The 56,730-nt window shown below is 74.0% G+C and carries 52 protein-coding genes and 1 pseudogene (2 of these 53 only partly in view); 30 read left to right on the top strand and 23 right to left on the bottom strand.

The features are described 5' to 3' along the window. From ACFQ8T_RS09775 to ACFQ8T_RS09715, 13 genes are all read left to right on the top strand, one after another. Positions 1–214: the 3' portion of a hypothetical protein gene (locus ACFQ8T_RS09775; protein ID WP_430546339.1), read on the top strand. 668 nt of this gene lie to the left of the window's left edge; 214 of the gene's 882 nt are visible here — the last part of the coding sequence; its start codon lies beyond the left edge, outside the window; the stop codon is at positions 212–214. Then, positions 211–1,224 carry an HAD-IIA family hydrolase gene (locus ACFQ8T_RS09770; protein ID WP_430546338.1) on the top strand — a complete coding sequence of 338 codons (1,014 nt, stop codon included), beginning with the start codon at positions 211–213 and terminating at the stop codon, positions 1,222–1,224. The genes ACFQ8T_RS09775 and ACFQ8T_RS09770 overlap by 4 nt, the downstream gene beginning before the upstream one ends. 252 nt (positions 1,225–1,476) lie before the next feature. Then, on the top strand, positions 1,477–1,755 hold the full coding sequence (locus ACFQ8T_RS09765; RefSeq protein ID WP_430546337.1) for a hypothetical protein: 279 nt from the start codon (positions 1,477–1,479) through the stop codon (positions 1,753–1,755). A 5-nt stretch (positions 1,756–1,760) separates the two neighbouring features. Next, positions 1,761–2,669 (top strand): TlyA family RNA methyltransferase, encoded by a 909-nt coding sequence (locus ACFQ8T_RS09760; RefSeq protein WP_430546336.1) that lies wholly within the window; start codon positions 1,761–1,763, stop codon positions 2,667–2,669. Beyond that, positions 2,666–3,631, top strand: a complete 966-nt coding sequence (locus tag ACFQ8T_RS09755) for an NAD kinase (RefSeq protein WP_430546335.1) — start codon at positions 2,666–2,668, stop codon at positions 3,629–3,631. The genes ACFQ8T_RS09760 and ACFQ8T_RS09755 overlap by 4 nt, the downstream gene beginning before the upstream one ends. A 1-nt stretch (position 3,632) precedes the next feature. Then, on the top strand, positions 3,633–5,402 hold the full coding sequence (gene recN / locus ACFQ8T_RS09750) for a DNA repair protein RecN (protein WP_430546334.1): 1,770 nt from the start codon (positions 3,633–3,635) through the stop codon (positions 5,400–5,402). 5 nt (positions 5,403–5,407) lie between these two features. After that, a complete protein-coding gene (gene steA / locus ACFQ8T_RS09745; RefSeq protein ID WP_430546333.1) occupies positions 5,408–6,601 on the top strand; it encodes a putative cytokinetic ring protein SteA in 1,194 nt (397 codons plus the stop codon). An 82-nt stretch (positions 6,602–6,683) separates the two neighbouring features. Beyond that, the gene (locus ACFQ8T_RS09740; protein WP_430546332.1) at positions 6,684–7,685 is read left to right on the top strand and encodes a copper transporter; all 1,002 of its coding nucleotides are present in this window, start codon (positions 6,684–6,686) and stop codon (positions 7,683–7,685) included. After that, the gene (locus ACFQ8T_RS09735; protein ID WP_430546331.1) at positions 7,685–8,566 is read left to right on the top strand and encodes a hypothetical protein; all 882 of its coding nucleotides are present in this window, start codon (positions 7,685–7,687) and stop codon (positions 8,564–8,566) included. Before ACFQ8T_RS09740 ends, ACFQ8T_RS09735 begins: the two co-directional genes overlap by 1 nt. A 4-nt stretch (positions 8,567–8,570) precedes the next feature. Beyond that, the gene (murJ, locus tag ACFQ8T_RS09730; protein WP_430546330.1) at positions 8,571–10,250 is read left to right on the top strand and encodes a murein biosynthesis integral membrane protein MurJ; all 1,680 of its coding nucleotides are present in this window, start codon (positions 8,571–8,573) and stop codon (positions 10,248–10,250) included. A 58-nt stretch (positions 10,251–10,308) separates the two neighbouring features. Next, positions 10,309–11,991 (top strand): CTP synthase, encoded by a 1,683-nt coding sequence (locus ACFQ8T_RS09725; protein WP_430546329.1) that lies wholly within the window; start codon positions 10,309–10,311, stop codon positions 11,989–11,991. After that, the gene (locus ACFQ8T_RS09720; protein ID WP_430546328.1) at positions 11,988–12,638 is read left to right on the top strand and encodes an NUDIX domain-containing protein; all 651 of its coding nucleotides are present in this window, start codon (positions 11,988–11,990) and stop codon (positions 12,636–12,638) included. Before ACFQ8T_RS09725 ends, ACFQ8T_RS09720 begins: the two co-directional genes overlap by 4 nt. A gap of 22 nt (positions 12,639–12,660) precedes the next feature. Continuing rightward, positions 12,661–16,089, top strand: a complete 3,429-nt coding sequence (locus ACFQ8T_RS09715; RefSeq protein ID WP_430546327.1) for a BTAD domain-containing putative transcriptional regulator — start codon at positions 12,661–12,663, stop codon at positions 16,087–16,089. Here ACFQ8T_RS09715 and ACFQ8T_RS09710 read toward each other — a convergent pair. The 6 genes from ACFQ8T_RS09710 to ACFQ8T_RS09685 form a co-directional block, all read right to left on the bottom strand. Beyond that, complete coding sequence (locus ACFQ8T_RS09710) at positions 16,071–16,919, bottom strand: ABC transporter permease (RefSeq protein ID WP_430546326.1); 849 nt, start codon at positions 16,917–16,919, stop codon at positions 16,071–16,073. The two genes, ACFQ8T_RS09715 and ACFQ8T_RS09710, sit on opposite strands and share 19 nt — an antisense overlap. Further along, positions 16,916–17,914, bottom strand: coding sequence for an ATP-binding cassette domain-containing protein (locus tag ACFQ8T_RS09705; protein ID WP_430546325.1), 999 nt, complete (start codon positions 17,912–17,914; stop codon positions 16,916–16,918). The genes ACFQ8T_RS09710 and ACFQ8T_RS09705 overlap by 4 nt, the downstream gene beginning before the upstream one ends. 89 nt (positions 17,915–18,003) lie before the next feature. Further along, complete coding sequence (locus ACFQ8T_RS09700) at positions 18,004–18,732, bottom strand: aminotransferase class IV (protein WP_430546324.1); 729 nt, start codon at positions 18,730–18,732, stop codon at positions 18,004–18,006. 37 nt (positions 18,733–18,769) lie between these two features. Beyond that, positions 18,770–19,741: a heme A synthase gene (locus tag ACFQ8T_RS09695; protein WP_430546323.1), complete on the bottom strand. Its 972-nt coding sequence runs from the start codon at positions 19,739–19,741 to the stop codon at positions 18,770–18,772. Between the two features lie 87 nt (positions 19,742–19,828). Next, a complete protein-coding gene (locus tag ACFQ8T_RS09690) occupies positions 19,829–20,620 on the bottom strand; it encodes an ABC transporter permease (protein WP_430546322.1) in 792 nt (263 codons plus the stop codon). Then, positions 20,617–21,537, bottom strand: a complete 921-nt coding sequence (locus ACFQ8T_RS09685) for an ABC transporter ATP-binding protein (protein ID WP_430546347.1) — start codon at positions 21,535–21,537, stop codon at positions 20,617–20,619. Before ACFQ8T_RS09685 ends, ACFQ8T_RS09690 begins: the two co-directional genes overlap by 4 nt. A 178-nt stretch (positions 21,538–21,715) precedes the next feature. Here ACFQ8T_RS09685 and ACFQ8T_RS09680 point away from each other — a divergent pair, with 178 nt between their 5' ends. From ACFQ8T_RS09680 to ACFQ8T_RS09640, 9 genes are all read left to right on the top strand, one after another. Beyond that, a complete protein-coding gene (locus tag ACFQ8T_RS09680; protein ID WP_430546321.1) occupies positions 21,716–22,354 on the top strand; it encodes an HdeD family acid-resistance protein in 639 nt (212 codons plus the stop codon). A gap of 151 nt (positions 22,355–22,505) precedes the next feature. After that, a complete protein-coding gene (locus tag ACFQ8T_RS09675; protein WP_430546320.1) occupies positions 22,506–23,282 on the top strand; it encodes a helix-turn-helix transcriptional regulator in 777 nt (258 codons plus the stop codon). Next, entirely contained in the window at positions 23,279–24,742 is a 1,464-nt protein-coding gene (sufB, locus tag ACFQ8T_RS09670; protein ID WP_429767171.1) for a Fe-S cluster assembly protein SufB, read from the top strand. Before ACFQ8T_RS09675 ends, sufB begins: the two co-directional genes overlap by 4 nt. Further along, complete coding sequence (sufD, locus tag ACFQ8T_RS09665; RefSeq protein WP_429767170.1) at positions 24,742–25,938, top strand: Fe-S cluster assembly protein SufD; 1,197 nt, start codon at positions 24,742–24,744, stop codon at positions 25,936–25,938. Before sufB ends, sufD begins: the two co-directional genes overlap by 1 nt. 7 nt (positions 25,939–25,945) lie before the next feature. Beyond that, a complete protein-coding gene (locus ACFQ8T_RS09660; RefSeq protein WP_380316062.1) occupies positions 25,946–26,293 on the top strand; it encodes a non-heme iron oxygenase ferredoxin subunit in 348 nt (115 codons plus the stop codon). 42 nt (positions 26,294–26,335) lie between these two features. After that, a complete protein-coding gene (sufC, locus tag ACFQ8T_RS09655; protein WP_429767169.1) occupies positions 26,336–27,103 on the top strand; it encodes a Fe-S cluster assembly ATPase SufC in 768 nt (255 codons plus the stop codon). 46 nt (positions 27,104–27,149) lie between these two features. After that, positions 27,150–28,448, top strand: a complete 1,299-nt coding sequence (locus ACFQ8T_RS09650; RefSeq protein ID WP_430546319.1) for a cysteine desulfurase — start codon at positions 27,150–27,152, stop codon at positions 28,446–28,448. 20 nt (positions 28,449–28,468) lie between these two features. Next, positions 28,469–28,933 (top strand): Fe-S cluster assembly sulfur transfer protein SufU, encoded by a 465-nt coding sequence (gene sufU / locus ACFQ8T_RS09645; protein ID WP_430546318.1) that lies wholly within the window; start codon positions 28,469–28,471, stop codon positions 28,931–28,933. A gap of 26 nt (positions 28,934–28,959) precedes the next feature. After that, complete coding sequence (locus ACFQ8T_RS09640) at positions 28,960–29,331, top strand: metal-sulfur cluster assembly factor (RefSeq protein WP_429767164.1); 372 nt, start codon at positions 28,960–28,962, stop codon at positions 29,329–29,331. A 652-nt stretch (positions 29,332–29,983) separates the two neighbouring features. Here ACFQ8T_RS09640 and ACFQ8T_RS09635 read toward each other — a convergent pair. Further along, entirely contained in the window at positions 29,984–31,153 is a 1,170-nt protein-coding gene (locus ACFQ8T_RS09635; RefSeq protein ID WP_430546317.1) for a mandelate racemase/muconate lactonizing enzyme family protein, read from the bottom strand. 303 nt (positions 31,154–31,456) lie between these two features. Here ACFQ8T_RS09635 and ACFQ8T_RS09630 point away from each other — a divergent pair, with 303 nt between their 5' ends. Beyond that, positions 31,457–32,803, top strand: coding sequence for a GntP family permease (locus tag ACFQ8T_RS09630; protein ID WP_430546316.1), 1,347 nt, complete (start codon positions 31,457–31,459; stop codon positions 32,801–32,803). A gap of 32 nt (positions 32,804–32,835) precedes the next feature. Here the strand turns inward: ACFQ8T_RS09630 and ACFQ8T_RS09625 are convergent, their stop codons facing one another. Genes ACFQ8T_RS09625 through hpaD form a run of 3 tightly spaced genes read right to left on the bottom strand, consistent with a single transcriptional unit; the run spans position 32,836 to position 35,339 of the window. Beyond that, on the bottom strand, positions 32,836–33,555 hold the full coding sequence (locus ACFQ8T_RS09625) for a FadR/GntR family transcriptional regulator (RefSeq protein ID WP_430546315.1): 720 nt from the start codon (positions 33,553–33,555) through the stop codon (positions 32,836–32,838). A 57-nt stretch (positions 33,556–33,612) separates the two neighbouring features. Then, entirely contained in the window at positions 33,613–34,335 is a 723-nt protein-coding gene (locus ACFQ8T_RS09620) for an aldolase/citrate lyase family protein (RefSeq protein WP_430546314.1), read from the bottom strand. Then, positions 34,335–35,339 (bottom strand): 3,4-dihydroxyphenylacetate 2,3-dioxygenase, encoded by a 1,005-nt coding sequence (gene hpaD, locus ACFQ8T_RS09615; RefSeq protein WP_430546313.1) that lies wholly within the window; start codon positions 35,337–35,339, stop codon positions 34,335–34,337. Before hpaD ends, ACFQ8T_RS09620 begins: the two co-directional genes overlap by 1 nt. Before the next feature lie 102 nt (positions 35,340–35,441). Between hpaD and ACFQ8T_RS09610 the strand changes: the two genes are divergently transcribed. After that, positions 35,442–36,371: a LysR family transcriptional regulator gene (locus ACFQ8T_RS09610; protein WP_430546312.1), complete on the top strand. Its 930-nt coding sequence runs from the start codon at positions 35,442–35,444 to the stop codon at positions 36,369–36,371. Between the two features lie 92 nt (positions 36,372–36,463). Beyond that, positions 36,464–37,126 carry a GntR family transcriptional regulator gene (locus ACFQ8T_RS09605; protein ID WP_430546311.1) on the top strand — a complete coding sequence of 221 codons (663 nt, stop codon included), beginning with the start codon at positions 36,464–36,466 and terminating at the stop codon, positions 37,124–37,126. 82 nt (positions 37,127–37,208) lie between these two features. On the opposite strand, the gene ACFQ8T_RS09600 is transcribed toward ACFQ8T_RS09605, so the two are convergent. From ACFQ8T_RS09600 to ACFQ8T_RS09575, 6 genes are all read right to left on the bottom strand, one after another. Beyond that, on the bottom strand, positions 37,209–38,486 hold the full coding sequence (locus ACFQ8T_RS09600) for a DUF3500 domain-containing protein (protein WP_430546310.1): 1,278 nt from the start codon (positions 38,484–38,486) through the stop codon (positions 37,209–37,211). Next, positions 38,483–39,391 carry an ATP-binding cassette domain-containing protein gene (locus ACFQ8T_RS09595; protein ID WP_430546309.1) on the bottom strand — a complete coding sequence of 303 codons (909 nt, stop codon included), beginning with the start codon at positions 39,389–39,391 and terminating at the stop codon, positions 38,483–38,485. The genes ACFQ8T_RS09600 and ACFQ8T_RS09595 overlap by 4 nt, the downstream gene beginning before the upstream one ends. Continuing rightward, on the bottom strand, positions 39,388–41,331 hold the full coding sequence (locus ACFQ8T_RS09590; protein ID WP_430546308.1) for a dipeptide/oligopeptide/nickel ABC transporter permease/ATP-binding protein: 1,944 nt from the start codon (positions 41,329–41,331) through the stop codon (positions 39,388–39,390). The genes ACFQ8T_RS09595 and ACFQ8T_RS09590 overlap by 4 nt, the downstream gene beginning before the upstream one ends. After that, positions 41,328–42,272 carry an ABC transporter permease gene (locus ACFQ8T_RS09585; RefSeq protein ID WP_430546307.1) on the bottom strand — a complete coding sequence of 315 codons (945 nt, stop codon included), beginning with the start codon at positions 42,270–42,272 and terminating at the stop codon, positions 41,328–41,330. The genes ACFQ8T_RS09590 and ACFQ8T_RS09585 overlap by 4 nt, the downstream gene beginning before the upstream one ends. A 1-nt stretch (position 42,273) precedes the next feature. Next, complete coding sequence (locus ACFQ8T_RS09580; protein WP_430546306.1) at positions 42,274–43,869, bottom strand: ABC transporter substrate-binding protein; 1,596 nt, start codon at positions 43,867–43,869, stop codon at positions 42,274–42,276. Between the two features lie 108 nt (positions 43,870–43,977). Further along, complete coding sequence (locus ACFQ8T_RS09575) at positions 43,978–45,024, bottom strand: amidohydrolase family protein (protein WP_430546305.1); 1,047 nt, start codon at positions 45,022–45,024, stop codon at positions 43,978–43,980. A 446-nt stretch (positions 45,025–45,470) separates the two neighbouring features. On the opposite strand from ACFQ8T_RS09575, the gene ACFQ8T_RS09570 reads away from it, so the two are divergent. The 5 genes from ACFQ8T_RS09570 to ACFQ8T_RS09550 are packed head-to-tail and all read left to right on the top strand — an operon-like array spanning position 45,471 to position 49,359. Beyond that, positions 45,471–46,229: a dienelactone hydrolase family protein gene (locus ACFQ8T_RS09570; RefSeq protein ID WP_430546304.1), complete on the top strand. Its 759-nt coding sequence runs from the start codon at positions 45,471–45,473 to the stop codon at positions 46,227–46,229. A 41-nt stretch (positions 46,230–46,270) separates the two neighbouring features. Further along, a complete protein-coding gene (locus tag ACFQ8T_RS09565) occupies positions 46,271–47,566 on the top strand; it encodes an FAD-dependent monooxygenase (protein WP_430546303.1) in 1,296 nt (431 codons plus the stop codon). A gap of 10 nt (positions 47,567–47,576) precedes the next feature. Continuing rightward, positions 47,577–48,068 (top strand): YybH family protein, encoded by a 492-nt coding sequence (locus tag ACFQ8T_RS09560; RefSeq protein WP_430546302.1) that lies wholly within the window; start codon positions 47,577–47,579, stop codon positions 48,066–48,068. Continuing rightward, positions 48,065–48,946: a fumarylacetoacetate hydrolase family protein gene (locus ACFQ8T_RS09555; RefSeq protein ID WP_430546301.1), complete on the top strand. Its 882-nt coding sequence runs from the start codon at positions 48,065–48,067 to the stop codon at positions 48,944–48,946. Before ACFQ8T_RS09560 ends, ACFQ8T_RS09555 begins: the two co-directional genes overlap by 4 nt. After that, complete coding sequence (locus ACFQ8T_RS09550) at positions 48,943–49,359, top strand: RidA family protein (protein WP_430546300.1); 417 nt, start codon at positions 48,943–48,945, stop codon at positions 49,357–49,359. Before ACFQ8T_RS09555 ends, ACFQ8T_RS09550 begins: the two co-directional genes overlap by 4 nt. Before the next feature lie 100 nt (positions 49,360–49,459). Here ACFQ8T_RS09550 and ACFQ8T_RS09545 read toward each other — a convergent pair whose 3' ends face one another. The 7 genes and pseudogenes from ACFQ8T_RS09545 to ppsA all read right to left on the bottom strand — a co-directional run. After that, positions 49,460–50,626, bottom strand: coding sequence for an alpha/beta hydrolase (locus ACFQ8T_RS09545; RefSeq protein WP_430546299.1), 1,167 nt, complete (start codon positions 50,624–50,626; stop codon positions 49,460–49,462). Continuing rightward, complete coding sequence (locus ACFQ8T_RS09540; protein ID WP_430546298.1) at positions 50,623–51,384, bottom strand: heme ABC transporter ATP-binding protein; 762 nt, start codon at positions 51,382–51,384, stop codon at positions 50,623–50,625. The genes ACFQ8T_RS09545 and ACFQ8T_RS09540 overlap by 4 nt, the downstream gene beginning before the upstream one ends. Next, a complete protein-coding gene (locus ACFQ8T_RS09535; RefSeq protein WP_430546297.1) occupies positions 51,381–52,427 on the bottom strand; it encodes a FecCD family ABC transporter permease in 1,047 nt (348 codons plus the stop codon). Before ACFQ8T_RS09535 ends, ACFQ8T_RS09540 begins: the two co-directional genes overlap by 4 nt. Next, the gene (locus ACFQ8T_RS09530; protein ID WP_430546296.1) at positions 52,424–53,476 is read right to left on the bottom strand and encodes an ABC transporter substrate-binding protein; all 1,053 of its coding nucleotides are present in this window, start codon (positions 53,474–53,476) and stop codon (positions 52,424–52,426) included. The genes ACFQ8T_RS09535 and ACFQ8T_RS09530 overlap by 4 nt, the downstream gene beginning before the upstream one ends. A 265-nt stretch (positions 53,477–53,741) precedes the next feature. Then, entirely contained in the window at positions 53,742–54,806 is a 1,065-nt protein-coding gene (locus tag ACFQ8T_RS09525; RefSeq protein ID WP_430546295.1) for a proline racemase family protein, read from the bottom strand. An 89-nt stretch (positions 54,807–54,895) separates the two neighbouring features. Beyond that, positions 54,896–55,116: pseudogene (locus ACFQ8T_RS09520) on the bottom strand (CatB-related O-acetyltransferase); the annotation flags it as partial. 264 nt (positions 55,117–55,380) lie between these two features. Continuing rightward, positions 55,381–56,730, bottom strand: the 3' portion of a protein-coding gene (gene ppsA / locus ACFQ8T_RS09515) for a phosphoenolpyruvate synthase (RefSeq protein WP_430546294.1). Its footprint extends 1,044 nt past the window's final position; 1,350 of the gene's 2,394 nt are visible here — the last part of the coding sequence; the start codon falls outside the window, past its right edge; it ends in the stop codon at positions 55,381–55,383.

Raw genomic sequence — 56,730 nt, 5'->3', positions numbered from 1 at the left:
CACGGAGGACGACTCGGAGGACGACGACCTCGCCGGTCCGCCCGCCCCGAGCGGGGACGCGGACGACGCCGAGGAGCGCGCCGACTCCGACGGGGCCGGCAGCTCCGCCGAGCCCGAAGCTGACGCCGACGAGCCGGAGGCCGCTCGGACGGAGCCGGCGGCGGGGGCCGAGTCGGACACGGAGGCCGGCGCCCCGGACGCGAGCCAGGCATGACGGCGACCCTGTCGGGCAGCACCGTCCCGCTCGCGTCGGCGCACGATCTGGCGCTGGTCGACCTCGACGGCGTCGCGTACAAGGGCCACCTGCCCATCCCGCACGCCGCGGACAGCCTGACGGCGGCACGGACCGCGGGGCTCCGGCTGGTCTTCGTGACGAACAACGCGTCGCGCGAGCCGGAGGAGGTGGCCGGCCAGCTCACGGGCCTGGACATCCCGACGGGCGCGGACGAGGTCATGACGGCGGCCCAGGCGTGCGCGGCGCTGCTGCGCACGCGGCTGGAGCCGGGCGCCCGGGTCCTCGTCGTCGGCGGGGCGGGTCTGAGGACGGCGGTCGCCGCCGTGGGGCTGACGGTCGTCGACTCCGCGGACGACGCCCCCGACGCGGTGGCCCAGGGCTACGCGGCGGGCCTGGCCTGGAGCGACCTGGCCGAGGCGGCCTACGCCGTGGCCGCCGGAGCCTGGCACGTGGCGAGCAACCTCGACCTGTCGCTCCCGACGGCGCGCGGCTTCGCTCCCGGCAACGGCGCGCTCGTCGGCGCGGTCGTGGCCGCGACAGGTGTCGAGCCGGACAGCGCGGGCAAGCCGTCGCCCACGATGTACCGCCTGGCGGTCGACCGGGCGGGCGCGGAGCGGCCGCTGGTGATCGGCGACCGCCTCGACACCGACCTCGCCGGCGCGCGCGCCGGCGGCTACCCCGGCCTGCACGTGCTCACGGGAGTGTCCACGGCACGCGACGCCGTGCTGGCCGAGCCCGGCCTGCGCCCGGACTTCGTCGGCGCCGACCTCCGTGCCCTGCTCGAGCCGCACCCCGTCCCGGAGCGGACCGCCGAGGGCTGGTGGACGTGCGAGGGCCGCGCGGCGCGGGTCGTGGACGGAGCGCTGGAGCTCGATCGAGAGGGGCCCCACGGGATCGACGTCGTCCGCGCGGCCTGCGCGGCTGCCTGGGACGCCGCGGACCGGGACGCCCCGGCGTCGGCGTCGACCGTCCCCGAGCTGCACGCCTGACCGAGGCGTGACGAGCGGGCGCGGGGTGACGCGCTCCCGCCGGACGGACGCGACGACGGCCGACGGCTCGGGCGCCGGCCACGGACCTGGTCGCGGGCTGTGCGTCGTGCACGGGACGTCCGCGCCAGCAGGTAGCGTGGACCCGGACCTCGGACGGCGGCACACCTGCGCGACCAGCCGCCCCTCGGACCGGCGGTCCGCGCGCACCCGTCAAGGTGCTGGCGAAGAGACCGCGAGCGGTAGGGAGGGACCATGACGCAGGATCAGTCGACGCCCGGAGCGTCGGCGGACGACCCCGCTGCCGATGCCCCTGCCGTGGCCCGGCCGACCCCTCGGCCTCCTGGCGGCCCCGGGACCGGCCCGGTGCCCGGCGTCGACGAGCTCGAGGGCCTGGACGACCTCCCCCTCGCCGAGCACGTGGAGCGCTTCACCGCGGTGCACGACGTGCTGCGCGCGCGCCTCGACGGCGCGCCGGGCACCGGGCCGGACGGGGTGCAGGACGAGGGCCCGGACGCGGGGCCACGGCGTTGACGGCGGTGGCACGCACGGACGCGCGGATGGACGCGGAGCTCGTCCGCCGCGGCCTGGCCCGCTCGAGGCGCCAGGCGGTGGAGCTGATCGACGCGGGACGCGTGCGGCTCGACGGTCGCGTGGTCACGAAGCCCTCCACGCCGGTGCCCGACGGCGCGCCCGTCGCGGTGCACGCGGATCCCGAGGACCCGGGGTACGCGTCGCGCGCCGGGGGCAAGCTGGCCGGCGCGCTGGACGCGCTCGCCGCCGACCCTGCCGGCCAGGAGCTGCTGCGAGCGGTCGACGACGGGTGGTGCCTGGACGTCGGCGCCTCGACCGGCGGCTTCACGGACGTCCTGCTGCGCCGGGGCGCACGGCACGTGGTGGCCCTCGACGTCGGGCACGACCAGCTCGTGCCGGCGCTGCGGACCGACCCGCGGGTCACGGTCGTCGAGGGGTTCAACCTGCGCGACCTCACGCCGGCCGACCTGGAGCGCGCCCCCGACGTCGTCGTGGGGGACCTGTCCTTCATCTCCCTCACGCTCGTGCTGGGGCCGCTCGCCGCGGCGCTCTCCCCGGAAGGCCACGCCCTGCTGCTGGTGAAGCCGCAGTTCGAGGTCGGGCGGGAGCGGCTCGGCAGCGGCGGCGTCGTCCGCGACCCGACCCTGCACGCCGAGGCCGTGCTCGCCGTCCTGCGGGCCGCGGCCGGGCACGGCCTGCGGGCGCGCGCGGTGGTGCCGAGCCCGCTGCCGGGGCCCAGCGGCAACCGCGAGTACTTCTGCTGGTTCCGGCCCGACGGCGGGTCGTCGTCGTCCGCCGCCGAGCCGGCCGACGAGGCCGTGGCCGCCGCCGTCGCCTGGCGGCCCGGCGACCCCGGCACGCCGCCGTCCGTCCCGCCCGTCCTGCCTGTCCCGCCTGTCGGAGGAGCACAGTGAGCCGCCGAGTCCTGATCGTCACCCACGGGGGCCGCCCGGAGGCCGTGGCGGCGCTCTCCGAGGCCGTGCGCGAGCTCACCGAGGCGGGCTTCGAGGTGGCCCTGCACGACGACGACCTCGCCGAGTCGTTCGGCGACCACATGGCCGCGGCGCGCGTCCGCGAGGGCGTCACCGACTCCGAGGCCGTCATGGTCCTGGGCGGCGACGGCACGATCCTGCGGGCTGCTGAGCTCACGCACGGCACCGGGGTCCCTCTCCTGGGGGTCAACCTGGGGCACGTCGGCTTCCTCGCCGAGAGCGAGCGCGACGACCTGCGGCACGCCGTGCGGCGGCTGGCCGCCCGCGACTACGAGGTCGAGGAGCGCGCCGTCGTCGACGTCGCCGTGCACCTGCCGGGGGAGGAGACCCCCCGGACGGGGTGGGCCCTCAACGAGGCGACCGTGGAGAAGGCGCGGCGCGAGCGCATGGTCGAGGTCGGCATCGCCGTCGACGGTCGCCCGCTCTCGTCGTTCGGCTGCGACGGCGTGGTGATGTCCACGGCGACCGGGTCGACGGCGCACGCGTTCTCCGCGGGCGGGCCGGTGATGTGGCCCGAGGTGGACGGGGTGCTGCTGGTGCCCCTGTCGGCGCACGCCCTGTTCGCGCGCCCCCTGGTGATCGGCCCCCGGTCCACGTACACGGTCAAGGTGCTCGAGCGCAGCCCGGTCCCGGCGGTGCTGACCTGCGACGGCCGGCGGCGCATCGACCTGCCGGTCGGGTCGTTCGTGGAGGTGCGGCGCGGCGCGCTGCCGCTGCGGTTCGCACGGCTCTCGCCCGCGCCCTTCACCGACCGGCTGGTGTCCAAGTTCTCGTTGCCGGTCGTCGGCTGGCGCGAGCTGGCGGCCCAGCGTCCGGACCATCGGGCGCCGGCGCCCGGGCCGGGCGACGACGAGAAGCTCGACGAGCACGACAAGGAGGCGTGAGGTGCTCGAGGAGATCGCGATCGAGAACCTGGGCGTGATCCGCGCCGCCCGGGTGCCCCTGGCCGACGGGCTGACCGTCATCACGGGCGAGACGGGCGCGGGAAAGACGATGGTGCTCACCGGGCTGGGCCTGCTCATGGGCGGCAAGGCCGACCCCGCCGCGGTCCGACCCGGCGCGGACGGCGCCGTCGTCGAGGGTCGGCTCCGCGTCGCCGCGCACCCGGGCGTCGCCGCCCGGGTCGACGAGGCGGGCGGCGAGGTCGACGACGACGGGACCGTCGTGGTGCTCCGCACCGTCGCGGCGGCCGGCCGCTCCCGCGCCCACCTGGGCGGGCGCGGCGTGCCGCAGGCGGTGCTCGCGGAGATCGCGGACGAGCTCGTGACCGTGCACGGTCAGGCCGACCAGCTGCGCCTGCGCACGGCGGCCAAGCAGCGCGAGGCGCTGGACTCCTTCGCGGGACCCGACCACCAGGACGACCTCGACACCTACCGGGCGGCGTGGTCCGAGCGTGCCGGGCTGCAGGCGGAGATCGACGACCTCACCGCGCGGGCCGCCGAGCGCGCCCGGGAGGCGGAGCTCCTGCGGCTCGGCCTGGCCGAGGTGGAGCGCGTGGACCCGCAGTCGGGGGAGGACGCCGAGCTCACGGCCCTCGTCGGGCGCCTGGGCAACGCCGAGCAGCTGCGCGTCGCGGCCCAGGAGGCGCACGACGCCGTCGCGGGCGACGACGTGGAGACGGCGGGCAGTGCGGTGGAGGCGGTCGAGCGCGCGCGTCGGGCGCTGGAGGCGGCGGCCGCCGACGACCCGACGCTCGGCGGCCACGCGACCCGGCTCGCCGAGGCGGGGTACCTCCTCGCCGACGTCGCGACCGAGCTGTCGTCGTACGTGGACGACCTGCAGGCGGACCCGGCGGGCCTCGAGACCGCGCACGCGCGCCTCGCGGAGCTCACGACGCTCACCCGGAGCTACGGCGAGACCATCGACGACGTGCTGCGGTGGGCGAGCGACGCGGGTCTGCGGCTGCTCGACCTGGACGACGGCGGCGAGCGCCTCGCCGGGATGCGCGAGCGCACCGCCGAGCTGGACGCCGAGCTCGCGGGCGCGGCGGAGCGGCTGACGACCGGCCGGCGCAAGGCCGCGGAGGCCCTCTCGGACGCGGTGACGCAGGAGCTGTCGGGGCTGGCCATGAAGGGCGCGCGGCTCGTCGTCGACGTCGCGCCCGCCGACGAGCCCGGGCCATGGGGCGCCGACCAGGTCGCGTTCCTCCTCGAGCCGCACCCCGGCGCGCCCGCCCGCCCGCTGGGCAAGGGCGCGTCGGGCGGCGAGCTGTCCCGGGTGATGCTCGCGGTCGAGGTGGCGCTCGCGACCGCGCGCGTCGAGGCCGGGGCCGGCGCGGCCTCGGGCCGGGCCGCGGCGCCCCTGCCGACGTTCGTCTTCGACGAGGTCGACGCCGGGGTCGGAGGTCGCGCGGCGGTCGAGGTCGGGCGGCGCCTGGCGGTGCTCGCGCGCAGCACGCAGGTCGTCGTCGTGACGCACCTCGCCCAGGTGGCCGCGTTCGCGGACTCGCACCTGGTGGTGACGAAGTCCACCCCCGACGGCGGTGCCGACGGCGATCCCGACGACCGGGCCGGCGTCACGGTGACGGGCGTGCGCGAGGTCACGGACGACGCGCGGGTCCGCGAGCTGGCGCGGATGCTCTCGGGGCAGGAGGAGTCCGCGACCGCCCGTCAGCACGCGGTCGAGCTCCTGGAGTCCTCCACCGTGGGACGATAGGGGCGATGAGAATGATCCTGCGCAAGTCCGAGCGTGCGCCCGACGCCGGCGACGAGAGCACCGACGTGACAGGGCCCGCCCGGGTCGGTACGCGGACCAAGGACCTGACCAAGCGCCTGCACGCCGGCGACGTGGCCGTCATCGACCACGTCGACATCGACCGTGTCGCGGCGGACGCGCTGGTGGCGGTCGGCCCGGCGGCGGTGCTGAACGCCGCCCGCTCGACGTCGGGCCGCTACCCGAACGCGGGGCCGGGCATCCTCGTCGACGCGGGCATCACGCTGGTCGACGACCTGGGCCCCGCCGTGATGGCGCTGCCCGAGGGCGCCGCGGTGCGGATCGACGGCGGCACCGTGGTCGTCGACGGCACCACCGTGGCGGAGGGCGTCCGCCAGTCCCCGGAGACCGTCGCGGCGGACATGGTCGCGGCGCGCGAGGGGCTGTCGGAGGAGATCGAGAACTTCGCCGAGAACACGATGACGTACCTGCGTCGGGAGCGGGACCTCCTGCTCGACGGCGTCGGCGTGCCGGACGTGCGGACGAAGTTCGAGGGCCGGCACGTGCTGATCGTCGTGCGCGGCTACCACTACCGCGAGGACCTGGCGATGCTGCGGTCCTACATCACGGAGAACCGGCCGGTGCTGGTCGGCGTCGACGGCGGCGCCGACGCGATCATCGACGCGGGCTGGAAGCCGGACATGATCGTCGGCGACATGGACTCGGTGTCCGACCGTGCGCTGTCGTCGGGGGCGGAGATCGTGGTGCACGCGTACCGCGACGGCAACTCGCCCGGGTTGGACCGCGTGCAGGCGCTCGGCGTCGATCCCGTGGTGTTCCCCGCGACGGGGACCAGCGAGGACATCGCCATGCTCCTCGCGGACGACAAGGGGGCCGAGCTGATCGTCGCGGTCGGTACGCACGCCACGCTGGTCGAGTTCCTCGACAAGGGGCGGGCGGGCATGGCCAGCACCTTCCTCACCCGGCTGCGCGTGGGCGGCAAGCTCGTGGACGCCAAGGGCGTGTCCCGGCTGTACCGCACCCGGATCTCGAACCTGCAGCTCACGCTGCTGTCCCTGGCGGGCGTGGCTGCCGTCGTCGCGGCGCTGTGGTCCACCGCGGCGGGGCAGACGCTCTTCGGGCTGATCGGTGCCCGGATCGACGACCTCGTCTCCTGGGTGGGTAGCCTCTTCGGCGGGTGACGCCCCCTGCGCGCCCTCCCGGCATCCTGCTCGACCCGACCCGACCCGACCGCTCCGACCTGACAAGGAACCTCTGCCGACCGTGATCGACTTCAGGTATCACCTCGTCTCGCTGATCTCCGTCTTCCTCGCCCTCGCGGTGGGCATCATCCTCGGTGCCGGCCCGCTCCAGGGCACCCTCGGGGACCAGCTCACCGAGCAGGTCGACGCGCTGCGCAACGAGCGCAACACCCTGCGCGAGGAGCTCGGGCAGGCGCAGACCACGGCACAGGACCAGCGGCGCTTCATCGAGAGCGCCGGCGACCAGCTCGTCGCCGGGTCGCTCGCGGGGATGAACGTCGCCGTGGTCGAGGTGGACGAGGTGAGCGACGCGAACCGCAAGGCCGTGCTGGACCAGCTGGAGGCGGCGGACGGCACGGTCGTCGCGCAGGAGCGGCTGGCCGCGTCGTGGACGTCGGCGGACGAGCTGACCATGCGGGAGACCGTCGCGGACGGGCTGCGCGAGAAGCTCCCCGCCGGCGCCGTCGAGGGCGTGATCGACGAGGACTCCGGCCCGGCCGAGCTGCTCGCCGCGTCGCTCACCGTGGCGCTCACCGACTCCTCGGGTTCCGCGGGCCCGTCCGCGTTCAGCGAGGCAGCCCTCGAGCAGCAGCATCTCCTGGAGCAGGTGGGCCTCGTCGAGCAGGTGGCCGAGCCGAGCGCGCCCGCGGACGCGATCCTGCTGCTGTCGAGCGGCGCCACCGGTGCCGACGAGGAGGAGCAGACGCAGGACGCCGACCCGGAGCAGACCGGGATGGGCGCGCTCGCCGCGCTCGCGGGGACGTCCGCGGAGATCGCGGGGACCTCGGTGGTGGCCGGGCCGACGACGCGCGACGGCGACCTGATCGCCACGATCCGTGCCGACGACGGGCTCTCGGACCTGGTGAGCACGGTCAGCGGCGTGGAGCAGACGACGGGGCAGATCGTCGTGCCGCTCGCCATCGCCGCCCAGGACGCCGGCGCCGTCGACCAGTACGGCTTCGAGGAGGGCGCGTCCGTCCTCCCGCCGGTGGTCGAGCAGGGCGAGACGCAGGGGGACGGCTGATGACCGGCGTGGGCGCGCTGCTGCGCGGCGCGGTCGTCGCGGCCGCGAGCACGGCGCTCGCCCGGCGAGCCCTCGACACCGACCCGCCCGGCGGCGCCGCGCGCTGGACCCGCACCAACCACCGCGGCGAGCCGGTGAGCATGCTCGAGGGCCCGGCCGTCGCGGCCGGGCTCGTCGCCGGGACGCTCGCCACGGGCGGCGGCCGGGAGCGGGCCGGCGCCGCGCTCGCGACCGCCGGCGCGGCAGCGTTCGGGCTCGTGGACGACCTCGCCGAGGACACGAGCACGCGCGTCAAGGGGCTGCGGGGACACCTCGGCGCGCTCGCCGAGGGCCGCCTCACGACCGGCGGGCTCAAGGTGCTCGGCATCGGCGGGACGGCGCTCGTCGGCGCCGCGGTCGGCACCCGACGGGCCGGTGGCGCGGCGGGGCACCTGCTGGACGTCGCGGTGAACGGCGCCCTCGTCGCGGGCACGGCCAACCTGCTCAACCTCCTCGACCTGCGTCCCGGCCGGGCGCTCAAGGCGTCGGCGGCCCTGAGCCTGCCCGTCGCGGGCGGCTCCGCGGGCGCGGCGACCGGTGTCGTCCTCGGGGCGGCCGCCGTCGCGGCCTCCGGCGACCTCGCCGAGCGGGACATGCTGGGCGACGGCGGCGCGAACGCGCTCGGCGCGCTGGTCGGCGCGCAGTGGGCGTTCGGCGCCCCGCGCGCGGTGCGGCTCGCCGCGCTGGCGTCCGTCGTCGGGCTCACGCTCGCGTCCGAGCGCTTGAGCTTCTCCGCCGTCATCGAGCGCACGCCGTGGCTGCGCGCCGCGGACGGCTGGGGTCGCCGCCCGGCAGAGGCCCAGGAGCAGGACCCGGCGCAGGAACCCGCCGCGGGGGAGTGAACCCATGACGTCGCGCCCGGGCGGGCTGCGGGCGGCGACCCAGACGCTCGCCGGCGCCGCCGCGATGATCACCGTCGTGACGGTGGCGAGCAGGCTGGTCGGGTTCGCCCGGTCGCTCGTCCTGTCGTGGGCGGTGGGTACCGAGGGCGTGGGCTCGGCCTACAGCGCGGCGAACCAGCTGCCGAACGTCCTGTTCGAGGTGGCGGCGGGCGGCGCCCTCGCAGGTGCCGTCGTCCCGCTGCTGGCAGGACCGATCGCGCGACGTTCCGCGAAGGAGACCTCCGGCGTGGCCTCGGCGCTGCTCGGCTGGACCCTCGCCGTCCTGGTCCCGCTCGGTGCCCTGCTCGCGATCCTCGCCGGGCCGATCGCGTCGCTCCTCATGGGGGACAAGCACCCCGAGCTCGTGGACGTCACCGCCACCTTCGTGCGGACGTTCGCGCTCCAGGTGCCGCTGTACGGGCTCGCGGTGGTGCTCGGCGGCATCCTGCAGGCCCACAAGCGCTTCTTCTGGCAGGCGTTCGCGCCGCTGTTGTCCAGCCTCGCCGTGATCGCCGTCTACCTCGTGTTCGTCGGCATGGCCGACGGGGACCAGGGCGACGTCGCGGCGCTCTCCACGACGGCGATCGGCTGGCTGGGCTGGGGCACGACGGCGGGCGTCGCGTTCCTCGCGCTGCCGCTCGTGCTCCCGGTGCTCCGGACGGGGACGCGGCTGCGCCCCACGCTGCGCTTCCCCGGGGGCGAGGGTGTCCGTGCCCGCAACCTCGCGCTGGCGGGCGTCGGCGCGCTGGTGGCGCAGCAGCTGTCCGTGCTCGCCGTGATGGGGGCGGCGTTCCAGTTCGGGCCGGAGCAGACGTTCCCCACGTACACGTTCGCCCAGCAGGTCTACCTGCTGCCGTACGCCGTGCTGGCGTTCCCGCTCGCGACGAGCGCGTTCCCGCGGCTCGCCGAGCACGTGGCGCACGGGCGCCGCGACCGGTTCCGCGGCCTGCTCGCCACGACCACCCGGACCCTGCTCGTCGTGTCCGGGCTGGGCGTGGGGGCGCTCGTCGCCGCGTCCGGGGCCGTGGAGGCGGTGTTCGCCCGCATCGCGAGCGGGTCGGTGGCCGGGCTCGGTGACGCCGTCGCGTGGATGGCGCCGGGGATCGTCGGGTTCGCGCTGATCCTGCACCTGTCGCGGGCGCTGTACGCGATCGACCACCAACGGGTGGCGGTGGTCGTCACGGCGGCCGGGTGGCTGGTCGTGGCCGTGGCGGCGTTCGCCCTGCCCGCCGCGACGGGAGTCCGGGACCAGGCGGGCGTGCTCGCCCAGCTCGGTCTGGCCACGGCGCTGGGCATGACGGTCGCCGGGGCGGGCCTGCTCGCGGCCGTGGGCCGGTACGCCGGACGCGAGGCGCTGCGGGGGGTCCCGCGGACCCTCGTCGTGCTCGTCGTCGCGACCGGGCTCGGTGCCTGGGCGGGGTCGCTGGTGTCGGGCGCGCTGCTCCCGGCGGACGCCACGATCCTCCCGGCGCTGGGCGTCGGGGTGCTCGCCGCCGTGGTCGGGGGCGTCGTCGTCGTGGGCGGCTTCCTGCTGGCCGACCGGTCCGCCGTGACGGGGATCGTGCGCCGGCGCGGCCCCGCGCCCACCGAGGACACTGACGAGCCTGCCGAGGCCGCGGAACCGGCCGACCGACCCACGGAGTGACCAGGCGCACCGCGCGGTCCGCGTGCCGCCGTCCGACCCGCTGTTAGGATGGAGTTCCGTGGCCGACACCGCGAACAGACTCCAGCCCCGCTCCTCCAGCCGCACGGGTGCGACGCACCAGACACGGCACATCTTCGTGACGGGCGGTGTGGCGTCGTCGCTCGGCAAGGGACTCACCGCCTCCTCGCTCGGGCGCCTGCTGCGCTCGCGCGGCCTGCGGGTCACGATGCAGAAGCTCGACCCGTACCTCAACGTGGACCCGGGCACGATGAACCCGTTCCAGCACGGCGAGGTGTTCGTCACCGAGGACGGCGCCGAGACCGACCTCGACATCGGCCACTACGAGCGATTCCTCGACGTGGAGCTGCCGGCCTCCTCGAACGTCACCACCGGACAGGTCTACTCCCGCGTGATCGCCAAGGAGCGCCGCGGCGAGTACCTGGGCGACACGGTCCAGGTGATCCCGCACATCACGGACGAGATCAAGTCGCGCATGCGCGACCAGGCCGGCCCCGACGTCGACGTGATCATCACCGAGATCGGCGGCACCGTCGGCGACATCGAGTCCCAGCCGTTCCTCGAGGCCGCGCGCCAGGTGCGGCACGAGCTCGGCCGTGACGACTGCTTCTTCCTGCACGTCTCGCTCGTGCCCTACATCGGCCCGTCGGGCGAGCTGAAGACCAAGCCGACCCAGCACTCGGTGGCCGCGCTGCGGTCGATCGGTATCCAGCCGGACGCGATCGTGCTGCGGGCCGACCGCGTGGTCCCGGAGCCCATCAAGCGCAAGATCGCGCTCATGTGCGACGTGGACAACGAGGCCGTCGTCAACGCCGTCGACGCGCCGAGCATCTACGACATCCCCCGCGTGCTGCACGCCGAGGGCCTGGACGCCTACGTCGTGCGCCGCCTCGACCTGCCCTTCCACGACGTCGACTGGGACGGCTGGAGCCAGCTCCTGGAGCGCGTGCACGAGCCGGAGCACAACGTCGAGATCGCCCTCGTGGGCAAGTACATCGACCTGCCCGACGCGTACCTGTCGGTGACCGAGGCGCTGCGCGCCGGCGGCTTCGACAACGACGCGAAGGTCGGCATCCGGTGGGTGGCCGCCGATGACTGCCAGACGCCCGAGGGCGCGCAGGAGGCGCTCGAGGGCGTCGACGCGGTGCTCGTGCCCGGCGGCTTCGGCGTGCGCGGCATCGACGGCAAGGTCGGCGCGCTGCGCTGGGCGCGCGAGAACCTCGTGCCGACGCTGGGCATCTGCCTGGGGTTGCAGTCGATGGTCATCGAGTACGCGCGCAACGTGCTCGACCTCGAGGACGCCTCGTCGACGGAGTTCGACCCGAACAGCACGCACCCGGTCATCGCGACGATGGCCGAGCAGCTCGCGATCGTGGGCGGCGAGGGCGACCTGGGCGGCACCATGCGCCTCGGCGCGTACGACGCCCACCTCGGGGCCGGCTCCGTCGTCGCCAAGGCGTACGGCAGCGAGCGGGTGTCGGAGCGCCACCGCCACCGGTACGAGGTCAACAACGCGTACCGCGCGCAGCTCGAGGAGGCGGGCCTGGTGTTCTCCGGCACGTCGCCCGACGCGCAGCTCGTGGAGTTCGTGGAGCTGCCCGCCGACGTGCACCCGTACTACGTGAGCACCCAGGCGCACCCGGAGTTCAAGTCGCGCCCCACCCGCTCGCACCCGCTCTTCTCGGGGCTGGTCGCGGCGGCGCTCGAGCGCCAGGGCGCGTGACGGCGCCCGTCGGCGGGGCGGGCCCGTCCGTCGCGGACGAGCGGGCCCCGCGGCCGGTGCTGCGGCACGAGGTGCTGCAGCGTGGCCGCATCGTCGACCTGGTGCGCGACGACGTCGACCTCGGCGCCGCGGGGACGGTGACCCGGGAGTACGTGGTGCACCCGGGCGCGGTCGCGGTCGTCGCGCTCGACGACGCCGACCGGGTCCTGCTGCTGCGGCAGTACCGGCACCCGGTGCGGTCCCGGATGTGGGAGGTCCCGGCCGGGCTCCTCGACGTCGCCGGCGAGCCGCCGGCGGAGGCGGCCGCGCGCGAGCTCGCGGAGGAGACCGACACCACCGCCGCGCGATGGCACGTGCTGGCCGACTTCGCGTCGTCGCCCGGCAGCAGCGACGAGACGGTGCGCGTCTTCCTCGCCCGCGGCCTCGGCCAGGTACCCGACGCGGACCGGCACGCGCGCACGGGCGAGGAGGCCGAGATCGAGCTCCGGTGGGTGCCTCTAGACGAGGCGGTCGCCCGGGTGCTCGACGGCAGCCTGCACAACCCGTCCGCCGTGGTGGGCGTCCTCGCCGCCGCCGCGAGCCGTGCGGGCGGGTGGGCGTCGCTGCGGCCGGCGGACGCGCCCTGGCCGTCGCGACGGGGCGCCTGAGCGGCCGGTAGGCTCCACAGGCGTGCGTGACGCCCCTGAACCCGCTCCCGACGTGCCCGCGGGCGCGCCCGCGGTGCGGGTCCTCGGCCCGGTCCGGGTCGCGGGTCCGGACGGCGCCGAGCGCGCTCCCCGCGGGGCTCGCGCCGCGGCGCTGGTCGCGCTCCTGGCGCTCGCGGGGCCCCGGGGCGTCTCCTCCGGCGGCCTCGTCGACCGGCTGTGGCAGGAGTCGCTGCCCGGCGACCCGCGGGCCGCGCTCCAGAACCTGGTCTCCCGGCTGCGGGCGGTCGCCGGTCGCGGTGTCGTGCGCGCGACGGAGACCGGCTACGCCCTGGGCGTCGCCTCCGACCTGGACCGGGTGCGCGACGGGCTGACCCGGGCGCGCCGCGAGGTCGTCTCGGGCGACCCGGCCGCCGCCCAGGCGACCGCGGAGGACGCCCTGTGCCTGTGGGCGGGCACACCCGGCGGAGACCTCGAGGGCGGCGAGTTCGCCGACGTCGCGCGCGAGCTCGCGACCGTCGCGCAGCGGTGGCGCGACGAGCTGCGGCTGGTGCGCCGCGACGCGGCAGAGGCCGCCGGCCAGCACGCGGTCGTCGCCGAGGTCGCCGGCGCGGACGTCGCCGCGGACCCCACGGACGAGGACGCCGCCCGCGCGCTCATGGGCGCCCTGGGCGGGCTCGGCCGGCCTGCGGAGGCGCTGCGCGTCTTCACCCGCCTGCGGTCGGTCCTGGTGCGCGAGCTGGGCAGCGAGCCCGGACCCGCCACCGTCGCGCTCTACGAGCGGCTCGCCGCAGACGTCGCCGCGGAGGGCACGCCGACGGCGCCGACGCCGACGCCGACCCCGGCCACGGTCCCGCCGTCGCCCGCGCCGACCGGTACGGGAGCAGCCGAGACCCCGGGTAGGGCGGTGGCCGGGACGGCCCGCGGCCTCCGGCGCTACCCGACGCCGCTGCTGGGCCGGGAGGCCGACGTCGCCGCCGTGCGCGACGCCCTCGGGACGGCCCGGCTCGTCACCGTCCTGGGGCCGGGCGGGCTGGGCAAGACGCGGCTCGCGCAGGAGGTGGCGCGCCGCGCGGTCGCCGGCACCGGCCTCGTGGTCGTCGTCGAGCTGGTCGGCGTGCGCGCCGACGACGACGTCGTCCTGGCGCTCGCCGACGCGCTGGGCGTGGCACCCGGCTCGACCACCCTGCGCCTGGCCGACCGGCTCCAGGCCGGCGACCTGGCGAGCCAGGTCGCCGCACGGCTGCGCGACGCCGACGCGCTCGTCGTGCTGGACAACTGCGAGCACGTCGTCGAGGGAGCCGCCCGCTGGGCCGGCGCGCTGCTGGACGTCTCGCCGCGGCTGCGGGTGCTGGCCACCAGCCGGACGCCGCTGCTGCTGGAGGAGGAGTCGACGTACGCGCCCGCGCCTCTCGGCGCCGACCCGGACGAGGAGGACGGCGGCCCCGCGGTGCGCCTGTTCGTCGAGCGGGCCCGCGCGGTGCGTCCCGACGCCCTGCTGGACCGCGCGGCCGTCGCGCGCCTCTGCGACCGCCTGGACGGGCTCCCGCTGGCCATCGAGCTGGCGGCCGCGCGCGTGCGGACCCTCAGCGTCGCCGAGGTCGAGGCGCGGCTCGACGAGCGGTTCGCCCTGCTCCGCGTGCGCGACCGCTCGGTGCCCGACCGGCACCGCACGCTCGAGGCCGTGCTCGACTGGAGCTGGAACCTGCTCACGGCCGGGCAGCAGGCGCTGTGGCGGCGTGCCGCGACGCTGCCCGACGGATTCTCGGCGGAGGCGGCGCGCGCCCTGCTGCCCGACGTGCCCGGGTGGCAGGTGGACGACGACGTCACGACGCTGGAGCTGCAGTCCCTCGTGCGCGTCGAGGAGGCCGACGGAGCGACCCGGTACCGGATGGTCGAGACCGTGCGGGAGTTCGGGCTGCTGCGGCTCGCCGCGGCCGGGGAGGTGGCGGCCGCCGAGGCGGCCGTGCTCGCGTGGTCGCTGACGGTGTCCCGGCGGTGCGCCTCGCGGCTGCTGAGCCCGCGTCAGCGCGACGCGGTCGTGGAGCTCGGCCGGGAGCAGGAGAACCTGCTGTTCGCGGTGCGGCGCGCGATGGACCTGGGCCGGCCCGACGCCGTGGTGCACGGCTTCGTCGCGCTGCTCGGGAGCTGGGCGGTGCGCGGCGCCGAGGAGCGGGTCGTCGGCCTGCTGCCGGGCGTGCTGCACGCTCTCGAGGGGTGGCCGGTGCCCGAGGAGCACGCGGACGCCACCGCCATCGCGCTCGAGGCGATCGCCGCGGCCTCGGTCTTCGGGGTGCCGGGGACGGCGGCCCGCCCGCTGGGGCGGCTGCGTCGCCTCCTGCGCTCCAGCCGGGCCGTCGGCTCCCGCACGCGCGAGCTCGCCGACCTCGTCCTGGCGCGGACCCCCGAGGAGTCGCTCGGCGTGCTCGCCCGGCTGCAGGCGTCCGAGGACGCGTACACGGCGCTGATCGGCCACATGTTCGAGGCCCAGCAGCGGGAGAACGACGGCGAGATCGCGCGCGCCGTGGAGCTGGCCCGGGCCGCGCACGAGGTGGCGCGCGGGATCGACGACGCCGCTGCCTCGGCCATGACGGCGATGGTCCTCGCCTCGTTCCTGACGGAGCGCGGCGAGGCCGAGGAGGGGGCTCGCTGGGTCGCCGCCGCGAAGGACGGCGTCGCGGCGATCGGCGCCGAGGAGATGCAGTGGCAGGTGCGGTGGATCGAGCTGGGCACCGCCCTCTCCCTGGACCGTCTCGAGGTCGCCGAGGCCGTCGTCGAGTCCATGGTCCCTGCCGCCGAGGGCGGCCACGACGGCCGGGAGGCGCAGGCGCGCGGCGTCGTCGAGCTGGGGCGTGGCGAGCTGGCGTGGGCGCGCGGCGACCGCGGCGAGGCGCTCGCCCGCCTCGCGCGGGCGCTGGAGACGTTCGGAACCGGCCAGCCGCAGGGCGACGCCGCGCCGTGGTTCCTGCTGCTCGCGTCGGCCACCCTCGTGCGCCGGGTGCAGGCGGGGGTCGACGACGGCGGTCTCGTGCGCCGGATCGTCGACGTGGGGAGGCGCCTGCGGGGCGACGGGCGCGGGTTCGTCGACCGGCCGGTGCTCGCGACGTCGTCGGTGGGCGTCGCCTGCTGGGCCTGCCTCGGCGGTGCGTCGTCGGTCGGCACCGCCGAGGACCACGACGGCCGCGCCGCCGACGGCGCGGAGCTGCTGGCGCTCGCGGGCCGCCTGGGCGCGCGCCAGGACCTGCCCGCCCTGCGGCTCGACCGCCTGCGGGCGGAGGTGGCCGACGCCCTCGGCGAGCGCGGGGCGGAGATCGTCCGCGCGGGCGGGCGGCGGGCGGACGCCCTCGACCGCGACGACCTGGTGGCGCGCGCGGACGAGCTCCTGGTCCGTCTCGCGGCGGAGACGGACCAGGCGCCCGGGCCGGACGGGCCTGGTCAGGCCTTCTTCATGTAGCTCCGCACGGCGAGCGGGGCGAAGACGGCCACGACGACGGCGCAGCTCAGCAGCGCGATGCCGACCTGACCGGTCACGCTGCCGGTGCTGGCGAGGTCGCGGACCGCGGTCACGAGGTGCGACACCGGGTTCACGTTGACGAAGCCCTGCAGCCAGCCGGGCATCGTGTCCACGGGGACGAACGCGTTGGACAGGAACGTCAGCGGGAAGAGCACCAGGAACGAGATGCCCTGCACCGACGACGCGGACCGGCCGATGACGCCGAAGAACGCGAAGATCCAGCTGAGGGACCAGGCGCACACGATGACGAGCAGGCCGGCGAGCAGCACGCCGCCGACGCCGCCGCCCGGGCGCCAGCCCATGACCAGGCCCATGACGATCGTGAGCGTCGTCGCGATGAGGTAGCGGACGAGGTCCGCGACCAGGGCCCCGGCGAGCGGGGCGATGCGAGCGATGGGCAACGACTTGAACCGGTCGAACACGCCCTTGTCCATGTCCTCGCGCAGCTGGGTGCCGGTGACGGCGGAGGCCGTGATGACGGTCTGCACGAGGATGCCGGGGATGATGACCGGCAGGTAGGCCGCGATGCTGCCGGAGATCGCCCCGCCGAAGATGTACGTGAACATCAGCGTGAAGATGATCGGCTGCACCGTGACGTCGATCAGCTGTTCCGGCGTCCGGCGGATCTTGATGAGGCCGCGGCGCGCCATGGCCAGGGAGTCGGAGACGGCCTGCCCGGCGGTCACGCGGTTGCGCAGGGTGCGCTCGGCGCCGGGGACGATGCGTTCCCCGGGCGCCACGGGCGCGGCGGCGGTGGTGAGGGTGGTCATGCGGAGATCTCCTCGAGCTCGGGGGAGCCGGCGGCTCGGTCGGTCGTGGACTGGTCGGTGGCGTCGTGGCCGGTCAGCGTCAGGAACACCTCGTCGAGGGTCGGCTTGTCCATCGACAGCCCGTCGAGGTCGACGCCGGCGCCGCGCAGGCGGACCAGCAGGTCGGTGACGCGGGCCGGGTCGGCGACGGGCACGGTGAGACGGCGCGCCTCGGGGGAGACCGTCGCGGCGACACCGAGCACGTCCTGCACGGCCGCCTGGGCGGCCGGGGCGTCGTCGGGCCGCACGAGGGCGAGCTGCAGCGACTGCTGGCCGACCGACGACTTGAGCTCGTCCCCGGTGCCCTCGGCGACCACGCGGCCGCGGTCGATCACGGCGATGCGGTCGGCGAGCTGGTCGGCCTCGTCGAGGTACTGCGTGGTGAGCAGCACGGTCGAGCCCGTCGCGACGAGGCGGCGGATGGTCTCCCACATCTGGGCGCGGGTGCGCGGGTCGAGGCCGGTGGTCGGCTCGTCCAGGAAGAGGAGCGGGGGCTGGGCGATGAGGCTCGCCGCCAGGTCGAGCCGGCGCCGCATGCCGCCGGAGAAGTTCTTCAGCGGGCGCGCGGCGGCGTCGGTGAGGCTGAACTCCTCGAGCAGGTCGCGGGTGCGTCGCGTCGCGGCGGACCCCTTGAGCCCGTTGAGCCGGCAGAACAGCAGGAGGTTCTCGGTGGCGCTGAGCGTCTCGTCGACGGACGCGTACTGCCCCGTGACTCCGATGAGCTGGCGCACGACGAACGGCTCGCGCGACACGTCGTGGCCGAAGACGGACGCCCGGCCGGCGTCGGGCCGCAGGAGCGTCGCGAGCATGCGGATCGTGGTGGTCTTCCCGGCGCCGTTCGGGCCGAGGACCCCGTAGACCGTGCCGGTGGCGACCTCGAGGTCGACCCCGTCCACGGCGCGGTTGTCGCCGAAGGTCTTGACGAGGCCCTCGGCCTCGATCGCGGTGGTGGTCATGGCACCACCGTGCGCGGTGCCGCTCCCAACGCGCTGTCACGGCGCTGTCACGCGCTCGCCTCGGCTGTCACGCGCCCGTCCGCCCGCGGCTACGGCGCCTCCCAGGGGAGGGCGGCCACCCCGCGCCGGATCGCCTCCACCCGCGCGGTCGCGTCCGGGAGGTCCCTCCCGTCGACGGACGCGACGGCGACGATGCCGATGGAGTTGACGAGGAACGCCCCGGAGGCGCTGCGCAGGTCGTCGAGGTGCACGGGACCGGTCCGGGTCGGCGTCGTCTCCGCGACCAGCGCGAGGCCGGTGCCGCGCAGGTGCGGGGCGTCGGGCCACAGCACGTCGCCGTCGGGCCCGAGCACGCCGACGTTCGCGATGGTCGACTCCGCGACGGCGCCGTCCGGGCCGACGAGCAGCGCGTCGTCGTACCCTTCGCGCCCGACCTGCCGCGCCCACTGCGCCTGCGCGAAGCCGCCCAGGTGCTTGAGGTGCGCGAACGGGCGCAGGTACGGCACGGAGCGCAGGCGCTGCGGACGGGTCGGGGGGAGGCGAGGCTCGCCCACCTGGACGGCGACGCGCTCGGGGTCGCGCAGCACGACGCGGACCGAGGCGTCGTCCTGACCGGCGAGCGCGTGCCGGAGGAGCCTGCGGACGCGGTCGCCGTCGAGCGGCAGACCGAAGATCTCGCGGTGCGCGGCGTCGAGCCGGGTCAGGTGGTGGCCCAGGCCCTGGACCCCGCCGCCGCGCACCTGCATCGCGGTGAAGTGGCCGTCCGTGGACGCGACCTGCTCGGCCGTCGCGGGGCGGCCGTCGACCTCGATGCGCACGCCTGCACCGTAGCGCGGCGGGGGCCCGGAGGCGGCGTCAGGCGCGGGTGCGCAGCTTCAGGACGGCGTTCGCGGTGGCCCAGGCGAGGCAGCCGGCGCCCACCAGGTGCACGCCGACGAGGATCTCGGGCAGGCCGGTGAAGTACTGCACGTAGCCGACGAGGCCCTGCGACAGCGTGACCGCGAGCAGCACCCACGCGCCCTTGCGCGCGGCCGCGACCCGCGGGCCGGCCGGCCGCCGGTGCAGCAGCACCAGGAGCACGACGAGGGTGATGAGGAACAGCCACACGGACTCGGAGTGCGCCCGCGTCATGGTCAGCGGGTCGAGCGCCAGCCGGTAGCCGACCTCCGTGTCGCCCGAGTGCGGGCCGGAGCCCGTGACGAGCACGCCCAGCGTCACCACCGGGATCAGCAGCAGGCCGAGCAGGGCGCCGGTCGTCGCGACGCCGCGGCCCGCGACGCGCTGCGGGGGCCCGTCGCCCTCGCCGTGCCGGTGCAGCAGGTACGCGCTGAACCACACGAGGGCGACCGAGACGCCGAAGTGGAGGGAGACCCAGCCGGGGTGCAGGTGCAGCAGCACCACGATGCCTCCGATGACCGCCTGGGTGAGCACGCCCGCCAGGGGCACGATGCCCAGGGCCCGGTACGACTCGGTCCGGCGCCGGTCGGTCCACACCAGGACCAGCACCATGACGCCGATGACGCTCAGCACGCCCGTCATGGTCCGGTTGCCGAACTCGACGAACGAGTGGATCGAGGACGCCTCGTGGAACACCGGCGTGAAGTGCCCCGGCTCGCACATCGGCCAGGTGGAGCAGCCGAGCCCGGAGTCGGTGAGCCGCACCGCGCCGCCCGTGCCGATGACGAGGATCTGCCCGATGACGTTCGCCAGGAGCACGCCGCGGGTCCAGGGCCGGAACCGGGCGAGGCGGTCGGGGCGGTCGGTCCGGTCGGGCGTGGCGCCGGCACCCGCCTCGGGGGCGGGCGCGGCGGGGCTCGGCGAGGTCACGGGTCCACGCTATCCCTCGGTCCGGGCCGTTCGGGCGGCGACGGCCGCCCCACGGTGTGACGTTGGCCCGGTCGTGTCAGCGCCCGGTCACTGCCAGCGGAAGAAGCGGGCCGCGGCCCACCCGAGCAGCGCGGTCCAGGCGGCGAGCACCACGAGCGCGAGCGCGGGTACGCCGGTGCCGAGCAGCGCGCCCCGCATCGCCTCGCCGAGCGCGCCGGACGGCAGGAACGTCGCGAGCTGTTCGAGGGGGCCGGGCAGCTGGCCCGGCGGCACCAGCAGGCCGCCGCCCACGACGAGCAGCACGAGGACGAGGTTCGCGAGAGCGAGCACGCCCTCGGCGCGCAGCGTGCCCGCGAGCAGGAGCGCCAGCGCGGTGAAGCAGGCCGTGCCGAGCAGACCGACGCCGACGGCCGCGAGGATCCCGCCCGCCGCGGGGTGCCACCCCAGCGCGAGGGCGACCGCCCCGATGACGACGACCTGCACGACCTCGACGGCCAGGACGCCGAGCAGCTTGCCGGCGAGCAGCCCGCCCCGCCCGAGCGGCGTCGTCGCCAGGAGGCGCAGCACGCCGTTGCGGCGGTCGAACGCCGTGGCGATGGCCTGCGAGGTGAACGCCGTCGAGACGCAGGCGAGCGCGAGCACGCCCGGCGTCACGAAGTCGATCCGGTCCAGGCCGCCGGTGTCGATCTCGACGACGCTGGTGCGCGTCAGGCCGAGGAGCACCATGACCGGCAGCACGATCGTGACGAGGAGCTGCTCGCCGTTGCGCAGCACGGCCCGCGTCTCGAACCCGGTCTGGGACAGCACGCGGCGCCACGCGGGGGCGGCGGCACCGCGCCCGCTCGTGCCGCTGGTCGGGTGCGGGGTGGTGGTGGTCATCGCAGGTGCCGTCCCGTCAGGTCGAGGAAGACGTCCTCCAGCGTGCGCCGGCCCACGGTGAGGCGGCTCGCGAGGACGTCGTGGTCGGCGAGCCAGGCCGTGAGGACGGCCAGGGTGCGCGGCCCGGCGGGGCCGGCGACCACGTACGAACCGGGTTGCGGCTCGCTGACCGCCCAGGGTCCGCGCTCGCCGGCGGCGTCGAGGGCAGCCGCGACGGCGGCGGGGTCGAGGCCCGCGGCGGCGTCGAAGCGCAGGGTGCGGTCGTCCTGGGCGTCGGGGGAGAGGAGCTCGGGCACGGAGCCGCTGGCGATGAGGCGGCCGTGGTCGACGACGTGCACGCGGTCGGCGAGGTCCTCGGCCTCGTCCATGAGGTGCGTCGTGAGCACGACGGCGGTGCCCTCGTCGCGCAGCTCGCGCACGAGGTCCCACACGGCGTGGCGGCTCTGCGGGTCCATGCCCGCGCTCGGCTCGTCGAGGAACACCACCTCGGGCCGCCCGACGACCGCCGCCGCGAGGGACAGCCGCTGGCGCTGCCCGCCGGACAGCCGCCGCACCGTGGTGCGGGCGAACGACCCGAGGCCCAGGCGCTCGCCGAGCTCGCCCAGGTCCCGCGGCGCCGCGTACATGGAGGCGACGTGGTGCAGGACCTCGCCGGCGCGGGCGCCCGTGGGCAGCCCGCCGTCCTGCAGCATGACGCCGACGCGGGGGCGCAGCGCGCTGGCGTCGGCCACGGGGTCGAGGCCGAGGACGCGCACCGTGCCGCCGTCGGGGGAGCGCAGGCCCTCGCAGCACTCGATGGTGGTGGTCTTGCCCGCGCCGTTCGGCCCGAGCACGGCCGTCACCGCCCCGGCGTCGGCGACGAGGTCCAGACCTGCGACGACGTCGCGCCCGTCGTAGCGTTTGACCAGGCCCCGCACGCGGACGGCGGCCCCGGCAGCGGGATCGACGGAGCCGGCGCGCGGGTCCTCGGCAGAGTGCGCGGACGGCGTGGCGCCGTCCGCGCCCGATGGCGCGATCGAGGTGGGCACCGGAAGATTCTACGGACGTCGCCCGGCCGGGCGGCGCAGGCTCGTACGACCGAGGAGCTCGACGGACATGACCTTCTACGCGTTCACGCCGCCGCAGGACGTCGCAGCCCTGGCGCGGCGGCTCTGGTACTGGCCGGTCGTGCGTGGTGTGCTCGCCCTGCTCTTCGGGCTCCTGGCGATCTTCCTGCCCGACAAGACGCCGACGCTGCTCGTCCAGGTGTTCGGGGTGTTCGTGCTGGTCGACGGCCTGGTGAGCATCGTCGACGGGATCCGGCGGCGCGGCACCTCGGCGGGCTCGGTGAACACGGGCGTCGGGATCGTCGCGCTGGTGCTCGGCGCCCTGCTGCTGCTCCTGCCGAAGGTGTTCCTCGGCGTCGTCCTCATCCTCGTGGCCGTCTGGGCACTGATCTTCGGCCTCCTGCAGCTGTTCGTCGTCCCGGCCATGCGCGGGCGCGGCGGCGCGTCGTGGGTGTGGAACCTGCTCGCGGGCCTGCTGCTGCTGGCGCTCGCGGTGGTCTGCTTCGTCAACCCGGCCGACGCGATCGTGGGCCTGTCCATCGTGATCGGCGTGTTCGCGGTGATCATCGGGATCGTGATGATCGCCCTCGGGTTCAAGCTGCGCCAGCTCGGGCAGCAGGCGTCCGGCGGGGGCGCGGGCGGCCGCCCGGGCGAGGTCATCGAGGGCCGCATCGTCACCGACGAGTGACGTTCGCGACACCGGGGCCCTCGAGGGGGCCCTGTGAGGCTTGCCTTGCTTGACATCCTGGATTACGCAACAAGGATGTTCCCTATATCGACGTCGTCGCCGGGGGTGAGGTTTGCCCCCGGTGGTCCACGAGCCGCACGGGGGTGAGCGCATGCCGACCAGCACGACCGACCGCACGGCCGCACGCGTCGACCCCCGCCTGCTCGACGGCGCGCCCGAGGCCGACGGCACCACCCGCCGCCGCGTCCTGGAGCTCGTCGCCGGCGAGGGTCCCGTGACGGCGGGGGAGCTCGCCGACCGGCTCGGCCTCACCTCCGCCGCCGTCCGCCGGCACCTCGCCTGCCTCGAGGAGGACGGCACGATCGCGGTGCACGAGGCCGGTCCGTCGTCGGGCCGCCGGGGCCGCCCCGCCCGCCGCTACGTCGTCAGCGCTCGCGGGCAGTCGGACCTCGCGGGCGGTTACTCCGAGCTCGCGGCCCAGGTGATGCGCTACCTGCGCGAGACCGGCGGGACGGACGCCGTGGCGCGGTTCGCCGCCGACCGGTACGACGCCGTCGTCACGCGGTACGCGCCCCGCCTCACCGCCACCGACCCGCAGGAGCGCGCGGCCCAGCTCGCCGACCTGCTGTCGGCCGACGGCTACGCCGCCTCGGTCCGCCCGGTGAGCGGACCGCTGCTGCCCACCGTCCAGCTGTGCCAGGGGCACTGCCCGGTGCAGCACGTCGCCGAGGAGTTCACCGAGCTGTGCGAGGCCGAGGCCCGCGCGTTCTCCGAGCTGCTCGGCACGCACGTCCAGCGCCTCGCCACGATCGCGGGAGGCGCGCACGCGTGCGTCACGAACGTCCCGATCGTCTCCACCCCGACGTCCCCCCAGAACCTCCCCACCCCGGCCCACCGCACCCGCGGCACGCAGGAAGGAACACGATGAGCGCTCCCACCCAGGACGCCGCCCAGGCGGCTTCGGCGCAGGGCACCGAGAAGCGGTCCGATGACGAGATCATCGACTCGATCGGTGCGTACGAGTACGGCTGGCGCGACAGCGACGCCGCGGGCGAGGCCGCGCAGCGCGGTCTGAACGAGGACGTCGTCAAGAACATCTCCGAGCTCAAGAACGAGCCCGAGTGGATGCGCAAGGCGCGCCTCAAGGCGCTGCGCCTCTTCGACAAGAAGCCGATGCCGAACTGGGGCGCCGACCTCACCGGGATCGACTTCGACCGGATCAAGTACTTCGTGCGCTCCACGGAGAAGCAGGCCGCCAGCTGGGAGGACCTGCCCGAGGACATCCGCGCCACCTACGACCGGCTCGGCATCCCCGAGGCGGAGAAGCAGCGCCTCGTGGCCGGCGTCGCCGCGCAGTACGAGTCCGAGGTCGTGTACCACCAGATCCGCGAGGACCTCGAGGCCCAGGGCGTCATCTTCGTCGACACCGACACCGGCCTGCGCGACTACCCGGAGCTGTTCCAGGAGTACTTCGGCACGGTCATCCCGGCGGGCGACAACAAGTTCGCCGCGCTGAACTCGGCCGTGTGGTCGGGCGGCTCGTTCGTCTACGTGCCGCCGGGCGTGCACGTGGAGATCCCGCTGCAGGCCTACTTCCGCATCAACACGGAGAACATGGGCCAGTTCGAGCGGACGCTGATCATCGCGGACGAGGGCTCCTACGTGCACTACGTCGAGGGCTGCACCGCGCCGATCTACTCGAGCGACTCGCTGCACTCCGCGGTCGTCGAGATCGTCGTGAAGAAGAACGCCCGCGTGCGCTACACGACCATCCAGAACTGGTCGAACAACGTGTACAACCTGGTGACCAAGCGCGCCACGGCCGCCGAGGGCGCCACCATGGAGTGGGTCGACGGCAACATCGGCTCCAAGGTCACGATGAAGTACCCGGCGATCTACCTGCTGGGCGAGCACGCCCGCGGCGAGACGCTGTCCATCGCCTTCGCGGGCGAGGGCCAGCACCAGGACGCCGGCTGCAAGATGGTGCACGCCGCGCCGCGCACGTCGTCGTCGATCGTGTCGAAGTCCGTCGCCCGCGGCGGCGGCCGCACCTCGTACCGCGGCCTGGTGCAGGTGCTCGAGGGCGCCAAGCACTCCGCGTCGACCGTGCTGTGCGACGCGCTGCTCGTCGACCAGATCTCCCGGTCCGACACCTACCCGTACGTCGACGTCCGCGAGGACGACGTGTCCATGGGGCACGAGGCGACGGTCTCGCGGGTGAGCGAGGACCAGCTGTTCTACCTCATGTCCCGAGGCATGGAGGAGACCGAGGCGATGGCCATGATCGTGCGCGGGTTCGTCGAGCCCATCGCGCGCGAGCTGCCCATGGAGTACGCGCTCGAGCTCAACCGCCTCATCGAGCTGCAGATGGAAGGGTCCGTCGGCTGATGGCCATCACTACCGATCACTCCCGCGCCGTGGCCGACGGCGCCCACTCCCACGGCGTCGTGCCGGCGGGCTCGCGCGCCGAGCGCAAGACGTCGTTCGACCTCGCCGACATCCCCGTGCCCACCGGGCGCGAGGAGGAGTGGCGCTTCTCGCCGGTGGCGCGGCTCCAGCCGCTGTTCGGCGAGGAGCACGGCGCCGGCGGCGTGCTGACGACCGTCGTCGAGGCCCCCGAGGCCAAGGTCGAGATCGTCGGCAAGGACGACCCGCGCCTGGGCACGACCGGCAAGCCGGGCGACCGCACCGCGGTGACCGCGTGGAACGCGGCCGCCGAGGCGACCGTCGTCACGCTCCCCGCCGAGGCCGTCGCCACCGACGTCACCTCCGTGCGCGTCGAGGGCGCGACGAAGGACCTCACGGCGCAGCACCTGCTGGTGCACGCCGAGCACCACGCCGAGGGCGTCGTCGTCATCGACCACCGCGGTGACGCGACCCTCAACCAGACGGTCGAGATCGTCGTCGACGAGGGCGCGCACCTCACCGTCGTCAGCGTCCAGGACTGGGCCGACGGCGCCGTGCACGCCTCCAGCCACCGGGCCCGCATCGGCCGCGACGCCAAGCTCAAGCACGTCGTCGTGACCTTCGGCGGCGACGTCGTGCGCCTCACGCCGGACGCGACGTTCACGGGCGAGGGCGGCGAGGTCGAGATGGTCGGCCTGTACTTCGCGGACGCGGACCAGCACCAGGAGCACCGCCTCTTCGTGGACCACGCCGTGCCGCGCTGCAAGTCGCGCGTCACGTACAAGGGCGCCCTGCAGGGCGCCGGCGCGCACGTGGTGTGGGTCGGGGACGTGCTCATCCAGGCCGAGGCCGAGGGCACCGACACCTACGAGCTCAACCGCAACCTGGTCCTCACCGACGGCGCCCGCGCCGACTCGGTGCCGAACCTGGAGATCGAGACGGGCGAGATCGAGGGCGCGGGGCACGCGTCGGCGACCGGCCGCTTCGACGACGAGCAGCTCTTCTACCTCATGGCCCGCGGCATCCCCGAGGTCGACGCCCGTCGGCTCGTGGTGCGCGGCTTCTTCGCCGAGCTGATCGACGAGATCGGCGTCCCGTCGGTCGAGGAGCGCCTGCTCGCGTCGATCGAGGCGGAGCTGGAGAAGTCGATGAGCGCCATCACCGGCGTCGCGGAGTGACCCGGCGATGACCTCTCAGCTGGCCTGCATGGCCGACGACCTCGCCCCCGAGGAGGCCATGCTCGTGGAGCTCGACGGCGCGGACGGGGCCCCGGTCCCGGTCGCCGTCGTGCGCGACGCCGACGGCGGCTGGCACGCCCTCTCGGACATCTGCTCGCACGGACAGGTCTCCCTGTCCGACGGGGAGGTCGAGGGCTGCCTGGTCGAGTGCTGGCTGCACGGCTCGCAGTTCGACCTGCGCACCGGCAAGCCGGTCCAGCTCCCCGCGACGCAGCCCGTACCGGTGTACCCGGTGACCGTGGACGGCGACCGCATCCTCGTGGACGTCGACGAGCGGCTCGCCGTCGCGTCCTGACCTGCCTCAGACTTTCGCAACACAGACCTGGAGACACGAAGCATGCCCACCCTGGAGATCCGCGACCTGCACGTCAGCGTCGAGACCAAGGAAGGCGCCAAGCCGATCCTGCGCGGCGTCGACCTGACCATCAACTCGGGCGAGACGCACGCCATCATGGGGCCGAACGGCTCCGGCAAGTCGACCCTCGCCTCGGCCCTCGCCGGCCACCCGAAGTACACGGTGACCTCCGGCACCGTCACGCTCGACGGCGAGGACCTCCTCGCGATGACCGTCGACGAGCGCGCCCGCGCCGGCCTCTTCCTCGCCATGCAGTACCCGGTCGAGGTGCCCGGTGTGTCCGTGGCGAACTTCCTGCGCACCGCCAAGACCGCCATCGACGGCGAGGCGCCCGCCCTGCGCACGTGGGGCAAGGAGGTCAAGGGTGCGATGGAGAACCTCCGCATCGACTCGACCTTCGCCGAGCGCTCCGTCAACGAGGGCTTCTCCGGCGGTGAGAAGAAGCGCCACGAGATCCTCCAGATGGAGCTCTTCAAGCCGCACTTCGCGATCCTCGACGAGACCGACTCCGGCCTCGACGTCGACGCCCTGCGCGTCGTGTCCGAGGGCGTGAACCGCGCCAAGTCGAACACCGACGTCGGCGTGCTGCTCATCACGCACTACACGCGCATCCTGCGCTACATCAAGCCGGACTTCGTGCACGTCTTCGTCGACGGCAAGATCGCCGAGGAGGGCGGCCCCGAGCTCGCGGAGCAGCTCGAGGAGAACGGCTACGACAAGTACGTCGGCACCGGCGCGACGATGGCCTGACCTCCTCGTCGAGCACTCGACCAGGAGCCGTCACCAGGAGGACAGCATGACCACCACCGACACCGTGCGCCCGTCGCTCACCGCGGCGGAGCTCGCGGCCGTGCGGGCGGACTTCCCGCTGCTCGGGCGCACGGTGCGGGGTGGCCGGCAGCTGGTCTACCTGGACTCGGCCGCGACGTCGCAGAAGCCGAATGTCGTGCTCGAGGCGGAGGTCGACTTCTACGAGCAGCGCAACGCGGCCGTGCACCGCGGCGCGCACCAGCTCGCCGAGGAGGCGACCGAGGCGTTCGAGGACGCCCGGGCGGCGGTGGCGAGGTTCGTCGGGGCCGACGAGGGCGAGATCGTCTGGACGCCGGGCGCGACCGCGGCCCTCAACCTCGTGGCGTACGCGTTCTCCAACGCGACGGCCGGGCGCGGGGGAGCCGCCGCTGAGCGGTTCCGCCTGTCCCCGGGCGACGAGATCGTCGTCACCGAGGCGGAGCACCACGCCAACCTCGTGCCGTGGCAGGAGCTGTGCGCCCGTACCGGCGCCGTCCTGCGCTGGTTCGGCGTCGACGACGACGGGCGGATCGACCTGTCCGACGTCGCGGGCGTGATCACCGAGCGCACCCGCGTGGTGGCGTTCGGCCACGTGTCCAACGTGACGGGCGCGATCGCCCCCGTGGCAGAGCTGGTCACCGCCGCGAAGAAGGTCGGGGCCGTCACGGTGCTCGACGCGTGCCAGTCCGTGCCGCACCTGCCGGTGGACCTGCACGCCCTGGGCGTGGACCTCGCGGCGTTCAGCGCCCACAAGATGCTCGGCCCGACCGGCGTCGGCGCGCTGTACGGGCGGCGCGAGCTGCTCGAGGCGATGCCGCCGGTCACCACGGGCGGGTCGATGGTCGAGGTCGTGACCATGGCCGGGACGACGTACGCCCCGCCGCCGCAGCGGTTCGAGGCCGGCACGCAGATGGTCGCGCAGGCCGTCGGCATGGGCGTCGCGGCGCAGTGGCTGGACGAGCTGGGCATGGACCGCGTGGCCGCGCACGAGCGCGAGCTCGCGGCCGAGCTGGTGCGCATCGGCGAGATCCCCGGCGTGCGGATCGTCGGCCCGGCGGACGCGCGCGACCGGCTCGCCGTCGTGTCGTTCGTCGTCGACGGCGTGCACGCGCACGACGTGGGGCAGGTGCTCGACGACAAGGGCATCGCCGTCCGCGTGGGGCACCACTGCGCGCAGCCGCTGCACCGCCGGTTCGGCGTGGCGGCGACGGCGCGCGCGTCGGCCTCCGTGTACACCACGGCCGAGGAGATCGCGGCGTTCCGGGAAGCACTGGCGGGCGTGCGCGCGTTCTTCGGTGTGGACTGACGTAGGCGGAGAGGACAGCAGTGAGCTCGCTCGAGCAGATGTACCAGCAGGTGATCCTGGACCACGCGAAGCGCCCGCACGGTCGGGGCCTCGTGGACGCGCCCACCGACCACCGGTCGGGGGAGTCGCACCAGGTGAACCCGACCTGCGGCGACGAGATCACGCTCCGCGTGGACGTCGACGGCACCACCGTGTCCGGCGTGTCCTGGGAAGGCCAGGGCTGCTCCATCTCGCAGGCGTCCGCCTCCGTGATGACGGAGCTCGTCACCGGGCACGACCTGGCCGACGTCGCCCGCCTGGACGCCGTCTTCCACGACCTCATGGCCTCGCGGGGCAAGGGTCTGGACGACGACGACGCGCTGGACGCCCTCGGCGACGCGAGCGCGTTCACCGGCGTCTCGCAGTACCCCGCCCGCATCAAGTGCGCGCTGCTCGGCTGGGCGGCGCTCAAGGACTCGCTGGCGCGCAGCGGCGCGCTGGGCTGAAGCCGACCTGAACCTGAGAGGACACGATGACCGAGAACACGACCGAGGCGGCTGCCCCGCCCGTCGCCGAGCCGGCCGCGGCCCCCACGCCCACCACGGCGGCGGACGTCGAGGAGGCCCTGCGCGACGTCATCGACCCCGAGCTGGGCATCAACGTTGTCGACCTGGGCCTCGTCTACGGCATCCAGGTGGACCAGAACAACATGTCCACGATCGACATGACGCTCACGTCGGCGGCCTGCCCGCTCACGGACGTCATCGAGGACCAGGCCGGCACCGCGCTCGAGGGGCTCGTCGACGGCTTCCGCATCAACTGGGTCTGGATGCCGCCGTGGGGCCCGGAGAAGATCACCGACGAGGGCCGTGAGCAGCTGCGGATGCTGGGGTTCAACGTCTGACCGAAAGTCGGGCATGTCGAGTACGTGCAGAGGCCCCGCCCTCGATGGAGGGCGGGGCCTCTCGCGTGACTCGAGCGGGCTTGCCGGGCGTTGCGCGTCGCAGCGAGGTCGTGGCCACGGCGTTCCGCCGGCAGCGAGCCCGGGCGCCAGCTCTGTGGCGGTGTCTGCTCCGGGCGCGTGATCGGCTGGCAGAGCGTCCCCGGGTCTGCGCACCGACCTCGCCCTGGTTGTCCTGGAGACGGACATCCCGACCCGCACCCGCGACGGCGGCAATCTGATCGGCCTCGCGCACCGCGGCGCCAAAAGGCATGCAGTACCTCGCGATCCGCGACACGCGCGCCTCGCAGAGGCCGGGGGCGGTCGCCTCCTGTCGGTTCGGCCGGCGACAGCTACGACAGCGCCCTGCGAGGCGTTAGCTCCCTGCTCAGGTCGAGCACGCGTGCGAGAACGGCCCGGAGTCGGACAACAGAATCGCCGTCGGCCCGGCGGCGTGTGCCAGGGACGCTTCGTCGGGTGGGCGGTTCTCCGGCAGGCGATGGAGACCTGTGCTCCGCCCGCCTCGACGAGAGCGTTGGCCGCGCCGCTGCCGGCTCACCCACCCGTGCCGAGGGCGGCGCGGGTGGTGAGGTCGCGCGTGTTCGTCGTGCGCCTCTCACGCCGCCCGGTACCGCTCGACGACGTCCATGTTCACCTCGACGCCGAGCCCCGGCCCGGTGGGGACGGCGACATGACCGTGCTCGATCGTGAACGGCTCGGACAAGAGGTCGTCGCGTAGCGGGTTCCGGGTGCGGTCGAACTCGATGACGGGCTCGTTCTGCAGCGGCACCGGGCGGTAGGCGAACGGTGTGAGCGGAAGCGCCGCGCACACGTGGAGCCCGGCGCTCAGGGCGATGCCCGAGCCCCAGACGTGGGGAACGGTGCGCAGGTTGTGCGCCGACGCGAGTGCGGCGATCCGCTGCACCTCGGAGATCCCGCCTGCGACGCAGATGTCGGGCTGCACGATGTCGACGCAGCCGCCGGCGATGAAGTCCCGGAACCCGTAGCGGGTGTACTCGGCCTCGCCCCCGGCGACGGGAACGTCGACCGCAGCACGGACGCGGGCATAGCCGGCCCGGTCCTCCGGCGGCACGGGCTCCTCGAAGAGCTCGAACCCGGCGTCCTCCAGGACGCGTCCCATCGCAACCGCGGTGCTCGAGTTGTAGGCGTGGTTGGCGTCCGCGAGCAGGCCGAAGTCGTCGCCCAGCGCCTCGCGGACCGCTGCGACGCGACGCGCGTCCTCGCGGACTGGCAGCAGGCCGACCTTCATCTTGAGCATCGAGAACCCGGACTCGGCGTACCGGGTGACCTCGTCCTGCAGCGCGGGCAGATCGCGCGCTGCGTCGAGCTCCGTGTCCCGGTAGTAACCCCCGGTGCCGTAGGCTGGCACGTGCTCGCGGAACCGACCGCCCATGAGGGTCGACACGGGTACGCCCAGGCTCTTTCCAGCGATGTCCCACAGGGCGATGTCGATCGCGCTGATCGCCTCGATGTAGGTGCCCTTCTGCCCGAAGTCGCGCGTCGACGAGTAGAGGTGCTCCCAGACCACGCCGGGATCGGCAGTGGCCATCGCGAGGAGGCGGGGAGCGAGGACGGAGTCGATGCACTCCTTGACCGGCTCGGCGGGGCCGTACTGCCCGCCCTCCCCCCAGCCGACGACCCCGTCGGTGGTCGTGACGCGCACCAGCAGGCTGTTGCGCTCGGGGAACTCCGCCTGGGAGGAGTAGAACCGCTCGGCGCCCAGGGGCACCTTCAGCACGAACGTCTCGACCCGGTCGATCTTCATCTCACTCCTCCGTCCGACGGCAGTACGCCGCCGTGTGCGTCTCACGATCCCAGGACGATAGCAGGTCATCAGAGGAGTTGACGTTCGTGCCGCGGGGCCCGAACTGCCACAACCAGGCTTGAAATGCGTGGAATTGAGCGGGTTGACCGCAGTCGGCCAGCCCGTCTACGGTGCAGGTCATCTGAGGAGTCATCCAGGGTCCAATGGCGGATCGCCCGCACGCATCCATCGTCGCCCCGACCCTCAGGTCATCTTTCATCCCGGGACCGCACCGAGCGGTCCCCACCACGGAAGCAGGTGGCGATGGTGTCAGCAGCATGGCTGATCATCGACTTCGTTCTGGTCTTCGTGGCGATCGCGCTGCTGATCGTCAGGCTCAGGCTCAACCCGGCGCTCGCGCTGCTCCTTGGGACGATCGTCCTGGGGCTCACGACGGGCATGTCCTACGACGACGTCGTCACGGGGATCAACGAGGGCTTCGGCTCGCTGATGGCCGAGGTCGGCCTGCTGATCTCGCTCGGTGTGGTCATGGGCTTCCTCATGTCGAGCTATGGAGCCGTGCAGCGGATCGTGCAGGGCATCCTCAAGGTCTTCGGCAAGCGGGGATCGCCCTATGCTTTCGGCCTCACTCTGTCGACCGTGACGCCCGCCATCTACTTCGACGTGCTTCTCGTGATCGTCGCACCGATCGCCCGCCGGGTCGCTCGGATCACGGGCCGCCCCGTGGCGTCCCTCGCGGGCCCCGTCTCCATGGGGCTCGCGGCCGGGAACGCGCTGGTCATCCCCGGGGCCGCGATGCTCGCCTACCTCGGCACGCTCTCGCTCTCGCCGAGCGACATCCTCGTGCCAGGCTTCCTCGTCGCGATCCCTTCGGTCGCGCTGACCATCTTCCTGTACCTGGGGGCGATGGAGCGCCTGCGCTGGTGGAACCCTGCGCGTGACGAGGAGATCGTCGACGAGCGCCTGGAGCAGGAGGAGGCGGAGGCCGAGCCCGACGACTCGCACCTGCCGTCCATGGGTGCGGCCCTCGCGCCCGTGCTCGTCGTCCTCGTGCTCATCGTCGCCGCGATCGTCGCGCCCCTCGTGGGCATCGACAACGGTGTGATCGGCTTCCTCGGGAGTCCGGTCATCGCGCTGTTCGCGGGTGCGCTCACCGCCCTGGTCATCACGACGCGGAGGTCTGGGCTGACGGGGCAGTCGGATGTTGTGAACAAGGCGCTCGAGACCGTGGGCACGATCCTCGTCGTCACGGCCGTCTCGGGCTCTCTGGGCCAGATCATCGCGGGTACCGGGATGCAGGACGTGCTCTCGAACCTTTTCGAGGCGAACTCGACCTTGCCGCTCCTGGCCGTCTGGTTCATCGCCGCCGTCATGCGCATGGCCATCGGCGGCCAGACCGTCGCCGGGATCACCGCGATCAGCATCATCGCGCCCCTGGTCGACGGCCTTGGCCTCAGTCCCGTGCTCGTCGTTCTTGCAGCCGGTGCCGGCGGCATCTTCGGCGGCCAGTTCAGCGACAACGCGTTCTGGATGCTGCGGAGCCTCTTTGGCTTGTCCACGCGCGGCACGCTGAAGACGTACACGCTCGGTCAGTCGATGCTGTCGGTCGTGGCACTGGCCCTCGTCCTCGTCGCCGACATCTTCGTCTGAGCGGCGCGCTACGCAGTGCGGCCCCGCCCGACCTAGGCAGTCGTCCGGGGCCGTGCTGCGTCGTCGGCAGAGCGACGCAGCTCGCGCTGGACGGTGCGCACGTGCTCACGCGCCCGCTCGGCCGCGAGCTCGGGGTCCCGCTGTGCGAGTGCGTCGGCGATGCCGACGTGGTCAGTGTGGGCCCGTTCCAGGCGACCGGGGATCTCGATGACCTTGAGGGAGTACTCCTCGAACTGCGCGCCGAGGGACTCCCACATGTACTGCAGGAGCGGGTTGCCGCTGGCCTCGGCGATCTGGCGGTGGAACCGTGCGTCCAGGCGGACGAACTCCTCGTGCGTCACCTCCGGGTCGCCGGCAGCGGTGAGGAACGTGACCAGGAGCTCCCGGTGGTGGTCGGTGAGCCGGGCTGCCGCCAGCTCGGCTGCAGTGCCCTCGAGGGCGATCCGTACCTCGAACAGGTCGCTCATCGTGTAGCCGCCGCCGAGCGTGAGATCGAGGGGACCGGCGCTCTGCGGCTTGTCGTTGCGCACGAAGACACCGACACCGTGTGTGCTCTCCAGGTAGCCGGCGGCCTCGAGCGTGCGCACGGCCTCGCGCATCGAGCTGCGCCCGACGCCGAACAGCTGGGCGAGCTCCTTCTCTGCGGGGAGCTTCGTGCCGACCGGGTACTCGCCGGCCTGGATGCGGGCAGAGAGCTGGTCGGCGGCAGTGTCGGAGAGCTTGCGGCGTGGGACACGAACGTCGGATGTCACGGGTGCTGCTCCGTGCAGATCGGTGTGGAGGCGTCGACGGATGGCCGACGCCTCATGTTATCTGCAAGGCCCGCTGCCTAGCCCGACCCGTGCCGCGAGTGCGGCGGCGCCATGGGCGAGCATCGTCACGTCGGTCCCGACGACGACGAACGACGCGCCCGCCTCGCGGCAGGCCTCGGCGACGACGGGTTCCGACGCGTCGACGCCGACGACGCCTCCTGCCGCGCGCACCTCGCGGACCGTCCGGAGCACCTCGGTCACGACGTCCGGGTGAGCGTGACCAGGCCGCCCCAGGGCGGCGGCGAGGTCGGGCGCGTCGAGGAGGACGCCCGCCACGCCGTCCAGGGCGACGAGGTCGGCGACGGCCGCCGCGACGTCCGGAGTGCCGACCTGGACGAGCACCGTGCCGCGTCCGCCGGTCGCACGCCGTACGACGCCCGCGACCTGCTGCGCGCCGTCGACCGAGCCCACGGGGACGACGACGTCGCGGATGCCGCCGTCCAGCAGCGCGCGCAGCGTCGCGTCGTCGGCCGCCCGGACGAGCGTCGTCGCCGGGTATCCGCGGGTCGCGTGGACCTGCGCGAGCGCAGCCTCGACCGCCGGCCGGGTGCCGCGCGGGTCGTGCTCGGTGTCAGCGAGCAGCAGGTCGAGGCCGGAGTCCGCGCACGTCTCCGCGAGCAGCGGGCTGCCGCCGGCCAGCCAGAGCCCGGCGAGGGAGCGGCCGGCTTCCGCGACCGTGGCGGCGAGGCGGTCGGCGACGCCCAGGCCGTCGTCGCGCATCAGTGCAGGCCCAGGAAGGCCTCGAGGGTGGGCGGGGTGGCGTGCAGCAGCGGCTCGCGCACAGGTTCGCCCGGGAACTCGCTCGCCTCGAAGAACCAGCGCTCGGAGGCCGGCATGCCCCACTGCTGCGCGCGGCGCGGGTCGCTCACGTCCCAGCGGATCGCCTCGCTCTCCAGGTCGATGAACTGGTAGTGCGTGGTGAACAGCTCGATGCGGTGCTGGTCGGGGTCGCGCACGTAGAGGAACAGGGCGTTGCTGATGCCGTGCCGCCCGGGTCCGCGGTCGATCTCGTGGCCGAGGCCGAGCGAGCCGGTGACGTCGGCGGCGTGGATGAGCGACGTCGCGTCGGGCACCGTGTAGGCGAAGTGGTGCAGGCGCGGACCGCGGCCGTTGGTGAACACCAGGTCGTGGGTGTTGCCCTTCACCTCCATCCAGGTGCCCCAGAGCTCGTCGGTGCCGTCCTCGCGGTACTGGCCGGTGTACTCCGACGTCCGCATGCCGAGGCCGGTCCAGAACTCTGTGGCCGTGCGCACGTCGTGGGTGACGGCCTGGAAGTGGTCGAGGCGCTGCGGGGCCCCGGCGCGGAAGTCGTGGAAGTCCGCCATCTTGCGCGGCACCAGGTCCATCGACGACGTGAGCTCGACGTGCGTGCCGACCGCGTCGCGGAAGCGCAGCGTGGGCCCCTGGTGCGGGCGCTCGAGACGTTCGTGCTCGACGCCGGTCGCGGCGAAGTGCCGCTCGGCGGCGGAGATGTCGGCGTCGGTGCGCACGCGCAGGCCCAGGCACACGGCCTTCGCCTCGGCGGCCTGTTCGAGCACGAGGCTGTGGTGCGCATCCTCCTCGAGGCCGCGGAGGTAGACGGCGTCGCCGGTCTCCGCGGTGACGACGAGGCCGATGACGTCGCGGTAGAAGTCGCGGCTCGCGGCGAGGTCCGTGACGGCCAGCACGACGTGGCCGGCGCGCGTCAGGGTGAACGGGGGAGCGGGGGTCGTAGTCGGGAGCATGCCTCCGAGTCTCGTGACGCTGACCCGTCCGCGGAACTACCGATGTCCTCTCACTCCCATACATCAGGAGTATGACGGGGCGGCACGACTACCATTGAGGCTATGGAACTGCGTCACCTGCGGTACTTCACCGCGGTCGTGGAGGCCGGGTCGATCACGGCCGCGGCGGCGCGTCTGCACCTGTCGCAGCCGCCGCTGAGCGTCGCGATCTCGAAGCTCGAGGCGGACGTCGGCGTGCCGCTGCTGGTGCGGACCCCGCGCGGCGTCGAGCCCACGAGCGCGGGCCGCTACCTGCTCGACGCGGCGTCACGCGTGCTGGGGGAGGTGGACGACATCGTCGCGGCGCTGGGCCGGTTCGGCGCGGGCATCGCAGGCTCGCTCACCGTGGCCGCCGTGCCGGTGCTCATGTGGCACCGGCTGCCCGCGCTGGTGCGGGCGCACGCCGCGGCGGCCCCCGACGTCGAGGTGCGACTCGTCGACCCGCCGCCGTGGACGGCGATCGACATGGTTCAGCAGCGCACCGTCGACGTCGCGGCCGTGATGGTCGCCGACCCGCGGCGGTTCGTCGCCCGCCACCGCGGCGTGCTCGACGTCGTCGACTGGGGCGAGGTGCCGCTCGTCGCGGCGCTGCCGCCGGACACGTCCGACGCCGGCGCCGAGGGCGAGGCGCTCCCGCTGCGCGCGTTCGACGGCGAGCTCCTGCTGCTGCCGCGCCGTACCGCCGCCGTCCCCAGTCTCCCCGAGGCGGTGGAGGCGGCGCTGCGCCGGTGGGGGGTGACGCCGTCATCGATCCGCACGGTGGAGACGATCCAGTCGGGGATCCCGCTCGTCGAGGCCGGCGTGGCCCGGGCGATCCTGCCGGACCCCGACCGCGCGAGCCTCGCGCGGTTCGACCTCACCGTGCGCCCGATCGAGCCCGAGCCCACGGGCCTGCGCGCGCTGGTGCTCACGAGGCCCGGCGCCGCCGCGCGCGACCCCAAGGTGGCACGCTTGCTGGAAACCATCCGCGGAACCCTGCCGGATCCTGTGTGATCTCCGATATGATTCCCGGGACGACTGACGACGGGGCGGTCCGCCCGCGCGACGACGCGACGGGGCACCGCCGACCCACCGAGGAGGCACCTGTGGCCGTGGCCGTGAGCAAGGCCGAGCAGTGCTACGAGATCCTGCGCAAGGGGATCATGGAAGGCACGTTCGCGCCCGGGCACCGGCTGGTGATCGACCAGCTCGTGCGCGACTACGGCATCAGTTCCGTGCCCTGGCGCGAGGCGGTGCGCCGGTTGGAGGCCGAGGGCTGGGTCGACATCGTGCGGAACGCCGGCGCCGTCGTGAAGACGTTCGACACCGGGTCGTGGGAGCGCACCATGCAGCTGCTCGCACGGCTCGAGGGCTACGCCACCGCACTCTCGGCCCCGAACCTCTCGCCCGAGGACCTGGAGCGCGCCCGCACCCTCAACAAGGAGATGGCGGCCGCTCTGGCGAACTTCGAGCCCGCCCGGTTCGGCGCGCTCAACCGAGAGTTCCACCAGCTGCTGTGCTCCCGCTGCGACGACGAACGCCTCGCCGGCCTGGTCGAGGACGAGTGGACGCGGCTCGAGCTCATCCGCCGCTCCGCGTTCTGGTACGCGCCGGGCCGGGCGCACGCGTCGCTCGCGGAGCACGACGGCCTCGTCGACCTCATCGAGGGCGGCGCCGACCCCGACATGATCGAGACCGCCGCCCGCCGCCACGAGCTCAACACCGTGACGGCCATCGCCGAGCACGAGGCGCAGCTGGCCGAGTCCTGAGACGCGAGATCGAGGTACCCGACGCGAGGTCGACCCACCGTGGGTCGACCTCGCGACGGGTACCTCGATCTCGGCGGGACGCTCAGCCGGCGTGCTGCGTGACGTACGCGCGGCCGTAGTCGTTGCCGTGCGGGATGCGCAGCGTGGTGTGCACGTGGAAGCGCGCGGGGAGCTGGTTGCTCAGCCAGACACCGGCGTGGTGGTCCAGCTCCGTGAGCGCGACGGGGCTGTGCACGCGCAGGTAGAAGGGTTGCGTCCCGTCCGTCGCGCCGTACCAGGACACGAAGGTCTCGGCGCGGTGCGCGTCGACGCCGGCCATCGTCAGCTCCCGCTGCGGCGCGGCGAGCAGCAGGAAGGCGTCCTCGACGATCGCGCGGAGCGTGGCCCACTGGTCGTCGGTCAGGGCGTCGGCGCGCAGGCCCTCGTACGGCACGACGCGGTTGTCGCGGAAGGCGCCGGCGACGTGCCGCTCGTCCGCGGGGTGCAGCCGGCCCTCGGGCATCGCCGGGTCCAGCACGGAGGCGTAGACGACGGCCTCGGCACGCTGGTCCGCCGTCCACGACGCCGCCAGCTCCAGCGCGAGCCGCTGGCGCACCGCGAACAACGGGGGGCGGGCGCCGTCGGACTCCGCGGGCTCGGCGCCGAGGAACACCGGCGCGACGACGTGCCGTCCCGCCACGGACACGAAGCTCACGGCCACGTGATGGCCGAACAGCTGCCAGCCCCACGCGCCGTCGGGCGAGGGCTCGCCGAACAGCGCCACCCAGTAGCTGCGCTCGTTCATGAGGTCGGGCAGGCCCACGAGGTCGCCGAGGAACGCATTGAGGCCCATCGCCTCGCGGACGCGCGCGTACCCCTCGGAGCTGAGCGACGCTGCCACCATCGCGAGGGCGGCGTCCGCCGTCTCGGGGGAGAGCTCCTCCAGCCGCAGCCCCGTGCGGTGGATGACGAACTCCGGGTTGCTCCATGCTCGCCACTCGCGGGCGTCGACCGCGTGCGAGACGGCGTGCCGCTGTCCGTCGTCGAGCAGGCCCAGGAACCGTCGCGCGGCCGCGGAGGGCGCGGGGTCGACGTCGGCCACGGGCTCGAGGCGGTGCACGTCGCGGACCGTGCCGTCGGTGGTGATCCCGACGAACGGCTCGTCGTACAGCGCGCGCCACGACGCCAGCAGCTCCTGCACGAAGCCGGGCTCCCGCTTGCGGGCCGAGAACTGCTCGTAGCCGAGGCCGCGCCACTGTGCGAGCACGGGGTCGTCGAGGTCGTACAGGTGGTCGCGGTAGCTCTCCGTGCCGAACGTGGGCGCGCCGCCGCCGGTCGTGATGCGGGCGGTGGAGAAGAAGTCGTCGAGCTGCTCGGTCATGCCGCCTCCTGGGCTGTCGCGGCCCGGGCTGTCGCGGCGCGCCGCGCGGCGCGCTCGGCGCGGCGCTCCTCCCGGCCCTCAGGGTGGGACGCGGGGCTCGCCGCGAGCAGGGACCGGGTGTACTCGTGCTGCGGGTGGTCGAGCACCCGCCACGTCTCGCCCTGCTCCACGAGCTCACCGCCGCGCAGCACGCCCACGCGGTGCGCGACGTGCCGCACGACGCCGAGGTCGTGCGTGATGAACAGGTAGCTGACGCCGCTCGACGCCTGCAGGTCGGTGAGCAGCGCGAGGATCTGGGCCTGCGTGGACAGGTCGAGGGCGCTGACCGCCTCGTCGCACACCACGAGCCGCGGCCCGAGCACCAGGGCCCGCGCGATGGCGACGCGTTGCAGCTGTCCGCCGGACATCTGGGACGGGTACCGGGTCAGGTGCTCCGTCGTGAGGCCCACCTGCTCGAACGCCTTGGCGGCCCGACGGCGCCGCTCGTCCCGGTCGCCGAGCCCGTGCCGGGCCAGCGTCTCGGTGAGCGCCCGGCCCGCCCGGTGTCGTGGGTTCAGCGACGCGGCCGGGTCCTGGTAGACGGCCTGGACGTCGCGCCGGTAGGCGAGCGGGGTGCGCCGTCCGAGCGCGGCGACGTCCTGGCCGTCGACGAGGATCGTGCCGCCGCTGACGTCCGCCAGCCGCAGGATCGCGCGGCCGGTGGTGCTCTTGCCCGAGCCGGACTCGCCGACGAGCCCGTACGTCTCGCCCGGCGCGATGGTGAAGCTGACACCCTTGACGACGGTGAGGGTGCGCCGGCGCCACCCGGCCGCGCCGGCGACGTCGTAGTCCACGCGCAGGTTGCGGACGTCGAGCAGGGGAGCGTCGCCCTGGGCCGTGCCGGTCGTGCCGGTCGTGGCGGTCATGCGGTCACCTCCGCGTCGTGGTGGATGTCGTGGTGCGTGTCGTGGTGCGTGGTGCCGGCGTCAGCCGTCGGGTGCGCGGCGAGCAGCGCCGCCGTGTACGTCTGCTGGGGGCGGTCGAAGAGGTCGACGACGCCCGCGACCTCGACGAGCTCGCCGCGGTAGAGCACGGCCACGCGGTCGCAGGTCTCCGCGGCCACGCCCAGGTCGTGCGTGATGTTGACGATCGCCATGTCGAGGCGGTCGCGCAGGTCCAGCACGAGGTCGAGCACCTGGCTCTGCGTCGTGACGTCGAGGGCCGACGTCGCCTCGTCGAGGATGAGCAGGTCCGGCTCGCCGGCCAGCGCGATGGCGATGGCGACGCGCTGCGCCATGCCGCCGGAGAACTGGTACGGGTACTGGTCGAGGCGGCGCTGCACGTCGTTCACGCCGACGAGGTCGAGCAGCTCGGCCGCCCGCGCCCGCGCGTCGCGCTTCGACAGCGGGTGGTGGGCGCGCAGCACGTCGATGAGCTGACGACCCACCGTGTGCACGGGGGAGAGGTTGGCCTGCGGGTTCTGCAGCACGACGCCGAGCCCGGTGCCGCGCACCGCGCGCAGCTCGCGCTCCGAGCAGCCCGCCAGCTCGGTGCCGTTCAGCCGGACCGAGCCCTCCGCGAGGCGCACGCCCGGCGGCAGCAGCCCCAGCACCGCCTTCGCGAGCATCGACTTGCCCGAGCCCGACTCGCCCAGCAGGCCGAGGATCTCGCCGCGCCCCACCCGGAGGGACACGTCGTGCACCAGCGTGACGGCGGTCCCGTCCGGGCGGTCCGCGACGATCGTCGCGCTGCGCACGTCGAGCACCGCGTCCGCGGGGCCCGTCGTGCCGTCGTCGGGCGTGGCGACGGACGAGGCAGCCGCCGGCGAGGTGTCGCCGGGCCCTGCACCGGGCACCGCTCCGGGCACTGTGCTGCGCTCCGCGGTCTGACCGGCCGCTCCCGCGGCGCGGACCTCCGCGAGCGTGGGCGACGCGGGCGGCCGCAGCCGGCCGAGCAGCGCGGTGCGCCGACGGCCGGTGGTCCGGCGGCCGGACAGCGCGTCGTTGATGCCGTCGCCGAGCAGGTTGAACGCCAGCACGGTGAGGAGGATCGCGAGGCCGGGGGCGACCGCCATCAGCGGGCGGTCGGCCTGGTGCTCGGCGGCGACGCCGAGCATGCCGCCCCAGGACGGCTGGTCGTCGCCCAGCCCGAGGCCGAGGAACGACAGCGCCGCCTCGACCTTGATCGCCGAGCCGAGGAAGACGGCGGCCTGAACGGCGAGCGGGCCGGCGAGGTTGGGCAGCACCTGGCCGAACACGATCTGTCGCTCGCGCAGCCCGGACACGTGCGCCGACTCGACGTAGAGCTTCTTGCGCTCGGTGAGCGTGATGGCCCGCGTCATGCGGGCGAAGTTCATGCAGAACACCAGCCCGATCGCGAGCACCAGCACGGCCATGCCGCGGCCCAGGATCGCGATGACGACGAAGCCGACCATGAGGCCGGGCAGGGCGTCGGCGATGTCGAGCCCGCGCGAGCCGATCCGGTCGTACCAGCCGCCCTTGTACCCGAGCACGAGGCCGATCGGTACACCGATGAGCATCGCGACGAGCACGGAGCCGCCGGCCACGACCAGCGCGGTACGGGCGCCGTAGATCAGCTGGCTCAGCAGGTCCTGGCCGAGGTCGGCGGTGCCCAGCGGATGCTCCGCCGTCGGGCCGGACAGGGGCGCGTCGAAATCGGTGGCCTCCGGCGCGAACGGGGCGAGCAGCGGCGCCGCGACCGCGACGATTAGGAGGACGGCGACCACGACGACGGCGAACAGCGTGGACGGCTGGCGGCGCAGCCGGTGCCACGCCTGGGCGACGCCGCGCGCCTGCGCACCGGCGGGGGACCGGTCGGCGGGGTCGAGGATGACGGCGTTGCTCACTGGGGCCTCGCTTGCGGGTTGATGAGTCCGTAGCAGATGTCGATCACGAGGTTGACGACGATCACGAGCGTCGCGGTCACGAGCACCACGCCCTGCACGACGGGGAAGTCCTGCCCGATGACGCTGGTGAGCATGAGGCTGCCGAGGCCGGGCAGGGCGAACACCTTCTCGACGACGAAGCTCACGCCGATGAGGATGGCGAAGGTGACTCCCGTCGACGCCAGGACGGGCACGAGGGCGTTCTTCACGCCGTAGCGGGCGATCTGCGTGCGGCGGGGCACGCCCGCCGCGGTGAGGGTGTCCGCGTACGGGGCCGACATCGAGGTGACCATCGCGGCCCGCGTCTGACGGGCGATGATCGCGCCGCCCGTGACGCCGAGGGCGAGCGACGGCAGCACCAGGCCGCGGAGCCACGCGAGCGGGTCCGCCGTGAGGGGCGTCCACGCGACGATCGGCACCCAGCCGAGCTGCACCGCGAAGAGGGACGTGAGGAGCAGCCCGAGCCAGAACTCGGGGATCGCGAGCCCGAGCACCGTGCCGCCCGTGACCAGCCGGTCGGCGAGGGTGCTGGGGCGGGTGCCCGTGAACACCCCGGCGCCCACCCCCAGCACCAGTGCCACGACGATGCCGCCCGCCACGACCGACAGCGTCGCCGGGAGGCGCTGCGCGAGCAGGTCGGTCACCGGCATCCCCGCGCGGAACGACGTCCCCAGGTCCCCGGTGAGCAGCGCGCCGAACCACTCGACGAACCGTTCCAGGGGCGGCCGGTCGAGGCCCAGCTGGGCCTCGACGTGGGCGATCGCCTCGGGGGTCGCGGACGTGCCGAGCATCGCGGCGGCGGGGCTGCCGGGCACGAGGTATGTCAGCGAGAACACCAGGATCGAGATGACCAGGAGCTGCGGGACGGCGAACAGCAGCCGGTAGGCGACGAGCTTGCCCATGTCAGCTCGCCGGGCGCAGCGCGCGGTAGTTCACGAGGTTGGTCTCCCACGGCTGCGTGGGCGCCTCGACGTCCGTCACGGTCGTCGTGTTCCAGGCGAGCAGCTCCTCCCCGGCCACGTGGGCGCAGGTCAGGGCCTCGTCGGAGATGATCTTCGTGACCTTCGCCCACAGGGCGTCCGCCTCGTCGCCGGTGCCGGCCGCGATGGCGGCGTCGGCGGCGGCCTTGAGCTCGTCGCTCTCGACGCCGGACGGGTTGCCCGGTGCGTCGGCGGAGAACCACGCCTTGTACCAGTCGAAGGGCGTCAGCTCGTCGTTGCCGCCGAGCCCGAGCGGGTACTTGCCGCTGTTCCACTCGGAGAAGTACTGGGGCGGCGGCGCGCTCTGCACGGTGACCTTCATGCCGATCTCGCCCATCTGCTCGGCGTAGATCTTCATCTGGTTCTCGTTGAACACGGTCGCGAGCATGTCGGCGTCGACGGGCGGGCTGCCGGCCGAGTCGTACAGCTCCTGCGCGTTCGCGGCGTCATGCGTGTACCCGGCGATGTCCGGGTTGTAGCCCTGCTCGCCCTCGGAGAAGTGCTGGGTGCGGACGGTCCAGTCGGGTTCGAGCTTGGCCAGCACCTCGGTGTCGATGGCGGTGCACGCGGCCTGGCGCACGGCGACGTCCTCGAACATCCCGCCCGGACCGCGGTCGAAGAAGATCGGGTTGTTGCGGATGGCGGGGTACGACAGGCGGTCGACGCCGGGCGTGCCGTCCAGGGTGGTGAACTGGTTGGTCTCGGTGTCGGTGAGGTCGATCTCCCCGTTGCCCAGCGCCGCCGAGGCCGCGTTGTCCTCCGGGATCGCGACCAGCTGCACCGTCTCGAAGCCCACCGGGTCGCCCCAGTAGTCGTCGGCGGGGCCGAAGACGAGCCGCGTGCCGGGCACGGACGCCGCCTCGTCGTAGGCCCACGGGCCCGTCCCGACGGGGACCTGCGCGATGGTGCCCGCCTCGATCGCGGTCGGGCTCGCCATCGGCGCCGCCCGGGTGGTCAGCGTGGTGAGCAGCGACGGCGTCGGCTCGCTGAGGTTGAGCCTCACGGTCTGCGGGTCGACGACGTCGATCGACGAGATCACCTGGAACGGGCCGGCGTACGGCCCGGGGGTGCTCTGGACCGTCTCGAGGTTGACCTTGACGGCCTCGGCGTCGAACGGCGTGCCGTCGTGGAACGTGACGTCGTCGCGCAGGGTGAGCGTGAGCGCGTCGTCGGTCTGCTCCCACTCCGTGGCGAGGACGGGCTCGATCTCGCCGTCCGCGCCGAGCGCGACCAGGTTCTCGTAGGGGATGCGCAGGAAGCCGGCCTCCATCTCGGCGCCCGGGGCCCAGCTCTCGGGGAAGCCGCCCCAGTTCACTCGCAGGACGGATCCGGGCACAGGGCCAGAGCCGGCGTTCGCCGCGGTGGAGGCGCCGGGGTCCTCGGCCGCGCCGCCGGAGGTGCAGGCGCTGAGGCCCAGCGCGAGGATCGCCGCGGTGGCCAGGCCCCGCACGAGGAAGCCGGGCTTCGGCAGGGACGTCGGCGTGGTCGTCACCGTGGACTTCGGCGTGAACATCGACATGGTGGGGGCGCCTCCTTGCGCCGGCATGCACGGTTCGAGGGGAGGCCGAGGCGGGGGCACCGGCGCTCGCGCCGGGCCCCGCTCGGGCGGGTCAGTCAGGCTGTCGGGTCAGATGGGGAGGTTGAACAGGCGGGCGGCGTTGCCTGCCAGAACGAGCTCGCGCTCGGCGTCGGTGATCTCCAGCTCGTTCTTGACGAACTCGACGCCCTGGCTCATCCAGCCGTAGAACACGGGGAACGAGGATCCGAACAGGTAGTGGTCGGCGCCGCCGATCGCGATGGCCGCCTCCACCTGCTGCTTGCCCCACGAGTGGGGGTGGGTCATGTCGAAGAAGAGGTTGTTGTCGAGGTAGCTTTGGATCTTGTCGCCGCCCGTCGGGTCGAGGCGGGTGAGCGACTCCGCCTTGTTCGACGCGTGCGGCATGAGGAGCGCCTGGTTCGCGAACCAGTTGCCGCCGAACATGGTGTGGATGAAGCGCAGCCCGGGCATGCGGTCGAACATGCCGCTGAACAGCTCGCGCCCGACGGCGGTGGCCTGGTCGACGATGCGCCCGTACTCGCGGCGCAGGTTGGTGTAGTCGACGACCGACCGCCACTCGACCGGCAGGGGGGTGTGGTGCGCGATGACGGGGATGTCGAGCTTCTCGATCTCGCGCAGGTAGGGCTCGAAGACCGGGTCGTCCAGGTACAGCTGCCCGTAGTGGCAGGCGAGCTGGACGCCGACGGCGCCGAGGTCGATGCAGCGCTTGAGCTCGTCGATGTTCTCCTTGCCGCCCCACGGCGGCACGCAGGCGGTGAAGAACAGCCGCCCGTTCGACCGCTTGACGATGTCGGCGGCGTTGTCGTTGACGGCCTTGCAGGTCTCGAGGTCGAGCCACTCCTGCCAGACGGGCACGCGCATGACGCCGTAGTCCACGCCGGCGTCGTCCATCGCGGCGAGCTTCGCCTCGGCGGAGTAGTCGCCCTCGACGTAGTTGAGGTTCTGGTGGCCGGCGGGCTTCTCCAGGATGAGGTGCTTCTTGCCGCTGGCCATCGTCTCGACGCGGGCGATCTCCCCGAAACCGCGCGGGGCGCTGTTCAGGAAGCCGCCCAGGATCTTCTCGTTGGTGAAGAGGTCCTCGGGCAGGTGGTGGATGTTGATGTCGACGACGGTCATGTCGCTGGCTGCTCCCGTCTTGCGGTCGTTCCCTGAAGCACATCGGCGTGCGACCCGCACCGGCGCGGTGGGCTCTTGCGTTCAGGAGGATCGCACGCCGCTCGCAGCATCGCGGGCGTCGTGCCTGTGGTACTCATGAGCGACCCGACCGAGCGCCAGATCGTGTGAGAAATCATATGCAGATCGGTCCGGATGGATCAACCCCCTGACGCATGGACGCGCCGGGTGAAGGTCGCAGGATGCCCGGGTTGACGCCGCTGATGCGGAGAAATCTCGTCGGGGCACCCCTGGATCCAGACTCTTCGTCGCCGTTCCACACTTGAAATCGTGTAGGAAGTGTTCCTACGATCGGCGCACGCTTCACCGTCGAGCGAGGGACCCGCACCGCAGCGGGCCGTCCGCCTCCTCGACGCCTCCCGGACGACGAAGCCCCAGGAAGGCATCCCATGAACGACCTGACCGCACGCGACGTCGAGTACGGCCACGACGGCACCCGCATGCTCGGCGCGCTGCGCGCGCCCGCCGGCGTGCGGGGCGCGCCAGGCGTGCTGCTCCTGCACGACGCCTTCGGCCTGAGCGACGACATGCTCGCGATCGCCGAGCGGCTGGCGGGGGTGGGGTTCGCCGTCCTCGCCGCAGACGTCTGGGGAGAGCGGGCCCGACCGCGCACGCAGGACGAGATCGGCGCGCTGATCGGCGCCATGGTCGCGGACCGTCCGCGCTGGGCGGCGCGCGTCGCGGCCGCCCACGCGGCCGCGGCCGAGCAGCCCGAGATCGACGACGACGCGATCGTCGCGCTCGGGTACTGCTTCGGCGGTTCCTCGGCGCTCGAGCACCTGCGCACGGGCGGAGCCGTCCGCGGCGTCGTGAGCGTGCACCCGGGCCTGGACCTGCTCGACGCCGACGCCGGCTGGGGCGCGTGCGACCCCACCGCCCGGGTGCTGCTGTGCACCGGGGACCAGGACCCCATGGCCACCGCCGCGCAGCGCGACTCCTTGCAGCGGGCCATGACCGGCGCGGGCCTCGACTGGGAGACCGACCTCTACAGCGGCACCCGGCACGCCTTCACCAGCCCGCACGCCCGGTTCTCCCCGACGCCCGAGGCGGTCGCGTACCACCCGCGCAACGCGGAGCGCGCCTGGGACGCCACGACCCGCTTCCTGCGCGAGCTCGCGCGCGACCTGAGCCCCGCCGTCGTCGGCTGACGCCGCGGCCCCGAACCACCCCACCAGAGACGAGGACGTCCATGCCAGACCCCCAGCTCGACATCGCCATCGTCGGCGCCGGCCCCGCGGGCCTGGCCGCCGCGCTGCGGCTGCACCAGCGCGGGTTCCGCCCGCGCATCTACGAGACCGTGGCGCAGCTCCGGCCGCTCGGCGTCGGCATCGACGTCAAGGTGTACGGCACCAAGGAGCTCGAGGAGCTCGGCCTGCTCGAGGAGTTCCGGGCCATCTCCGTCGACGCGCGCGACTCGATCTTCTACAACAACCACGGCCAGGAGATCTACGCCGAACGCTGCGGCGTGCACATGGGCTACCTGCACGAGCAGCGGTTCGTGCATCGCGGCTACCTCCAGATGCTGCTGTACCGCACGGTGCTCGACCGCCTCGGCGCGGACTCCGTGGTGCAGGGCGTGCGCACCCTCGGCTACACGCAGGACGGCGACGGCGTCACGCTCGACGTCGAGCACGCGGACGGCACGCGCGGCCAGGTCCGCGCCGACGTCGTGGTGGCCGCGGACGGCATCAACTCCGTGGTGCGGCGGCAGATGCACCCCGCGAGCGCCGAGCCGCACTACTCCGGGATCACCATGTACCGCGGCACCACACTCATGGAGCCGTACCGCGACGGGCACACCATCCTGCACATCGGCGCCCCGCAGATCGCGACGATGATCGTGTACCCGATCGCCGACGACTTCGAGGGCACGGGCAAGACGCTCGTGAACTGGGTGGTGGAGCGCGAGCGCGACGAGACCGTCGAGGACTGGAACGCCGTCGGCGACGTCGCCGAGATCGTGCCGCTGTTCGACACCGTGAAGCTGCCTTTCCTCGACGTGCAGCAGATGCTGCGCGACGCCCGCGAGGTATACCTGTTCCCGCTGATCCGGCACGACCCGCTGGAGTCCTGGACCGACGGCCGCGTCGTGCTGGTCGGCGACGCCGCCCACGCCATGTACCCGCGCGGCGGCAACGGCGCCTGCCAGGCGATCGTCGACGGCGCCGTGCTCGCGGAGAAGCTCGCCACGATCGACGACCCCGCCGCCGCGCTGAAGGCCTTCGAGGCCGAGCGCCTGCTCAAGGTCAACGGCATGGTCATGGCGCACCGCGGCGAGGGGTACGAGGTGATCCGCCGCATGGTCGCCGACCGCACGAACTGCGAGCCGTTCGAGGACATCGAGACCGTGCTGCCGCTGGCCGAGGCCGACGAGATCTTCAGCAAGTACCACGCGATGGTCGGCCAGCCGCGTCCCGGCTTCGAGGCCGGCGAGACCACCGGCTTCCGCACCGAGCACGCGCTGACCGCTGTTCGACAGGCCTGAGGAGGAGAGCATGGGCCAGCAGCCCTACCCCGTGACCAGTCCCGTGACCGTGCCCGACGCCGCGACCCGTGCGGAGATCCTCGCGCTCGAGGAGCGTCGTCGCGACGCCCTTGTCGCGGGGGACGTCGACGCCCTGGACGCGATGTTCGACGACTCCCTCGTGCACGTGCACGCCCCCGGCCTGGTGCACACGAAGGCGCAGCTGTTGGAGCACGTCGCCACGCGGCGCGCGTACGTCGACGTCGTGCGCGACGACCTGCTGGTGCGCCTCGTCGGGGACGTCGGCGTTGTCACCGGGCGCATCGTCAACCACATGCGCGGACCGGACGGCGCCCCGCGAGTGCTCGCGGGCGTCGTCACGCAGGTCGTCGTGCGCGGCGACGACGGCGCCTGGCGGTTCGTCAGCTTCCAGATGACGCCCGACGGCGAGCAGGTGTGGGGCGCGCTGCCGTCGGAGCAGCAGGCACGCGCCGAGGACACGAAGGACGGGAACGAGAGATGAAGCTTGCACGGTTCCGGGTCGGTGACGGCCCCGTCCGCCTGGGGCGGGTGGACGGCGACGTCACCGACGCCGCCTCGCTCACGGTCACCGACGTCTCCGACGTCGCCGGCACGTCGCTGCGCGCGATCCTGCCGGACCTCGGCGCCGGGCGGGAGGCGGTCGCCCGGGCCTCGGGGGAGACGTACGCCCTGTCCGGCGTCGTGCTGGAGGCGCCGGTCGACGACCCGCAGAAGTACCTCGGCATCGGCATGAACTACGCCGCGCACGCCGAGGAGGCGCGGCAGGCCGGCATCCCGGTGCCCACCAGCCAGCTGTGGTTCAACAAGCAGGTCTCGTGCATCGTCGGGCCGCGCGCCGGCATCGTGAAGCCCGACGTCTCCGACGAGCTGGACTACGAGATCGAGCTCGCCGTCGTCATCGGGAAGCGGTGCAAGCACGTCGCCGCCGCCGACGCGCGGTCCGTGATCGCGGGGTACATGGTGGCGAACGACGTGTCGGTACGGGACTGGCTGCAGAAGCGGTCGCCCACGTTCACGCTGGGCAAGTCGTTCGACACGCACGGCCCGCTCGGCCCGTGGCTGACCACCGACGACGAGGTGCACGACCCCCTCGACCTGGGGATGCGCCTCACCGTGAACGGCGAGGTGCGCCAGGACTGGCGCACCGACGACATGATCGACGACGTCTACGAGCAGATCGCCTACCTCACGCAGGTGATGACGCTCGAGCCGGGCGACGTGCTGGCCACCGGCACGCCGTCGGGGATCGGCGCGCCGACCGGGAGGTTCCTCAAGGTCGGCGACGTCGTGCGCGCGGAGATCGAAGGCCTCGGGGCGCTCGAGAACGCCATCGTCCCCGAGCCGGATCAGGCGGGATGACCGTGGGCCGCCGCACGACCGTGGACGTGCCGGGGTTCGCGCACGCGAATCCGGTGCCGGTGGCGAGCCGGGTCGGCCCGTTCCTCGCCACCGGCGCGCTGACCGGGCGGGACCCGGGCACGCGGGAGATGCCGGATGGCCTCGACGCGCAGTGTGCGAACGTCTTCCGGCACGTGCGCGCCGTGCTCGCCGCAGCGGGCGGCGGCCCGGGCGACGTCCTCAAGCTGACGGTGCATCTCGTCGACCCCGGCGACCGCGAGGCGCTCAACCGCGAGTGGACGGCCCTGTTCCCGGACCCGGCGGACCGTCCGGCCCGGCAGGTCGTGGCCGCCACCCTCGGCGGCGGCGCGCTGGTGCACGTCGACCTGCTTGCTGTGCTTGAGGAAACCCGGGGCGGGGGTCGGGTCGGCTGACCGACGTGGCCGCCTGCGACGTGCTCCCCTGCGACGTCGCGACGATGACGGCTCGACGGACGTCACGGTCTCAGGAACGTCAGCTGCCCGGGGGCCGGGCTCAGGCGAGCAGGGCGGCCGTCGCCTCCACCGTGCGGGGCACCCACCACGCCCAGTCGTGGCCTCCGGTCACGACCTGCGACGACACGTCCGCGCCACGGAGCACGAGGGCGCGGGCCAGCTCCTCGGACGCCGCGGCGCCCTCGTACCGCCCCGCCTGCAGGCGCAGCCGCACCCGCGGTGCGACGCGGGCCAGCGGCTCCACCAACGCACCGGGCGGGTAGCGCCACAGTGACGGCGACTGCGCGACCGCGGCGCCCACGACGTCGGGGAAGCGCGCCGCGGCGAACAGCGCCGAGAGCCCGCCGAAGCTCGAGCCCGCGACGACGACGCGGCGCGGATCGGCCTCGATCCGGCGTCCGCCCACGCCTTCGCGTCGCAGCCGCGGCACCAGTCGCTCGCCCACCCACCGGGCGACCCCGCCGGGCACGCCGAGCACCCGGGCGCGGTCGGGCCCCGAGGCCACCATCACCACCGCGACCGGCGGCAGCGCACCCGCGGCCGCGGCGTCCGCGAGCACGCGCGCTGTGCCGAGCCGCTCCGCGTGCGCCTCGCCGTCGAGCAGTATCAGAAGCGGCAGCGGCTCCCCGGCGGGGCGCTCAGGTACCCACCACCAGGCGCGCGGCTCGTCGGCTCGGGTCGCCAGGCGTGGCGGGACGGCGGAGACGTCGCCGAACCCCGCCAGCCAGGGCCGCTTGCCGGCTCCTGGCAGCCACAGGACCGAGCTCGCCAGGCCTCGACCGGCGCCGTGGCCGTGCGGGTTGTGGGGGTCCGTCCGGCCCGGTGCGCCGGGGTCGCGCAGGCCACGCGCCCACCAGCCGGGATCCTGCCGCCCGTCGTGGCCGCCGTCGTGCACCAGGAAGCGGTAGCTCGCCTCCCAGTCGTCCGGGACGTCGAACGTGCCCTGCCACCAGCCGTCCGGGCGGGGCGCGAAGTCGCAGACGTCCGGGCGCTGCGGCTGCCACCACCCGCTCGCGGCCAGCGCCACGGCCCGCGCCTCGGGGGCGTGCAGCCGGAACGTGACGTGAGCCCGCCCGCCCGGGCGCAGCACGACGTCCGGGCTGCGCCGGTCCCGGGGCGCCGCCGGCGGCTCGGGTGCGCGGAGCACCTCGACCGTCGTGCGCCCGGCGGGCCGGGGGAGCGGTGCCCAGCCCTCCCAGTCGGTCATACCGGCACCACCAGCGGCAGGCCCGACACGGGGTGGTCGAGCACGCAGACCTTCTGCCCGTACACCTCGGCGACCCGCTCCTCGGTGATGACGGCGCGCGGGTCGCCGTCGGCGACCAGGCGGCCGCCGTGGAACACGGCGACACGGTCGGCGTACCGGGCGGCGAGCGTGAGGTCGTGCAGCACGACGACGACGCACGCGCCCGCGTCGGCGAGCCGCCGCGACGTGCGCATCACCGCCTCCTGGTGGCGCAGGTCGAGGGCGGCGGTCGGTTCGTCGAGCAGCACCAGCGGCGTCTCCTGCGCCAAGACCCGCGCGAAGACCGTTCGGGCCAGCTCGCCGCCCGACAGCGTGGTGGCGTCCCGCCCCGCCAGGGCCTCGAGGTCGGCGGCGGCCAGGGCGGCGTCGACCGCCGTGTCGTCGCGGTCCGACGCGCGGTGCGGGATGCGGCCCATCGCGACGATCTCGCGGACGCTGAAGGCGAACCGCACGTCGTGCTGCTGCACCATGACCGACCGCTGCCGCGCGAGGTCGGCGGCGCGCCACTCCTGCGGCGCGCGGCCGGCGACGAGCAAGCGGCCCCACGTCGGCGCCCGGTCCCCGGAGACGAGGCCGAGCATCGTCGACTTGCCCGCGCCGTTGGGGCCGACGAGCGCCACGACGCTGCCCGCGTGCAGCTCCAGGGACACGTCGTCGAGCAGGGTGTGCTCGCCGACGCGGAACCCCACGCCTTGCGCCTGGACGACCGGTGCGCTCATGCTCCGACCCCCGGCCGCTCGCGCAGCACGAGCCACAGGAAGAACGGCGCGCCGAGCGCCGAGGTGAACAGCCCGATCGGCACCTCCGACGGCGGCGCGACGGTGCGCGCGGCGGTGTCGGCGAGCACGATGAGCAGGCCGCCCACCAGCGCGGACATCGGGATCAGCGCGCGGTGCGCGGGCCCGAACGCCATCCGTACGATGTGCGGCACCACGAGCCCGACGAACCCGATGATCCCCGCGAACGCCACGGTGACGGCGGTGAGCAGCGCCGTCACGACGACCAGCACCGCCCGCGCGCGCGTCACGTCGAGCCCTAGGTGCCGGGCCTGTCGCTCGCCGAGGGTGAGCATGTCGAGGCGCTGGTGCATGGCGACCAGCACGGCGACGCCGGCCACCACGACGACGGCCCCGATCGCGAGCTCCGTCCAGTCCACGGAGGCGAGGGACCCCATCTGCCAGAAGACGATGTCCCGGAGCTGGTCGTCGTCGGCCATGAAGGTGCAGAACCCGGTGACCGACGCGCACGCCGCACCCACCGCGATGCCGACCAGCAGCAGGCGGGACGTGCCGGTGCCGCGGCCGGGGCGCGCGAGCGCGTAGATGAGGGCCGTGGCGAGCAGGCCGCCGGCGAACGCCGCGGCGGGCACCACCCAGGTGGAGCCCGCCGCGGGCAGCGCCACGATCGCCAGCACCGCCCCGGCGGACGCGCCGCCGCTCACGCCGATGACCCCCGGGTCGGCCAGCGGGTTGTTGAACAGGCTCTGCAGCGCCGCGCCCGACGCCGCGAGGGCCGCCCCGGCCAGCGCGCCGAACAGCACGCGCGGCATGCGCAGGTCCATGACGACCGTCGTGGCGAGGCGCTCGCCGCCGTCGCCCGCGCCGAGGAGCTCGTGGGCGACGACGGCGAGCACGTCGCGCGGCGCGAGCCCGATCGGGCCGATGCCGATCGAGAGCACGACGGCGACGAGCAGCAGCACGCCGCCACCGACGACGCCGGCAACGAGCGGCGCCCGGCGGACGGCCCCGGTGCGGAGGCTCACTCCGCCGTCTCGGCGAGCGCCTGCGCGAGGGCCAGGGCGCCGGCGCCGGAGGCCGGGCCGCTCACCTTGATCTGGTCGTCCGGCATGACGATCACGCGGTTCGACTGGCCGGCGGGGGTGTCGAGCAGGGTCGGGAACGCCGCGGCGAAGCCCTCGAGCCCGCCCCACTCCTCGAGGTCGGCGGTGCCGAGCAGCAGCACGTCGGGCTCCGTGGAGAGCAGGCCCTCGTCGCTGTAGTCGCGCGAGAACCCGCGCAGCTTCGCCTCGACGCCCACGCTGGTCACGCCCAGCGCCTCGGCGACGTCGGCCCCGGCGGTGCCCGTGCCGACGACGGCGTTCGCGCCGCCCGCGCCGGACGACGTCACCTGGAGGACGCGCAGGTCGCCGAGCCCGGCGGCGGTCTCGGACGCCTCGGCGAGCTGCGCGTCGACGTCGGCGGCGAGCTCCTCGCCCGCCTCGTCGACGCCGAGGTAGGACGCGACGGCGCGGATCTTGTCGCCGGTGCTCTGCTGGTCGTCGACGACCACGGCGTCGACGCCGGCCTTGCGGAACTGCTCCGCGACGTCGCCGTGACGGGCGGTGTTGTTGCCGATGAACAGGGTGCCGTCGAGCGAGAGCAGGCCCTCGGTGCCGGTCTCCTGGCTGAACTCGTACTGCTCCGGCGCGGAGAGGGAGATCTCCGACGCGCTGTTGGTCGGGGCCGCGTAGACCAGGTCGGCCAGCCCGAGGCCGCCGAGGATCTCCGCGACGTCGTCGCCGCCCACGATGATCTTGCTCGCGTCGCTCACGGTGACCTCCGTGCCGGTGCCGTCCACCACGTCCACGGGGAGCGCGGGCTCGGCCTCGACCGACGGCACGTCCGACCCTGCCGCGAAGGTCCAGCCGTCGGGCAGGTTCTCCGGGGCCGCGGCGTCCGCGGCGACGTCGGCCGAGGCGGCGGCGTCGGGCACGCCCTCGGAGGTGCCGGCGCCGTCCGACGAGCAGGCGGCGAGGCCGAGCGCCAACGCGGCGATGGCGAGGGACGGGACGAGGCGGGACCGGGTGCGCACAGAGGCTCCAGGTGGACAGGCCGGGGCGAACCGCGGCATCGACTAAGGCAAGGCAACCCTAATCAGTTGCTCGATGGTCGCGTAAGCCTCCGGCGAGTGGGGTGGTTCACACCTCTGCGTCATCTCACGGGTCGTGCCGTGCACGCGTGCGGGCGCCACGGCCTGCTTCGGAATGGGTGAGCGGCGGCTGATCCAGGCGAGGACGTGGTCGGCGACGGCGTCCGGGTCGCCGACCCTGAGAAGGACGGCGGCGCGTCGCGCCCGGTCAGCGCAGCACGAACCCGGGAATCAGCGTGTCGTCGGGGTCGACCTCGAACACCGACGTGGCGACGTGGTGCGCGGTGCCGCTGACGACCGGGACGACGGCGTCGCGGCCGTGGTCGGTCACGTGCTCCAGGACGCGGGCGCGGAACCGGGTGCCGACGATCGAGTCGTGGACGAGCACCTGGTCGTCGCCCAGCCGCCCCGTGGCGGCGAGGACGGCGACCCGCGCCGCCGTGCCGGACCCGCACGGGGAGCGGTCGACCTGGCCGTCGGCGAAGATCGTCACGTTCCGCTGGTGCGGGCCCCCGTCGGGCGACGTGCCGAGGTCGTCGACGACGATCGTCCCGTACAGGCCGCTCAGCCGGGAGTCGGACGGGTGCTCGAGGCGGGGGTCGCCGGCGAGAGCGGCCTTGACCTCACGGCCGAGGGCGATGATCTCGCCCAGGTTCTCGGGCGCCACCGTGAGGCCCGCGCTCGCGGCGTCGACGCACGCGTACAGAGCGCCGCCCCAGGCGAGGTCGGCACGGATCTCGCCGCGGCTCGTGGCCACGGGCACGTCGGCGGCGAACAACGCGCTCGGCACGTTCACGAAGTCGACCTCGTGCACGCGGCCGTCCTCACCGGTGCGCACGCGGGCGGTCACCCGCCCGGACGGCACGTCGATCACCACGTCGGTCGTCCCGGACGGGTCGGCGGGCACCAGGCCGGAGCGCACGGCCCACGCGCCGAGCGCGATGGTCCCGTGGCCGCACGCCGTGGAGAACCCGTCCTTGTGCCAGAACAGGACGCCGAGGTGCGCGCCCTCGTCGTCCGGCGGGGTGACGAAGCCGCCGTACATGTCGGCGTGGCCGCGCGGCTCGAAGCACAGCAGGCGGCGCAGCCCGTCGACGTCCGGGTCGTCGATCGCGCGCCGGCGACGCTCGGCGACGGTCGCGCCGGGGATCGGCACGGGCGGCGCCGGCACGATGCGGAACGGCTCGCCCGCCGTGTGGTAGTCGATCGTCCGCACCGGCCTCACGATCCGAGGCCGTTCGTCGGTCGCCGCGGTGCCGCTCTGGTCGGTCATGCGCGGGACCCTACGGCACCCCGACGCCGCGTGGCTCTCGTCGACGTCCGCACGCGAGCCGTCAGGTCGGCTCCGGGCACGTCCTCGACAGGCCAGTCCCACCAGCGGACGGCCAGCAGCCGGTCGACGTCGTCGGGGTCGAACCGCACGCGGAGGTGCCACGCGGGTTGCCGGCGACGACGGCGTAGGGCTCGACGTCCTTCGTCACCACGCTGTGCGCGCCGACGACGGCGCCGTCGCCGATGGTGACCCCGGGCATGATCGTCGCCTCGCGGCCGATCCACACGTCGTTGCCGACCGTGGTGTCGCCGGGTTGCTCGAGCGCCAAGAAGGTCTCGAGCGTCCGCTCCGACCACGCGCCGGCCGATCGTGGTGAAGCGGCCGATGACGAGCCGTTGCGGCCCGTAGAGGTACTTGACGTTCGCCTGCTCGAAGGGGGGGCGTCGCTCCCCTCGGTGTCGGAGTAGGTGTAGGCGCCGACCGAGACGTACGGGGACGTGATCTCGTTGCGGAGGAAGCGGACGGTGGTCAGCTCGGGTCGGGTCGAGGGTGTGAGCTCGTCGGGGCCGGGACATCAGGCACGCGTGCTCCTCTCGTCCGCGGTGGCCGCGAGCGCGAGCCAGGTGTCGACGACGGTGTCGGGGTTGAGGGACACGGACTCGATGCCGCGCTCGACGAGCCACTGGGCGAAGTCGGCGTGGTCGGACGGACCCTGGCCGCAGATGCCGATGTACTTGCCGTGCCGGCGGCAGGCGTCGATGGCGAGCCCGAGGAGCTCACGGACGGCGGCGTCGCGCTCGTCGAACGCGTGGGCGACGAGCGCGGAGTCGCGGTCGAGGCCGAGCGTGAGCTGGGTCAGGTCGTTGGACCCGATCGAGAAGCCGTCGACGTGCTCGAGGAACTCGTCGGCGAGCAGGGCGTTGGACGGCACCTCGCACATCATGACGACCTGGAGGTCGTTCTCGCCGCGCCGCAGCCCGTTCTCGGCGAGGAGCTCGACGACCCCCTCGGCCTCGGCCACGGTACGCACGAACGGGATCATGACCCGCACGTTGGTGAGCCCCATGTCGTCGCGCACGCGGCGCAGCGCCTCGCACTCCATGTCGAAGCACTCGCGGAAGTCGGGGGAGAGGTACCGGGACGCGCCCCGGTAGCCGATCATCGGGTTCTCCTCGTCGGGCTCGTACAGCGTGCCGCCGAGGAGGTTGGCGTACTCGTTCGACTTGAAGTCGCTGAGGCGCACGATGACGGGCTCGGGCGCGAAGGCGGCGGCGATCGTGGACACCCCCTCGGCGACGCGCTGCACGAAGTACTCGCGCGGGTCGGGGTAGGCGGCGGCACGGCTCGCGACCTCGTCCCGCAGCTCGGCCGGCAGCTCGTCGGCGTCGAGCAGAGCGCGGGGGTGGATGCCGATCTGCCGGTTGATGATGAACTCGAGGCGGGCCAGCCCGACGCCGTGGTTCGGGAGCCGGGCGAAGGAGAACGCCTGGTCGGGGGTGCCGACGTTCATCATGATCTTCACGGGCGGCTCGGGCATCCGGTCGAGCTCGGTCGCGGCGTCGTCGAACGCCAGCAGGCCCTCGTAGACGCGACCCTCGTCGCCCTCGGCGCAGGAGACGGTCACCTCGCGCCCGTCGGGCAGGTCGGCGGTCGCGGTGCCCGTCCCGACGACGGCCGGGATGCCGAGCTCGCGCGCGATGATCGCCGCGTGGCAGGTGCGCCCGCCGCGGTTCGTCACGATCGCCGCGGCGCGCTTCATGATGGGTTCCCAGTCCGGGTCGGTCATGTCCGCGACGAGCACGTCCCCGGGCGCGAAGTCGTGCATCTGGTCGACGGAGGACAGCACCCGCGCGCGGCCGGCGCCGACCTTCTGCCCGATGGCGCGCCCCTCCAGCAGGACCGTGCCGTGCTCGCGGAGCGTGAA

The sequence above is a fragment of the Isoptericola sp. NPDC056618 genome (assembly GCF_042792715.1).
Classification (GTDB): Bacteria; Actinomycetota; Actinomycetes; order Actinomycetales; family Cellulomonadaceae; genus Isoptericola; species Isoptericola nanjingensis.
Note: the sequence above shows the minus strand (reverse complement) of the source record. Positions and strands in the feature narration are given on the sequence as shown.

Bases quoted from the DNA above. Each gene is read 5' to 3' on its own strand.
- ACFQ8T_RS09770 (WP_430546338.1), top strand. From the start codon at position 211: ATGACGGCGACCCTGTCGGGCAGCACCGTCCCGCTCGCGTCGGCGCAC.
- ACFQ8T_RS09765 (WP_430546337.1), top strand. From the start codon at position 1,477: ATGACGCAGGATCAGTCGACGCCCGGAGCGTCGGCGGACGACCCCGCT.
- steA (WP_430546333.1), top strand. From the start codon at position 5,408: ATGAGAATGATCCTGCGCAAGTCCGAGCGTGCGCCCGACGCCGGCGAC.
- ACFQ8T_RS09735 (WP_430546331.1), top strand. From the start codon at position 7,685: ATGACCGGCGTGGGCGCGCTGCTGCGCGGCGCGGTCGTCGCGGCCGCG.
- murJ (WP_430546330.1), top strand. From the start codon at position 8,571: ATGACGTCGCGCCCGGGCGGGCTGCGGGCGGCGACCCAGACGCTCGCC.
- ACFQ8T_RS09710 (WP_430546326.1), bottom strand. From the start codon at position 16,919: ATGACCACCCTCACCACCGCCGCCGCGCCCGTGGCGCCCGGGGAACGC.
- ACFQ8T_RS09705 (WP_430546325.1), bottom strand. From the start codon at position 17,914: ATGACCACCACCGCGATCGAGGCCGAGGGCCTCGTCAAGACCTTCGGC.
- ACFQ8T_RS09690 (WP_430546322.1), bottom strand. From the start codon at position 20,620: ATGACCACCACCACCCCGCACCCGACCAGCGGCACGAGCGGGCGCGGT.
- ACFQ8T_RS09680 (WP_430546321.1), top strand. From the start codon at position 21,716: ATGACCTTCTACGCGTTCACGCCGCCGCAGGACGTCGCAGCCCTGGCG.
- ACFQ8T_RS09675 (WP_430546320.1), top strand. From the start codon at position 22,506: ATGCCGACCAGCACGACCGACCGCACGGCCGCACGCGTCGACCCCCGC.
- sufB (WP_429767171.1), top strand. From the start codon at position 23,279: ATGAGCGCTCCCACCCAGGACGCCGCCCAGGCGGCTTCGGCGCAGGGC.
- sufD (WP_429767170.1), top strand. From the start codon at position 24,742: ATGGCCATCACTACCGATCACTCCCGCGCCGTGGCCGACGGCGCCCAC.
- ACFQ8T_RS09660 (WP_380316062.1), top strand. From the start codon at position 25,946: ATGACCTCTCAGCTGGCCTGCATGGCCGACGACCTCGCCCCCGAGGAG.
- sufC (WP_429767169.1), top strand. From the start codon at position 26,336: ATGCCCACCCTGGAGATCCGCGACCTGCACGTCAGCGTCGAGACCAAG.
- ACFQ8T_RS09650 (WP_430546319.1), top strand. From the start codon at position 27,150: ATGACCACCACCGACACCGTGCGCCCGTCGCTCACCGCGGCGGAGCTC.
- ACFQ8T_RS09640 (WP_429767164.1), top strand. From the start codon at position 28,960: ATGACCGAGAACACGACCGAGGCGGCTGCCCCGCCCGTCGCCGAGCCG.
- ACFQ8T_RS09635 (WP_430546317.1), bottom strand. From the start codon at position 31,153: ATGAAGATCGACCGGGTCGAGACGTTCGTGCTGAAGGTGCCCCTGGGC.
- ACFQ8T_RS09630 (WP_430546316.1), top strand. From the start codon at position 31,457: ATGGTGTCAGCAGCATGGCTGATCATCGACTTCGTTCTGGTCTTCGTG.
- ACFQ8T_RS09620 (WP_430546314.1), bottom strand. From the start codon at position 34,335: ATGCGCGACGACGGCCTGGGCGTCGCCGACCGCCTCGCCGCCACGGTC.
- hpaD (WP_430546313.1), bottom strand. From the start codon at position 35,339: ATGCTCCCGACTACGACCCCCGCTCCCCCGTTCACCCTGACGCGCGCC.
- ACFQ8T_RS09610 (WP_430546312.1), top strand. From the start codon at position 35,442: ATGGAACTGCGTCACCTGCGGTACTTCACCGCGGTCGTGGAGGCCGGG.
- ACFQ8T_RS09600 (WP_430546310.1), bottom strand. From the start codon at position 38,486: ATGACCGAGCAGCTCGACGACTTCTTCTCCACCGCCCGCATCACGACC.
- ACFQ8T_RS09595 (WP_430546309.1), bottom strand. From the start codon at position 39,391: ATGACCGCCACGACCGGCACGACCGGCACGGCCCAGGGCGACGCTCCC.
- ACFQ8T_RS09585 (WP_430546307.1), bottom strand. From the start codon at position 42,272: ATGGGCAAGCTCGTCGCCTACCGGCTGCTGTTCGCCGTCCCGCAGCTC.
- ACFQ8T_RS09580 (WP_430546306.1), bottom strand. From the start codon at position 43,869: ATGTCGATGTTCACGCCGAAGTCCACGGTGACGACCACGCCGACGTCC.
- ACFQ8T_RS09575 (WP_430546305.1), bottom strand. From the start codon at position 45,024: ATGACCGTCGTCGACATCAACATCCACCACCTGCCCGAGGACCTCTTC.
- ACFQ8T_RS09570 (WP_430546304.1), top strand. From the start codon at position 45,471: ATGAACGACCTGACCGCACGCGACGTCGAGTACGGCCACGACGGCACC.
- ACFQ8T_RS09565 (WP_430546303.1), top strand. From the start codon at position 46,271: ATGCCAGACCCCCAGCTCGACATCGCCATCGTCGGCGCCGGCCCCGCG.
- ACFQ8T_RS09560 (WP_430546302.1), top strand. From the start codon at position 47,577: ATGGGCCAGCAGCCCTACCCCGTGACCAGTCCCGTGACCGTGCCCGAC.
- ACFQ8T_RS09555 (WP_430546301.1), top strand. From the start codon at position 48,065: ATGAAGCTTGCACGGTTCCGGGTCGGTGACGGCCCCGTCCGCCTGGGG.
- ACFQ8T_RS09550 (WP_430546300.1), top strand. From the start codon at position 48,943: ATGACCGTGGGCCGCCGCACGACCGTGGACGTGCCGGGGTTCGCGCAC.
- ACFQ8T_RS09545 (WP_430546299.1), bottom strand. From the start codon at position 50,626: ATGACCGACTGGGAGGGCTGGGCACCGCTCCCCCGGCCCGCCGGGCGC.
- ACFQ8T_RS09540 (WP_430546298.1), bottom strand. From the start codon at position 51,384: ATGAGCGCACCGGTCGTCCAGGCGCAAGGCGTGGGGTTCCGCGTCGGC.
- ACFQ8T_RS09525 (WP_430546295.1), bottom strand. From the start codon at position 54,806: ATGACCGACCAGAGCGGCACCGCGGCGACCGACGAACGGCCTCGGATC.